The organism is Thioclava sp. NS-SX20 (genome assembly GCF_057380695.1).
The window spans coordinates 225,627-279,887 of record NZ_CM170816.1 but is presented as its reverse complement, the minus strand read 5'-3'; the positions used below and the strand labels follow the sequence as shown (position 1 = coordinate 279,887).

64 protein-coding genes and 1 tRNA gene (2 of these 65 running past the window's edge) are annotated in these 54,261 nt (G+C 59.6%); 32 read left to right on the top strand and 33 right to left on the bottom strand.

Features of this window, described 5'->3' with window-relative positions; all coding sequences use genetic code 11:
* Both AC2ISB_RS01390 and AC2ISB_RS01385 read left to right on the top strand, forming a co-directional pair.
* Positions 1-7: the 3' portion of an OmpA family protein gene (locus AC2ISB_RS01390; protein WP_486575688.1), read on the top strand. 2,276 nt of this gene lie to the left of the window's left edge; the window shows 7 of its 2,283 coding nt (coding positions 2,277-2,283); its start codon lies beyond the left edge, outside the window; it ends in the stop codon at positions 5-7.
* Between the two features lie 116 nt (positions 8-123).
* The gene (locus tag AC2ISB_RS01385; protein ID WP_486575686.1) at positions 124-327 is read left to right on the top strand and encodes a hypothetical protein; all 204 of its coding nucleotides are present in this window, start codon (positions 124-126) and stop codon (positions 325-327) included.
* Between the two features lie 157 nt (positions 328-484).
* On the opposite strand, the gene AC2ISB_RS01380 is transcribed toward AC2ISB_RS01385, so the two are convergent.
* Both AC2ISB_RS01380 and AC2ISB_RS01375 read right to left on the bottom strand, forming a co-directional pair.
* Positions 485-561 (bottom strand) — tRNA-Met (locus tag AC2ISB_RS01380).
* Positions 562-675: 114 nt separating this feature from the next.
* Positions 676-1,263, bottom strand: a complete 588-nt coding sequence (locus tag AC2ISB_RS01375) for a L,D-transpeptidase (RefSeq protein WP_339109061.1) — start codon at positions 1,261-1,263, stop codon at positions 676-678.
* A gap of 286 nt (positions 1,264-1,549) precedes the next feature.
* On the opposite strand from AC2ISB_RS01375, the gene AC2ISB_RS01370 reads away from it, so the two are divergent.
* Entirely contained in the window at positions 1,550-3,997 is a 2,448-nt protein-coding gene (locus AC2ISB_RS01370) for a heavy metal translocating P-type ATPase (RefSeq protein ID WP_486575683.1), read from the top strand.
* Positions 3,998-4,120: 123 nt separating this feature from the next.
* Positions 4,121-4,558: a transglycosylase SLT domain-containing protein gene (locus AC2ISB_RS01365; RefSeq protein ID WP_339109059.1), complete on the top strand. Its 438-nt coding sequence runs from the start codon at positions 4,121-4,123 to the stop codon at positions 4,556-4,558.
* 64 nt (positions 4,559-4,622) lie between these two features.
* Here AC2ISB_RS01365 and AC2ISB_RS01360 read toward each other — a convergent pair whose 3' ends face one another.
* The 3 genes from AC2ISB_RS01360 to AC2ISB_RS01350 form a co-directional block, all read right to left on the bottom strand.
* A complete protein-coding gene (locus tag AC2ISB_RS01360) occupies positions 4,623-5,330 on the bottom strand; it encodes a hypothetical protein (RefSeq protein ID WP_486575681.1) in 708 nt (235 codons plus the stop codon).
* Between the two features lie 127 nt (positions 5,331-5,457).
* Positions 5,458-5,823, bottom strand: a complete 366-nt coding sequence (locus tag AC2ISB_RS01355) for an HIT domain-containing protein (RefSeq protein ID WP_339109057.1) — start codon at positions 5,821-5,823, stop codon at positions 5,458-5,460.
* A 10-nt stretch (positions 5,824-5,833) separates the two neighbouring features.
* Complete coding sequence (locus AC2ISB_RS01350; RefSeq protein ID WP_406721638.1) at positions 5,834-7,408, bottom strand: DUF5928 domain-containing protein; 1,575 nt, start codon at positions 7,406-7,408, stop codon at positions 5,834-5,836.
* Positions 7,409-7,553: 145 nt separating this feature from the next.
* On the opposite strand from AC2ISB_RS01350, the gene AC2ISB_RS01345 reads away from it, so the two are divergent.
* Positions 7,554-8,372 (top strand): sulfotransferase family protein, encoded by an 819-nt coding sequence (locus AC2ISB_RS01345; RefSeq protein ID WP_339109056.1) that lies wholly within the window; start codon positions 7,554-7,556, stop codon positions 8,370-8,372.
* A gap of 50 nt (positions 8,373-8,422) precedes the next feature.
* Positions 8,423-9,193: a phosphatase PAP2 family protein gene (locus AC2ISB_RS01340; RefSeq protein ID WP_339109055.1), complete on the top strand. Its 771-nt coding sequence runs from the start codon at positions 8,423-8,425 to the stop codon at positions 9,191-9,193.
* A 108-nt stretch (positions 9,194-9,301) separates the two neighbouring features.
* Here the strand turns inward: AC2ISB_RS01340 and AC2ISB_RS01335 are convergent, their stop codons facing one another.
* On the bottom strand, positions 9,302-10,288 hold the full coding sequence (locus AC2ISB_RS01335; protein WP_339109054.1) for an adenosine kinase: 987 nt from the start codon (positions 10,286-10,288) through the stop codon (positions 9,302-9,304).
* Positions 10,285-10,941: an endonuclease III gene (gene nth, locus AC2ISB_RS01330; RefSeq protein WP_486575678.1), complete on the bottom strand. Its 657-nt coding sequence runs from the start codon at positions 10,939-10,941 to the stop codon at positions 10,285-10,287. Before nth ends, AC2ISB_RS01335 begins: the two co-directional genes overlap by 4 nt.
* Before the next feature lie 175 nt (positions 10,942-11,116).
* Here nth and AC2ISB_RS01325 point away from each other — a divergent pair, with 175 nt between their 5' ends.
* From AC2ISB_RS01325 to AC2ISB_RS01310, 4 genes are all read left to right on the top strand, one after another.
* Positions 11,117-12,046 carry a Hint domain-containing protein gene (locus tag AC2ISB_RS01325; RefSeq protein WP_486575676.1) on the top strand — a complete coding sequence of 310 codons (930 nt, stop codon included), beginning with the start codon at positions 11,117-11,119 and terminating at the stop codon, positions 12,044-12,046.
* Positions 12,047-12,135: 89 nt separating this feature from the next.
* Positions 12,136-13,014 (top strand): methylated-DNA--[protein]-cysteine S-methyltransferase, encoded by an 879-nt coding sequence (locus tag AC2ISB_RS01320; protein ID WP_486575674.1) that lies wholly within the window; start codon positions 12,136-12,138, stop codon positions 13,012-13,014.
* Positions 13,015-13,134: 120 nt separating this feature from the next.
* Complete coding sequence (locus tag AC2ISB_RS01315) at positions 13,135-13,797, top strand: YiaD family glycine zipper/OmpA-like lipoprotein (protein WP_339109050.1); 663 nt, start codon at positions 13,135-13,137, stop codon at positions 13,795-13,797.
* Positions 13,798-13,912: 115 nt separating this feature from the next.
* Positions 13,913-14,674: a FadR/GntR family transcriptional regulator gene (locus AC2ISB_RS01310; RefSeq protein ID WP_339109049.1), complete on the top strand. Its 762-nt coding sequence runs from the start codon at positions 13,913-13,915 to the stop codon at positions 14,672-14,674.
* A gap of 57 nt (positions 14,675-14,731) precedes the next feature.
* Here the strand turns inward: AC2ISB_RS01310 and AC2ISB_RS01305 are convergent, their stop codons facing one another.
* The 5 genes from AC2ISB_RS01305 to AC2ISB_RS01285 form a co-directional block, all read right to left on the bottom strand.
* On the bottom strand, positions 14,732-15,289 hold the full coding sequence (locus AC2ISB_RS01305) for a F0F1 ATP synthase subunit B (RefSeq protein ID WP_339109048.1): 558 nt from the start codon (positions 15,287-15,289) through the stop codon (positions 14,732-14,734).
* Positions 15,290-15,293: 4 nt separating this feature from the next.
* Entirely contained in the window at positions 15,294-15,863 is a 570-nt protein-coding gene (locus tag AC2ISB_RS01300; protein ID WP_339109047.1) for a F0F1 ATP synthase subunit B', read from the bottom strand.
* A gap of 95 nt (positions 15,864-15,958) precedes the next feature.
* Positions 15,959-16,195 (bottom strand): F0F1 ATP synthase subunit C, encoded by a 237-nt coding sequence (locus AC2ISB_RS01295; protein ID WP_339109046.1) that lies wholly within the window; start codon positions 16,193-16,195, stop codon positions 15,959-15,961.
* Positions 16,196-16,255: 60 nt separating this feature from the next.
* Entirely contained in the window at positions 16,256-17,017 is a 762-nt protein-coding gene (locus tag AC2ISB_RS01290; protein WP_339109471.1) for a F0F1 ATP synthase subunit A, read from the bottom strand.
* A gap of 77 nt (positions 17,018-17,094) precedes the next feature.
* The gene (locus AC2ISB_RS01285; protein WP_339109045.1) at positions 17,095-17,430 is read right to left on the bottom strand and encodes an AtpZ/AtpI family protein; all 336 of its coding nucleotides are present in this window, start codon (positions 17,428-17,430) and stop codon (positions 17,095-17,097) included.
* Between the two features lie 226 nt (positions 17,431-17,656).
* Between AC2ISB_RS01285 and AC2ISB_RS01280 the strand changes: the two genes are divergently transcribed.
* Positions 17,657-18,001, top strand: coding sequence for an ArsR/SmtB family transcription factor (locus AC2ISB_RS01280; RefSeq protein ID WP_339109044.1), 345 nt, complete (start codon positions 17,657-17,659; stop codon positions 17,999-18,001).
* 65 nt (positions 18,002-18,066) lie between these two features.
* On the opposite strand, the gene AC2ISB_RS01275 is transcribed toward AC2ISB_RS01280, so the two are convergent.
* The 13 genes from AC2ISB_RS01275 to AC2ISB_RS01215 all read right to left on the bottom strand — a co-directional run bounded on the left by AC2ISB_RS01275 (position 18,067) and on the right by AC2ISB_RS01215 (position 26,876).
* On the bottom strand, positions 18,067-18,927 hold the full coding sequence (locus tag AC2ISB_RS01275) for an urea carboxylase-associated family protein (protein WP_406720273.1): 861 nt from the start codon (positions 18,925-18,927) through the stop codon (positions 18,067-18,069).
* A 71-nt stretch (positions 18,928-18,998) separates the two neighbouring features.
* Positions 18,999-19,172 carry a hypothetical protein gene (locus AC2ISB_RS01270; protein ID WP_339109042.1) on the bottom strand — a complete coding sequence of 58 codons (174 nt, stop codon included), beginning with the start codon at positions 19,170-19,172 and terminating at the stop codon, positions 18,999-19,001.
* Between the two features lie 181 nt (positions 19,173-19,353).
* A complete protein-coding gene (locus tag AC2ISB_RS01265; protein ID WP_339109041.1) occupies positions 19,354-20,133 on the bottom strand; it encodes a succinate dehydrogenase iron-sulfur subunit in 780 nt (259 codons plus the stop codon).
* Positions 20,134-20,243: 110 nt separating this feature from the next.
* Positions 20,244-20,528, bottom strand: coding sequence for a hypothetical protein (locus AC2ISB_RS01260; RefSeq protein ID WP_339109040.1), 285 nt, complete (start codon positions 20,526-20,528; stop codon positions 20,244-20,246).
* The gene (gene sdhA / locus AC2ISB_RS01255; RefSeq protein WP_486575669.1) at positions 20,528-22,339 is read right to left on the bottom strand and encodes a succinate dehydrogenase flavoprotein subunit; all 1,812 of its coding nucleotides are present in this window, start codon (positions 22,337-22,339) and stop codon (positions 20,528-20,530) included. Before sdhA ends, AC2ISB_RS01260 begins: the two co-directional genes overlap by 1 nt.
* Before the next feature lie 29 nt (positions 22,340-22,368).
* Entirely contained in the window at positions 22,369-22,740 is a 372-nt protein-coding gene (sdhD, locus tag AC2ISB_RS01250) for a succinate dehydrogenase, hydrophobic membrane anchor protein (protein WP_339109038.1), read from the bottom strand.
* 11 nt (positions 22,741-22,751) lie between these two features.
* Complete coding sequence (sdhC, locus tag AC2ISB_RS01245) at positions 22,752-23,141, bottom strand: succinate dehydrogenase, cytochrome b556 subunit (protein WP_339109037.1); 390 nt, start codon at positions 23,139-23,141, stop codon at positions 22,752-22,754.
* A 360-nt stretch (positions 23,142-23,501) separates the two neighbouring features.
* On the bottom strand, positions 23,502-23,750 hold the full coding sequence (locus tag AC2ISB_RS01240) for a TM2 domain-containing protein (RefSeq protein ID WP_406720272.1): 249 nt from the start codon (positions 23,748-23,750) through the stop codon (positions 23,502-23,504).
* Positions 23,751-23,774: 24 nt separating this feature from the next.
* Positions 23,775-24,062: an NINE protein gene (locus tag AC2ISB_RS01235; protein WP_339109035.1), complete on the bottom strand. Its 288-nt coding sequence runs from the start codon at positions 24,060-24,062 to the stop codon at positions 23,775-23,777.
* Positions 24,063-24,178: 116 nt separating this feature from the next.
* Positions 24,179-25,213: a MaoC family dehydratase gene (locus AC2ISB_RS01230; RefSeq protein WP_339109034.1), complete on the bottom strand. Its 1,035-nt coding sequence runs from the start codon at positions 25,211-25,213 to the stop codon at positions 24,179-24,181.
* A gap of 29 nt (positions 25,214-25,242) precedes the next feature.
* Positions 25,243-25,446 (bottom strand): DUF1737 domain-containing protein, encoded by a 204-nt coding sequence (locus tag AC2ISB_RS01225; protein ID WP_339109033.1) that lies wholly within the window; start codon positions 25,444-25,446, stop codon positions 25,243-25,245.
* A gap of 11 nt (positions 25,447-25,457) precedes the next feature.
* Positions 25,458-25,997, bottom strand: coding sequence for an NnrU family protein (locus AC2ISB_RS01220; protein ID WP_486575666.1), 540 nt, complete (start codon positions 25,995-25,997; stop codon positions 25,458-25,460).
* An 18-nt stretch (positions 25,998-26,015) separates the two neighbouring features.
* Positions 26,016-26,876: an HpcH/HpaI aldolase/citrate lyase family protein gene (locus AC2ISB_RS01215; protein WP_339109031.1), complete on the bottom strand. Its 861-nt coding sequence runs from the start codon at positions 26,874-26,876 to the stop codon at positions 26,016-26,018.
* A 191-nt stretch (positions 26,877-27,067) separates the two neighbouring features.
* Between AC2ISB_RS01215 and AC2ISB_RS01210 the strand changes: the two genes are divergently transcribed.
* Together AC2ISB_RS01210 and mdh are read left to right on the top strand one after the other, a co-directional pair.
* Positions 27,068-27,394 (top strand): hypothetical protein, encoded by a 327-nt coding sequence (locus AC2ISB_RS01210; RefSeq protein ID WP_486575664.1) that lies wholly within the window; start codon positions 27,068-27,070, stop codon positions 27,392-27,394.
* Positions 27,395-27,607: 213 nt separating this feature from the next.
* On the top strand, positions 27,608-28,570 hold the full coding sequence (gene mdh, locus AC2ISB_RS01205) for a malate dehydrogenase (RefSeq protein ID WP_339109029.1): 963 nt from the start codon (positions 27,608-27,610) through the stop codon (positions 28,568-28,570).
* Between the two features lie 76 nt (positions 28,571-28,646).
* Here the strand turns inward: mdh and AC2ISB_RS01200 are convergent, their stop codons facing one another.
* Positions 28,647-29,729, bottom strand: coding sequence for a glycosyltransferase family 2 protein (locus AC2ISB_RS01200; RefSeq protein WP_486575663.1), 1,083 nt, complete (start codon positions 29,727-29,729; stop codon positions 28,647-28,649).
* 229 nt (positions 29,730-29,958) lie between these two features.
* Here AC2ISB_RS01200 and sucC point away from each other — a divergent pair, with 229 nt between their 5' ends.
* The 9 genes from sucC to lpdA all read left to right on the top strand — a co-directional run bounded on the left by sucC (position 29,959) and on the right by lpdA (position 40,057).
* On the top strand, positions 29,959-31,152 hold the full coding sequence (gene sucC, locus AC2ISB_RS01195; protein ID WP_339109027.1) for an ADP-forming succinate--CoA ligase subunit beta: 1,194 nt from the start codon (positions 29,959-29,961) through the stop codon (positions 31,150-31,152).
* Between the two features lie 4 nt (positions 31,153-31,156).
* Positions 31,157-32,041, top strand: a complete 885-nt coding sequence (gene sucD / locus AC2ISB_RS01190; protein ID WP_339109026.1) for a succinate--CoA ligase subunit alpha — start codon at positions 31,157-31,159, stop codon at positions 32,039-32,041.
* Between the two features lie 83 nt (positions 32,042-32,124).
* Positions 32,125-32,862 carry a hypothetical protein gene (locus AC2ISB_RS01185; RefSeq protein ID WP_406735638.1) on the top strand — a complete coding sequence of 246 codons (738 nt, stop codon included), beginning with the start codon at positions 32,125-32,127 and terminating at the stop codon, positions 32,860-32,862.
* A gap of 72 nt (positions 32,863-32,934) precedes the next feature.
* Positions 32,935-35,883 (top strand): 2-oxoglutarate dehydrogenase E1 component, encoded by a 2,949-nt coding sequence (locus AC2ISB_RS01180; RefSeq protein ID WP_339109024.1) that lies wholly within the window; start codon positions 32,935-32,937, stop codon positions 35,881-35,883.
* Between the two features lie 3 nt (positions 35,884-35,886).
* Positions 35,887-37,395: a 2-oxoglutarate dehydrogenase complex dihydrolipoyllysine-residue succinyltransferase gene (odhB, locus tag AC2ISB_RS01175; protein ID WP_339109023.1), complete on the top strand. Its 1,509-nt coding sequence runs from the start codon at positions 35,887-35,889 to the stop codon at positions 37,393-37,395.
* Between the two features lie 73 nt (positions 37,396-37,468).
* Complete coding sequence (locus AC2ISB_RS01170; protein WP_486575660.1) at positions 37,469-37,804, top strand: hypothetical protein; 336 nt, start codon at positions 37,469-37,471, stop codon at positions 37,802-37,804.
* On the top strand, positions 37,801-38,193 hold the full coding sequence (locus AC2ISB_RS01165; protein WP_486575658.1) for an MAPEG family protein: 393 nt from the start codon (positions 37,801-37,803) through the stop codon (positions 38,191-38,193). Before AC2ISB_RS01170 ends, AC2ISB_RS01165 begins: the two co-directional genes overlap by 4 nt.
* A gap of 7 nt (positions 38,194-38,200) precedes the next feature.
* Positions 38,201-38,608 (top strand): MAPEG family protein, encoded by a 408-nt coding sequence (locus AC2ISB_RS01160; RefSeq protein ID WP_339109020.1) that lies wholly within the window; start codon positions 38,201-38,203, stop codon positions 38,606-38,608.
* A 63-nt stretch (positions 38,609-38,671) separates the two neighbouring features.
* A complete protein-coding gene (gene lpdA, locus AC2ISB_RS01155) occupies positions 38,672-40,057 on the top strand; it encodes a dihydrolipoyl dehydrogenase (RefSeq protein WP_406720267.1) in 1,386 nt (461 codons plus the stop codon).
* Between the two features lie 154 nt (positions 40,058-40,211).
* Here the strand turns inward: lpdA and AC2ISB_RS01150 are convergent, their stop codons facing one another.
* Positions 40,212-40,538: an FYDLN acid domain-containing protein gene (locus AC2ISB_RS01150; RefSeq protein WP_339109018.1), complete on the bottom strand. Its 327-nt coding sequence runs from the start codon at positions 40,536-40,538 to the stop codon at positions 40,212-40,214.
* Positions 40,539-40,657: 119 nt separating this feature from the next.
* Between AC2ISB_RS01150 and AC2ISB_RS01145 the strand changes: the two genes are divergently transcribed.
* The 3 genes from AC2ISB_RS01145 to AC2ISB_RS01135 all read left to right on the top strand — a co-directional run bounded on the left by AC2ISB_RS01145 (position 40,658) and on the right by AC2ISB_RS01135 (position 42,731).
* Positions 40,658-41,404 carry a M48 family metallopeptidase gene (locus AC2ISB_RS01145; protein WP_486575655.1) on the top strand — a complete coding sequence of 249 codons (747 nt, stop codon included), beginning with the start codon at positions 40,658-40,660 and terminating at the stop codon, positions 41,402-41,404.
* A gap of 31 nt (positions 41,405-41,435) precedes the next feature.
* Positions 41,436-42,083, top strand: coding sequence for a GntR family transcriptional regulator (locus tag AC2ISB_RS01140; RefSeq protein ID WP_339109016.1), 648 nt, complete (start codon positions 41,436-41,438; stop codon positions 42,081-42,083).
* A gap of 147 nt (positions 42,084-42,230) precedes the next feature.
* Positions 42,231-42,731, top strand: a complete 501-nt coding sequence (locus AC2ISB_RS01135) for an acyl-CoA thioesterase (RefSeq protein WP_339109015.1) — start codon at positions 42,231-42,233, stop codon at positions 42,729-42,731.
* Positions 42,732-42,780: 49 nt separating this feature from the next.
* On the opposite strand, the gene fliP is transcribed toward AC2ISB_RS01135, so the two are convergent.
* The 4 genes from fliP to fliF are packed head-to-tail and all read right to left on the bottom strand — an operon-like array spanning position 42,781 to position 46,000.
* Positions 42,781-43,509, bottom strand: a complete 729-nt coding sequence (gene fliP / locus AC2ISB_RS01130) for a flagellar type III secretion system pore protein FliP (RefSeq protein WP_486575653.1) — start codon at positions 43,507-43,509, stop codon at positions 42,781-42,783.
* Between the two features lie 7 nt (positions 43,510-43,516).
* Positions 43,517-43,792: a FliM/FliN family flagellar motor switch protein gene (locus AC2ISB_RS01125; RefSeq protein ID WP_339109013.1), complete on the bottom strand. Its 276-nt coding sequence runs from the start codon at positions 43,790-43,792 to the stop codon at positions 43,517-43,519.
* Entirely contained in the window at positions 43,785-44,378 is a 594-nt protein-coding gene (locus tag AC2ISB_RS01120) for a FliH/SctL family protein (protein ID WP_339109012.1), read from the bottom strand. Before AC2ISB_RS01120 ends, AC2ISB_RS01125 begins: the two co-directional genes overlap by 8 nt.
* Positions 44,378-46,000, bottom strand: a complete 1,623-nt coding sequence (gene fliF / locus AC2ISB_RS01115; protein ID WP_339109011.1) for a flagellar basal-body MS-ring/collar protein FliF — start codon at positions 45,998-46,000, stop codon at positions 44,378-44,380. Before fliF ends, AC2ISB_RS01120 begins: the two co-directional genes overlap by 1 nt.
* Before the next feature lie 122 nt (positions 46,001-46,122).
* Between fliF and AC2ISB_RS01110 the strand changes: the two genes are divergently transcribed.
* From AC2ISB_RS01110 to AC2ISB_RS01090, 5 genes are all read left to right on the top strand, one after another.
* Positions 46,123-46,620, top strand: a complete 498-nt coding sequence (locus tag AC2ISB_RS01110) for a flagellar basal body-associated FliL family protein (RefSeq protein WP_339109470.1) — start codon at positions 46,123-46,125, stop codon at positions 46,618-46,620.
* Between the two features lie 11 nt (positions 46,621-46,631).
* Positions 46,632-47,069, top strand: coding sequence for a hypothetical protein (locus tag AC2ISB_RS01105; protein ID WP_486575650.1), 438 nt, complete (start codon positions 46,632-46,634; stop codon positions 47,067-47,069).
* Positions 47,070-47,230: 161 nt separating this feature from the next.
* On the top strand, positions 47,231-47,695 hold the full coding sequence (locus tag AC2ISB_RS01100) for a MotE family protein (RefSeq protein ID WP_339109009.1): 465 nt from the start codon (positions 47,231-47,233) through the stop codon (positions 47,693-47,695).
* Between the two features lie 63 nt (positions 47,696-47,758).
* On the top strand, positions 47,759-48,628 hold the full coding sequence (gene motA / locus AC2ISB_RS01095) for a flagellar motor stator protein MotA (protein ID WP_339109008.1): 870 nt from the start codon (positions 47,759-47,761) through the stop codon (positions 48,626-48,628).
* Positions 48,625-50,931, top strand: a complete 2,307-nt coding sequence (locus AC2ISB_RS01090) for a hypothetical protein (RefSeq protein ID WP_486575648.1) — start codon at positions 48,625-48,627, stop codon at positions 50,929-50,931. Before motA ends, AC2ISB_RS01090 begins: the two co-directional genes overlap by 4 nt.
* A gap of 34 nt (positions 50,932-50,965) precedes the next feature.
* Here the strand turns inward: AC2ISB_RS01090 and AC2ISB_RS01085 are convergent, their stop codons facing one another.
* The gene (locus AC2ISB_RS01085) at positions 50,966-51,610 is read right to left on the bottom strand and encodes an aminotransferase class IV (protein WP_486575646.1); all 645 of its coding nucleotides are present in this window, start codon (positions 51,608-51,610) and stop codon (positions 50,966-50,968) included.
* Positions 51,571-52,683 carry an aminodeoxychorismate synthase component I gene (locus tag AC2ISB_RS01080; protein WP_486575644.1) on the bottom strand — a complete coding sequence of 371 codons (1,113 nt, stop codon included), beginning with the start codon at positions 52,681-52,683 and terminating at the stop codon, positions 51,571-51,573. Before AC2ISB_RS01080 ends, AC2ISB_RS01085 begins: the two co-directional genes overlap by 40 nt.
* Before the next feature lie 156 nt (positions 52,684-52,839).
* Here AC2ISB_RS01080 and AC2ISB_RS01075 point away from each other — a divergent pair, with 156 nt between their 5' ends.
* A complete protein-coding gene (locus AC2ISB_RS01075) occupies positions 52,840-53,769 on the top strand; it encodes an AEC family transporter (protein WP_486575643.1) in 930 nt (309 codons plus the stop codon).
* A gap of 331 nt (positions 53,770-54,100) precedes the next feature.
* Positions 54,101-54,261: the 5' portion of a Hint domain-containing protein gene (locus tag AC2ISB_RS01070; protein WP_486575641.1), read on the top strand. 865 nt of this gene lie beyond the right edge of the window; only the first 161 of its 1,026 coding nucleotides appear in the window; the start codon lies at positions 54,101-54,103; the stop codon falls past the right edge of the window.

Below are 54,261 nucleotides of genomic sequence, written 5' to 3'. Positions count from 1 at the left end.
GAACTGATCCGGAGCACGCACCGACGATGTCAGGGCGCCCCAAGCGGGCGCCCTTCGACACTTGCGCTTTGTCATCATGCTCGGGCTCGGTTAAAGACGCCCGAGACGCAGATGGAGAATACCATGCCCGCAAAGGCCGAACTGGACGACGGTGGCAAAACATTCACCCTGACCGTAGGGGTCTGGTTCAATACCTACCCTATGGAAGAGCTGGACGACTGGATCGCCTTCTATCACCGCAACCGCGCCGACCATCCAAAATCGCTGCACAGCTATGATGACACGATTGCCGCGCTGGAAGCCCTGAAAGCTGCGCTGAAGACGTAGCAGGCCATAGCCCTGCCCGCCCTCTTGCCCCCTCCGGCCCGACCCTTTTGGCCAGACCTGTCCCATCGGCAGGGCAGCACCATCCTGCCCCAGGCGAAGACCAAACAAAAACAACGCGCCGTAGCGCGTTTGTCTTTGTTTTCCGAAGATTTTGAAGTGGTGGCGAGGGGGGGACTTGAACCCCCGACCCCACGATTATGAGTCGTGTGCTCTAACCAGCTGAGCTACCTAGCCATTGAGCGGCTATCTACGGTCTGGGCCGCAAAGCGTCAACCCCAATTTCGGAAAATCGTCATCTTTTTCGCATTGCCGCTGCGACAGGGAAAACCGCCCCCTTTTGGCGGCAGATCAATAGACCGTCACCGGCGTGCCAATCTTCACCGCATCATAGAGCGCGATCACATGATCATTGACCATGCGCAAACATCCGTTGGAGACCGCGTGACCGATAGAGCTGGGCTGAGTCGTGCCATGAATGCGGATCGCCGTATCATGCCCGTCCTGATACAGATACATCGCCCGCGCGCCCAAAGGGTTGTTCGGACCACCCGGCATACCATCTGCATATTTCGCGTAATGGTCGGGCTCGCGTTTGATCATATCGGGCGTGGGCGTCCAGCTTGGCCATTTGACCTTGCGCGCCACAACCGCTTTGCCGCGGAAGACCAGCTCGTTCTTGCCCACGGCAACGCCATAGCGCATCGCAACCCCGGGGGCGGTGATGTGGTAGAGGAAGAACTTATCCGACAGCACGATGATCGAGCCGACCTCCAGCTCGGGCCTCACGCGCACCTCGCGCGGATAGAACTGCTGGGCAATCGGCCAGGTTTTGGGTGCAGGCGCAGAAGAGGTCTCGATTTCCTGAGCCAATCCGAGGGTCGGGACCGTCAGAGCAGACAGGCCCGCCAGGCCACCAAGCACAGAGCGACGCTTCATATGTTATCTCCCGTAACAGGCAGATGCCGTTCAACCGCGATGAATCGTCACTTCAAAACCAGCGGTCGAAACCCGCATCTTTATCTTAAAACAGCTTATCCCAAGGCATCCGCGAAAGGAGAGCGCTTGCCAAGATCCTAGAACAGAAAATCTTCACATATCGCAAAGATGACACGTCAAACGATCCGCGCCTGCTTTGTGGTGCCGGAAATTGCCTCTTTGGCGGTGGTCAATCCGGTGCGGCCTTCCTATCTGGTGAACAGGTACAGGACTCGGGGGATGGTGTATGACAGAGCTTCATACAAGGTTTATCGTGGATGGCATGCATTGCGGGGCCTGCACAGGGCGGGTCGAACGGGCCCTTCTGGCCGTTCCCGGCGTGCGGCAGGCCAATGCCAATCTGATGGCCCGCAATGTCACGCTGCACTTCGACAGCCCGACGGAAGGCGGTCCGGCAAGCGCGGATCTGGCCCGCTCGCTGGAGGCGGCAGGCTATCCGATTGCCGAGGCCGAGGCCGATCTGGCGTCAGACACGGACATCCCTGCCGAGCTACAGAGCCGCGCCCGCGACACCCTGCTGGCGCATCCGGCCATCCTGTCGGTCGAGACCGCCGCGCGCCAGATCGATGTCCGCTACGCGCAAGGCGCGATTGCCCCAAGCGAGATGGTCCGGCTTCTTGCGCCGCTCGGGCTGGAAGCCAAGCCGCGCAAGGCCGAGACCCCGCCGCCCGATCGCGCCCATAAACAGGCCGATGAAACCCGCAAGCTGCGGCGCGATGTGATCGTGTCTGCGGCGCTGACCCTGCCGGTCTTCATTCTGGCGATGGGCAGCCACCTGATCCCCGGCATGCATCATCTGATCGAGATGACGATCGGTGAGCGGCTGAGCTGGGTGATCCAGCTTGTCCTGACAACGCTGGTGCTTCTGGGACCGGGGCGGATTTTCCTGACCCTCGGCCTGCCCGCCCTGCAACGCGGCGCCCCGGAGATGAACTCGCTCGTGGCGCTCGGGGCGCTGGCGGCATGGGGCTATTCGACCCTTGTGACGCTTGTGCCCTATATGGTGCCCGAAAGCGCGCGCGGCGTCTATTTCGAAGCCGCCGCCACGATTGTCACCCTGATCCTGCTGGGCCGCTGGTTTGAAGCGCGGGCGAAGGGCCGCGCGGGCGAGGCGATCTCGCGATTGGTGGGCTTGCGCCCCGATACCGCCCGCGTCGAGCGTGGCGAGCAAATCATCGACCTGCCCGTGGCCGAGCTGGCGGCGGGCGATCTGGTCCACCTGCCCCCCGGTGCAAGGGTTGCCGCCGATGGCATTGTCACCGAAGGTCAGGGCTGGATCGACGAAGCCATGCTGACGGGTGAAGCCGCGCCGGTCGAGAAATCCGAAGGCAGCAGCATCACCGGCGGCACCGTCAACGGCACCGTGCCGCTTGTCTATCGCGTTACCGCGACCGGCACCGAGACCGTTCTTGCCCGCATCATCGCGATGGTCGAAGAGGCACAGGGCGGCAAGCTTCCGGTGCAGGCACTGGTGGACCGTGTCACGCGGGTTTTCGTGCCGGTGGTGATCGGGCTTTCCCTGCTGACCTTCCTGATCTGGATGATCGCGGGACAGGGCTTCACCCATGCGCTGGTGGCCGGCATTTCGGTGATGATCATCGCCTGCCCCTGCGCGATGGGGCTGGCCACGCCCGTCTCGATTCTGGTGGGCACCGGACGTGCCGCCGAAATGGGGCTTCTGTTCCGGCGCGGTGACGCGCTGCAACGGCTGGCAGAGGTCAAGACCATCGCCTTTGACAAGACCGGCACCCTGACCGAAGGCCGCCCCGTCCTGAGCGACCTGATCGCCGCCCCCGACAGCCCGCCTGCCACCGAGACATTGCGGCTGGCCGCAGGGATCGAGGCGCGTTCCGAACATCCGCTGGCCCATGCGATCTTGCAGGGGGCAGAGACACGCGGCCTTGTCCCTGCCCAGGCCAAGCGGGTGCGCAGCCAGACAGGGCGCGGCCTGACCGGCGAGGCCGACGGGCACAAACTGGTGATCGGCAATGCGGCGGCGCTGAACGAGCATGGCATTGCGACAGACACCCTGAGCGACCAGGCCGATGCGCTGGCGGCCAAAGGGAAAACCCCGATCTGGATCGGCATTGACGGGCAGCTTGCGGCGCTGATGGCAGTCTCCGACCCGATCAAGCCGCAAGCGGTCGAAACGGTGCAGGCGCTCGAGAAGGCGCATGTCGAGACGGCCATGATCTCGGGGGATCTGCGCCGCACGGCACAAAGCGTGGCGCAGGGGCTGGGGATCGGGACGGTTGTGGCCGAGGTTCTGCCCGACGGCAAGGTCGCGGCCATTGAGGACATGAAGCGCAAAGGCACCACCGCATTCGTTGGGGACGGTATCAATGATGCCCCCGCACTGGCCGCAGCCGATATCGGCATCGCCATCGGCACCGGCACCGATGTAGCGATCGAAACCGCCGAGGTGGTGCTGATGCAGGGCGATCCGCGCGGCGTCGGTCAGGCGGTCCATCTGTCGCGTGCGGTAATGCGCAATATCCGCGAGAACCTGTTCTGGGCCTTCGCCTATAATGCCGCGCTGATCCCTGTTGCGATGGGCGTTCTGGTGCCTTTCGGTGGCCCCGGCATGTCGCCGCTTCTGGCAGCGGCGGCTATGGCCTTTTCCTCGACCTTTGTGGTGACGAACGCCCTGCGGCTGCGGCGGTTGAAACTGTAAGCCCGCGCGCATCGGCAGATCCTTGCCGATGCGTCACCCCCACCCTTTCCGTGCGGGAAAGTTTTGGCTAACTGGAGATATCGGTCTTTCCGGGGTTTTCAGATGCATTTGTCACGACGGTCCATGCTCCTTGGCCTTTTCGCGCTGAGCGCCTGTGGGGCAACGCCCAAAGCACCGCAGCAGCAGATGAACCTGCGCCCGAACGAAACCCCGCAACTGCGCAAGATGATCAACCAATATGCCGATCATTACGAGATCCCGCGCACGCTGATGCATCGCGTGATCACCCGCGAAAGCGGCTATCGCCCCGATGCCCGCAATGGCAGCTATTACGGCCTGATGCAGATCTCGCCGCAGACCGCCGGTGCGATGGGTTTTCGCGGCAAGCCTAGCGGGCTTCTCGACCCCGAAACGAACCTGAAATATGCCGGTAAATACCTTCGCGGTGCATGGATGTGTGCCGATGGCTCCAGCGACAAGGCCGTTTACTGGTATTCGCGCGGCTATTATTACGAAGCCAAGCGCCGTGGCATCCTGACCGAGACGGGCCTGCGCGGCTGACGGCACCGCCCCCCTTCGCAGCCCCTCCTTGGGCGCCATCTTCTCGCCGGAATGCCTACCGCATTCAGGGCAGGAACTGTCCGCCCCGACGCAGCGACGCCTCCATTGCGATCACGCCTTCGGGCCCGCCATGTCGGGCCAGCCAGTCCATCACCTTACAGGCGGAGGCCGTGTAAAGGGCATGGCTCTCGGTTGCAGCCCTCCTGCGGAAATCACCGGCATCCGCTGGTGGAGAGATCCTGCCCGCGTCATCACACCCCAGAATCCGCCCCTCCCGTAGCGAGAGATACCGTGTATCGCGCGAGATATAGACAGCCAGCCCCTCATCGAACCATGCAGGCACGGCACCGGTGAGAAAGTGGAACGCCCCCACACGGTGATGCAGCTCGGCATGCGCCAGTTCATGCGCAAGGATTGTCACCGGCGTCCCTCGCGCGGTCACAAAGACAAACCTGTCCAGATAGGCCATCGCGCGCGGCCCCGTCCGGACGGAACGGTTACACGCCTCGGACAGGCAGAGCAGCCATTCGGGATCGGAGGCGAGATCGGGATAGACGCCCCGCACACGTGCCGAGGCCCCTTCAAGATTGTCCAGCGCCGAACGGATTTGCGCGTCACTGGCCTGCCCGTCGGCATAGACATGCGGCGCGACAGGCCGGTAGCCGTAACAACGGGGGCAAAGATAGAGACCGATCTCAGGGGCGGCATATGCCACGCCCCCACCAAGCACCAGACCTGCAAGACAAAGACAGAGTACCGCTACGCGACGCATCCGGTGGCTCTCCCGCAAGGTTGAAACGGATATCAGCTGTTGTGAAAAATGTCGGACCCGTCCCATCGCGCGTGAACGCGGCGGGGCGGGCCTTGGGCGGGTCTGGCGTGGCACGCCGTTGCCGGCCTCAATCGGCCAGCAACGGCCCCATCACCTTGCCCGCAAGGATATGCATATGGAAATGCGGCACTTCCTGACAGCCATGCTCGCCCGCATTGGTGATCGCACGGAAGCCCTTTTCCTCGACCCCCAGATCCTTGCAGATCTGGCCACAGGCGCGCATGAAATCGAGGATCTCAGGATCTGACGCATTCTGGCAGAAATCATCGTAATTCACATAGGCCCCTTTGGGGATCACCAGAACATGGTCCGGCGCCTTGGGGGTGATATCCTTGAATGCCAAGGTGAATTCGGTTTCGAGCACGGTGGCATTGGGAATATCGCCGCGCAGGATTTTGGCGAAGATATTCTCGCTATCATAGCTATAGGGCAAAGAAGCCTCCTTAGTCGGAAAACAGGTAGTCGGTGGCCGCAATCTCGGCAGCCGTATCGGTATCAAGCTTTAGAAACTGTGCAAGCGGTCCGGCATTGGCCTGCACCTGCGCTGTCTCACGAATACGCCAGAAATGTTCGAACTCCGCATCGCGGATTTTCTCGCTTTCATACCGCAGATCATAGCGGATGGTCGGCAGAACCCTCTCGTAGATCTGCGACGGGCTGTCATGGGCGGCCAGTCCGATCCGTTGCGCATGGCCAACCAGATACTCATCCGAGAATTCCGTCTCGATTTCCAGAATACGTGTCTCGACCTTATCCGAGGTCAGATCGCGCAGAAGATCGAAATCCGAGGGATCGACACAGATCAGCAGCCGGTCGCTGCGATGGTATTCCAGCAGCATCCGCAGCAGGGCCCGACGGTGCCGGTTGCGCTTCTCCAGCGTCTTCTCGATCCCGCCAAGCGGGGGCAGCTCTTCCTGTTCGTTGAAAAGATAGTTGACCGCCGGAAGATCGGTGCGCGCGCGGATCTGTTCAACCAGACGTTTCGCGACATGCCATTTCTTGCACAGCACCACATACAGCACACGGTCGCGGCCCAGCGTCGATTCTGTCTCCCAGAAGCGGGGCGCGAAACGGTGCCCCTCCCGCCCCTTCTGCGTCAGGAAGCCGAACAGCGCGCGCCCCTCGTTCGAGATCGGGAAGGCCATATCCTGCTCGCCCCACAGCTTGCCAAGCCGTGCTTTCATCTCTTTGGCCTCGGGGCTGATCTTGCGGGCAAACAGATAGTCCTGCGCCAGCAGCATATCGTAATGGTCGTTATAGAAGGTCACCGGCATGCCGTAATCGGTGAACATCAGAAAGGTCAGCGTGCGCGAACGGATCTCGCGCTCGGGGACAACATGGCGCGCGATGGTCTGGAAGAAGGTCTCGTCGGGGATCCATGTCGTTGCAAAGAAGCGCAGCACCTCGGGCCGGTCCTTGCAGAACTGCAGGATTTTCTCGACGCTGTCGCGCCGCAGGCACCACCATTGCGACCCGATCATCATCTCGATATCGGCAGGCACCTTGCGGGTGATCCCGAGGCGCTTCTGCCATTCGTAGCTTTGGTAGAACCACCATTTCTGGGTGCGCTCGTTGAACCAGTGGCGGTAGATCAGGCGCTCTTCCTTGAACCCCGTCTTGATCCAGTCGGAATTGAAGAAATCGAAGCTTTCGATATAGTCGCAATTCTCGCTTTCGAGAAAGCGATGGGCATATTCCGCCGATTTGATCTGCATGCAATCGCCCGACAGCATGTAGAAATGCGTGGCATCGGGGAAGGCCTCCACCGCCGCTTTCACCGCCTCAAGGGTGGCGGCGACAAGGCTCCATTCGCCCCAGCCGCATTTCAGCCGCTTTCTGGCAAAAGTGACCTGCTGGTTATCGGCCAGCCCGTCGCGAATCTGCTGGAAATCGGCAGGGTTCGCCCGCGCGTCGAAATGGATGGACACACAATCCCCGGCCGCCGTCAGGCGGGCCGCTTGACGGATCACCGTTTCAGGGTCTTTGTGTGTCAGAAGAATGAAGGCAATCTGGACCATATTTATCGGCATATTCTATGTCAGTTACGCCACTATCGCCCCTCTTTGCGGCGAGGGACATTGAAAATATAAAGTTTGTTTGCTTTTTCAGTCTAATTATTGCGTAAAGGTGACGACAAGCGCACCGGGTTCAAGGAGCAGGCAAATGGGTTTTCCCGGAACGTGGATGACAGAAAGTGAAAGCGTGGTCTATCGCGTGGTGCCCAAATGCGCCTGCTCGTCCATCGGCCAGATCATGTTTTATTCCGACCACGGCCGCTTCTTCGATGGCGACATCCATGATTCCAAAGAGGGCCTGCACAAGTGGTCGCAGGACTATAGCCAAGGCCCGATCGAGCGCGTGGTCAAAGGTGGCAAGGCCTATTCCTTCACCTGCGTGCGCAACCCCTATGGGCGCATCCTGTCCTCTTTCTTCGACAAGATCGCCGGCATCCAGCGGAATGGCCGCCGCTATCGGGGTAATCTGGTGCCGCAGCTGATCCAGAAATACGGTATCGAGGTCGGCTCTCCGGAAGACAATTTCGACTTCGATCAGGTCAAAAGCTTCCGCCGCTTCCTGCTGTTCGCGCGCGACACCATCCGCTGGCGCCGCCCGATGGAACCCGACATCCACTGGTCCGCCATGTCCGGCCATATCTCGACCTTCATCGTGAATGGCGGGCGCTACAATAACATCTTCTTCACGGAAAAGTTCAATGAAGGCATGCAAAGCGTGCTCGACGACATTGAAACACCGGTCAAGGTCGACCTTGCCGCCGTGCCGAAATTCAATGAATCCGAGGGGCATGGCCCGAAACGCGCCCATCCGATCAGCGATTATTTCGATGATCTCTCGCGCCATCTGGTCTGGGAAATCTACAAGAAGGATTTCCAGCTTTTCAAATATGACTTTGACAATCCCGACAATAAAATGCCTTTGGGGGAAGTCGATCTGGACGAGGTTCACGCAAAACTCGGCCAATAAGGCGGTCGTGTTTTTCAAGACCGCATCCATTTCTATAAATGGCGCCTGATATGCCGCATCCCCATACACCCTCCCTTCCCGCCCGCCTTGTCGCCCATCTGCCCGGCCCGCTGGGCCCCTGGCTCAGCCGACATGTCGACCGACTTGAAATCGGCCTGCTGATCAGCCTGTGCCTGATCGGCGGCGGGGTCTGGGCCTTTGCCCAGATCGCCTCGGAAATGACCGCAGGCGACACCACCGCCTTTGACCGTGCCGTTCTGCTCTGGTTCCGTGACAGCAATGATCTGGCCGTGCTCAAAGGCCCGCACTGGATGGAAACCGTAGTGCGCGATGTAACTGCCCTTGGCGGCGTCACCGTTCTGGGCAGCCTGATCGTCTTCACGACAGGCTATCTGCTGATGGAGGGCTACCGCCGTCAGGTCTGGGTCCTGCTGGCCGCCGTTCTGGGCGGTCAGGTCGTCTCGAATGTCTCGAAACTGCTTTTCGACCGTGCCCGTCCGGATGTCGTGCCACACGGGACCGATGTCACCTCGGCTTCTTTTCCCTCCGGCCATTCAATGATGGCCACGATCACGTGGCTGACGCTGGCCGTGATGCTGGCACGCCTGCAAAGCCGTCGCCGGACCCGCGCCTATCTGATTTCCGTGGCGGTGCTGATCTCGATCAGCGTCGGCATCAGCCGTCTGGCGCTCGGGGTGCATTGGCCGACCGATGTGCTGGCGGGCTGGTCGATTGGCGCGGCATGGGCGCTGACCTGTATGCTGGTGGCAGACTGGTTCTTCCCGACCCGTCCCGCACCGGACCTGCCGCCACAGGACTAATCCCGCCAGATCAACGCGCGCGGCAGCGGAGCGGCCCGAGCGATGCCCCGATCAGGGGCGTTCGAGGGGCGCTCCACACGCCCCTCCCCTCGCCAGAGGCGATTGCCGTCACACAAGACCCTGCGCGGCAAAAAGCGCCTTCACATCCACCTCGGGCCGCGCCCCGTAATGCGAAATCACCTCGGCAGCCGCCACGCAGCCCATACGGCCCGCCACATCCAGCGGAACCCCCGTGGCGATTCCATAAAGGAAGCCCGCAGCAAACTGATCGCCCGCCCCCGTCGCATCCACGGGCGTCACGCGCGTGACAGGCACCTCGACCCGCTCGGCCCCGCGACGAATGATCACATCCGCTCCGGAGCGCGTGCAAACCACCAACCCGCATTCCGAGGCCGCCTGATCGAGCGCCGCCGGCAGATCGGTCTCGTAAAGCGCCGCCCACTCATGCTCGTTGCCAATCACATAATCCATCTCGTCGCGGACCAGGCGACGGAAATCGGCACGGTGGCGATTGACGCAGAAGGGGTCCGACAATGCGATACCGGCCTGCCCCCCCGTGCGCCGCGTTGCCTGCGCCGCCTTCAGGAAGGCCGCTTTTCCCTTATCCTTGTCGAACAGATAGCCTTCAAGGAACAGATATTCGGTATCTTCCACCACCGAAAGAGGCACATCTTCGGTCGATAGCTCTGCCGAAATCCCCAGATAGGTATTCATCGACCGCTCACCATCGGGGGTGACGAAGATCATCGACCGCGAGGTCGGCAATTCGCCATCCTTGATCGGCGCATTGGGGAACCCCGTTCCCTCGGCCTCCAGCGCCGCCTCGTAGAAACGCCCCAAGGCATCGTCGCGCACACGCCCCACAAAAGAGGTACGCAGCCCCAGATTCCCGAGCCCCGCAATCGTATTGGCAACAGAGCCGCCCGGCGCCTGGGTGCGCTCTTTCATCGAGGCATACAGCGTCTCGGCGCGGTCTTTCTCGATCAGCTGCATGATGCCCTTCTCGATCCCCATATGGTCGAGAAAGCTGTCATCACATTGCGCAATCACATCCACAATCGAATTGGCGATACCAACGAACTGATACTTTTTCATAAGGTTTTCTCCTCAAACTGGCACAGATCCCGGATCAGACAGGCACCACATTTCGGTTTGCGCGCGACACAGATATAGCGACCGTGCAGGATCAGCCAGTGATGCGCATGTTGCTGGAATTCCACAGGAACATTATCCTCGATGGCGCGCTCCACAGCCTCGACATCCTTGCCGGGGCAAATGCCCGACCGGTTGCCGATCCGGAAAATATGCGTATCCACAGCCTGCGAGGGATAGTGGAACCACATATTCAGCACGACATTCGCCGTCTTGCGCCCCACCCCGGGCAGCGATTGCAACGCCGCACGCGACGAGGGCACCACCCCGCCATACTCATCGACCAGAATACGCGCCGTCTTGATGACATTCTTGGCCTTCTGCCTGAACAGCCCGATGGTTTTGATATGCTCGATCAGGCGTGCCTCGCCCAGCTCCAGCATTTTCTGCGGCGTATCGGCGATGGGAAACAGATCTCTGGTGGCCTTGTTCACCCCCGCATCGGTCGCCTGCGCCGAAAGCGCCACGGCCACCAGAAGCGTGTAGGCATTCACATGGTCCAGCTCGCCCTTGGGCTCGGCCTCAGATGTGCGAAACCGTGCGAAGATCTCGCACATATCGTTATATCCAAGCTGTTTTGCGCTTTTCTGGGTCATGGCCAAGCTATGCCCAGATGCAGGCTGTATCGCAAGTTTATTTGCATCCGGCCCTTACGACAAAATCTTCGGAAAATCTTTGCATAAATAGAGTTAAGACCGTTTTCGTTAAACTCGCGTTATCCATCCCTCGGGCAATCTGGACAGCGTGGGATATCCGCGCAGGGAGACGCAAATGGACATGGGCTACCCGATTTCGGCAATCATCCGGAATCGCGACGAACATAGCTGGATGCTTCGGTCCGAGTTTCAGGCCGAAGAGATGCTCGAAATTCTGTTCGAGGGAGACGTGGCCGTTTTGCGTGACCCCGATGGCAACGCAGTGGCGCGCGGTCTGCTGACCGCCGATATCCCTGTCTTGCTGGAATCCCCCGAAGGCACCTTGCGCCTTGACCGGATCGAGATTGACGGCCAGCTCTGTCTTTATATCCCCTCTCTCGCGATGGTCCCCGGCCAGTCCTATACCGAGGCCTCGCAGCTTTCGACGGGCGGACGGGCCGCCACGCCGGAAGAAATCTCGAACCTGCCCTGTCTGGCTGGCGGCACCCTGATCGCGACGGACGAGGGGCCGCAACCGATTGACTGGCTGCGTCCCGGGGACCGTGTCCTGACACGCGATAACGGCTATCAGCCGCTTTTGTGGCTGGGCCATCACACCATGCCGCGCCGTGCGCCGATTGCCACGCGGCTGATGTCGGTCTCGGCGGATCTTCTGGGGCCAAACCTGCCCGAACGCGAACTGATCATGACCCCGCGCACGGGCGTTTTGCTGGCCGGTCCCGAGCTGGAATTATGGTTCGCCGAAACCGAGATGCTGGCACAGGCCGACCATCTGGCCAAACAAACTCCCCGCCTTGAAGGGCGCCGTATGGTATATTCCCTGCTGTTCACCGCGCCAGAGCTTGTTCTGGCCGAAGGTCTGTGGGTTGCAACCGTGCAGGCGGACTCTTCCTATATGTCGCTGATGCCGCCGCGCGTGCGCACCAGTCTGGCACCACAAATCGGCGAGTATCACGATCTCTCCGCCCGTGTCTGGCTGGCCGATTGGGAAGCGGATATGTTCTGCAAGGACCGTCGCCGCCGACAGGACCGCATCGCCGCCTGAGGCCGGAACTCTTTGCACAGGATTCGGGTCGTGCCGGGCGGCAGGCCGCATTAGGCTGGCAGACACCCGCTCTTTCAAAGGCCCGCCCCATGCAAGACAGCTATCATTACCAGCTTATCGCCCGCGCCATCGCCCAGATCGATGCCGCCCATGCGGCAGGGACGTCACTGACGTTAAGCGCATTGGCCCGGAAGCTCCATATGAGCGAAGCCCATTTCCAGAAATGCTTCACCGCTTGGGCGGGCGTTTCCCCACTGCGCTACATGCAATATCTCAAACTGGATCTTGCCAAGGATCTTCTGCGCCAGCGTCACCCGCTGACAGCAGTGGCGCAGGAGACGGGGCTTTCGGGCAGTGCCCGCCTGCATGATCTGGTTCTACGCTGGGAAGCGATGACGCCAGGAGAGTTTGCGCGCAAGGGAGCGGGGCTTCTGATCAACTGGGGCAGGTTCGACACCCCCTATGGTCCGGCACTGGTGATGGGCACGTCGCGCGGCATTTGCGGGCTGGCTTTCAGCGCCGAAATGGGCGAGACGACCGCATATCAGGATCTGGCCACGCGCTGGCCCGCCGCCACGTTCGTGGAAAATCCCGAAGCGCTGGAACAGTGGGTGACAGCCGCCTTTGCGCAACGGGGGGACGTGGCGCTGCATCTGTCCGGCAGAGCGTTCCAGATCAAGGTCTGGGAGGCTCTCTTGCAGATTCCCGAAGGCGCCGTTGCAACCTATCAGGACATTGCCATCGCCATAGGGGCCCCAAAAGGCGCCCGCGCGGCTGGCACCGCTATCGGGCGCAATCCGGTTGCCGCGCTGATTCCCTGCCACCGCGCCTTGCGCAAATCAGGCGGATTGGGCGGCTACCACTGGGGCCTGACCACCAAACGTGTGCTTTTGGCGCGCGAGGTCGCCCGTGCCGAGGCAAATGGTTCACGAATGCCCCACGCCGCCCTCGCAACCGATAACGATTAGCGGAAACGATAGGCAAAATGCCGCGCAGCGCATCAACGCCAATGGAACTTTCCCGCAACTCCGACGTAATATCAGCCGGACGTCCGAGAATACGGATGCAAGGACAAAGGCGAGAACGAGATGAACAAGAAGATTTCCCTGACTGTGGCAAGCGTAGCCTTGCTTGCGATGGCAGGCTGTGTGACCACCCCCGCCGACCCTAACGACCCCTATCAGAACACCCGTGGCGGTGCGATTGCCGGTGCCCTTCTGGGCGGCGCGGCCGGTGCCATGTCGGGCGGCGACGAGCGTCTGACCAAAGCCGCCGCCGGTGCGGCAGTGGGCGGCCTGATCGGCGGCGCGATCGGCAACCAGATGGACAAACAGGCGCAGGAGCTGCGCCGTGATCTTGACGCGCAAGGCACTTCGGTGGTGCGCGACGGCAACAACCTCGTGGTGACGATGCCGCAGGACATCCTGTTTGCCACCGACAGTTCGGCAGTGCGCCCCGATCTGCAAAACGATCTCTATACGCTCGCGGGCAGCATGAACCGCTACCCGAACACCACGCTGCAGGTTGTCGGCAATACCGACAATACCGGCGAAGCGGCCTATAACCAACGCCTCTCCGAGGCGCGCGCCAATGCCGTGACAGCGGTTCTGGTGCAGGCGGGCGTGCCGTCCTCGCGTATCCAGTCTTATGGCCGTGGCGAAGAAAACCCGATTGCCTCGAACCTCACCGCCGAGGGCCGCGCGAAAAACCGTCGGGTCGAATTCATCATCACCCCGACCAACGCGAACTGAAAGACGCACCACACCTATGTCGAAAGGGCCAGACATGTTCTGGCCCTTTCTTTTTACCAATTTGCTTGGCATTAAGATAATTGGCTAGAAAATCTAACCAAGGGGGGTGCCAGCAATGCCGTTTCGAAAGATTGAATCCGAAAAGCTTGCAACAGCCATTGTCCGACAGATCGAAGAACTGATCTTGCAAGGCATCCTGCGGCCCGGCGAGCGGCTTCCGTCAGAACGCGAATTATCCGAACGGCTGGGCGTCTCCCGCCCCTCTCTGCGCGAAGCGATATCGGAGCTACAGGATCAGGGGCTGCTTTGCACCCGTGCCGGTGCGGGGGTCTTTGTGGCCGATGTTCTGGGCTCGGCCTTTTCGCCTGCACTGATCCGGCTGTTTTCCTCCTCCGATCAGGCGGTCTATGATTATCTGGCCTTCCGCCGTGATGTGGAAGGGCTGGCAGCCGAGCGCGCTGCCCGTTTTGCCTCCGACACCGACCTGCAGGTGATCGACAGTCTTTTCAAACGGATGGAAGCCGCCCATTCCAAACGGAGCTACACCGAAGAGGCGGCGCTGGATGCGCAATTCCACCTTGCCATCGTCGAGGCCAGCCACAATGTCATCATGCTCCATATGATGCGCGCCATGTTCGAATTGCTCAGCGAAGGCGTGTTCTATAACCGCTCCATGCTGTTCAAAAACCGCGTGACCCGTGCCGAATTGCTCAACCAGCACCGCGCGATGAACGAGGCCATCCAGAAACGTGACGGTATCGCCGCGCGCGAGGCCGTGGCCGCGCATATGAATTTCGTGGAAGTCGAGATGACGCATAACCGCAAGGCGCTCAAGAATGAGGAAACCGCAAGGCTGCGCCTGCAACAAAGGAGTTGATCCAATAAAAAACCCGGCCATTTGGCCGGGTTTTGTCTTTATGCTGACCCCGAAAGCTCAGTGCAGGCGCTGTGCAACCTCGGTGATCGACGCATCGATACGGGCGGCTTTGTCCTGAGCAGACATCTGCTCGGCCATCACCTTACCAGCCGCAGCGATTGCGACCGAAACCGCTTGATCGCGCACAACCTTGATCGCGCCGGCTTCCGCCGAAGCAATCTGCTCTTCGGCAGATTTCAGACGACGTTCGATCGACTCCGCCAGATCTTTCTTGGCCTGAGCAGCTGCCAATTCCGCGTCGCGCTTGGCATTGGCGACGATCTCGTCGGCCTGAACCTGCACTTCGCGCGATTTGCGCTCGTAGGTGGCAAGAATGGACTGGGCTTCCTCGCGGAGGCTGCGCGCCTCTTCGAGGTCGGATTTGATCCCTGCGGCGCGCTTATCCAGCAGACCACCCAGCATCGTCGGGACTTTCACATAGAAAAGCACACCGATGAAGGTCAGGAAGGCCAGCAGCACAACGAAATTGGTGTTATGCAGGCTGAAGAACGGGCCGGAGGCTGCAAAGGCAGGCTGAGCAGCAACAAGGGCAGCAAGAACAGCAAGTTTCTTCATGACCTTATCCTTTCAACCGTTCGTCGACAGCCGCAGCAACGCTGGCCTGATCGGCCTTGCCACCCAGAGCCGCAACGATTTCCAGCGCGGTTTCCTTGGCGACGGCTTCCACCGCCGCGCGGGACCCTGCTTCGATCTCTGCGATCTTGGCTTGGCTTTCCGCCGTTTTGGCCGCGATCTCGGCATCCGCTTTCACGATTGCCGCATCCACGTCTTTCTGGATGTCCGCACGGGCCTCGGCGACAATCGCCTGCGCTTTGGTGCGAGCATCTGCGAGGGCCTTTTCATAGGCGGCCTCGGCTTCTTTGGCCTTGAGCTTGAATTCCTCGGCGGAGGCTAGATCCCCCGAGATGGTGCCCTGACGGTCGGCCAGCACGGATGCGATCCGCGGCAGAGCGACTTTTGCCAGAACCCAGTAGATCACGACCAACGAGACCAGAAGCCAGAAGATCTGGTTGGGATAGGTCGAGAAGTCGAGCTGCGGCATGCCTACAGCTTCGGCGCCGTGCGACCCGCCATGAGCAGCTTCGGCTGCGCCATGCGCCATTTCGGCGGCTTCGTGTTCTGTTGCCATGTCGTTGTCCCTCTCGGGTCGCAGGCACGCGACCCTGTCTCAAACTCGGAAGGGCCCGTCGGGGCCCCTCCGTCCGCAAGATTGCGAAAAAGGGATCAGACGGCGAACATCAGCAGCAGAGCGACGAGGAACGAGAAGATCCCCAGTGCTTCTGCGAATGCGATGCCGATGAACAGCGTTGCGGTTTGACCAGCGGCTGCCGACGGATTGCGCAGGGCACCCGACAGGAAGTTGCCTGCAACGGTGCCCACACCGATTGCCGAACCACCCATACCGATACAAGCCAGACCTGCACCGATGTAAGCACCCATTTGAACGATATCGCCTTCCATAGTCGTCACTCCTAAAGTTGGAATTGGCTTGAGTAGATTAACGCGATCCTTGGATCGACCTTAGTGTGCGGGATGCAGCGCGTCTTTCAGATAGACGCAGGTCAGGATCGTGAAAACATAGGCCTGGATGAAGGCAACAAGCACTTCGAGGCCGTAGATTGCAGTGATGGCCAGCACGGACACGGGAGAGATCAGCGCGATGGCGGCAAAGCCTGCGAAAACCTTCATCACTGCGTGACCGGCCATGATGTTGCCCGCAAGCCGGATCGAATGCGAAACGGGGCGGACGAAGTAAGAGATCACCTCGATCAGGGCAAGGATCGGACGCAGCGGCAGCGGTGCCGCAGTCACCCAGAACAGGCCAAGGAAGCCCATGCCGTTCTTGATGAAACCGATCACGGTCACGGCGACGAACACGAAAAGTGCCAGCAGAGCGGTGACAGCGATATGCGAGGTGGTGGCAAAGCTCATCGGCAGCAGGCCGAGGAAGTTTGCGAAAGTGATAAAGGAGAAGATCACCATGATATAGGGGAAGAATTTCAGCCCCTCTTTACCACAGATGTCTTCGACCATCTTATGGCCCATGCCGTAAAACAGCTCGGCAATGGACTGCGCACGGCTCGGTACGATGCCGCGGCCACGGGTGCCGACAACCAGCACCAGAACGATTGCGATGATGGCAATCGCCATCCACAGGGTTGCATTGGTAAGCGTATACCAGTGCACCGGACCCTCACCCACCAGAGGGGAGACCACGAACTGGTCCATCGGGTGGAAAGCCATCTCGCCCGACCCTTCGGTCACAATCGCAATGAGGAGCATCAGGATCACAACGGCGAACAAGATGTAGCTGATCATCTTGGACGAACCATTGGCGTTCGAAGTGCTTTCCGCCACGTCTATTTTCCCTCTTCATCAGCCGCAGAACCGGCCTCAGGTTTCGCATTTATCTCTGCAGCGGTACGCATCATCACGCGCACCCCCGCAATCAGCCCCAGCAGAACGAAGATGATCATGAAGATCGGCAGCGTTCCCAACAGGACATCAAGCCCGTAGCCGATCCCGAAACCGATCCCCAGCCCCGACACCAGCTCTATGACCATGCGCCAGGCAAGCTCGGATTGCGCGACACCGCCGCGCGGTGCGTCCTCGGCCTGCCCAGACGCCTGCTTGGAGACTTTCGCAAGCCGGTCTTCGAGCGCTTTCAAACGTTCGGGATCAGGCTCGTTGCTCATCTCTCAGGCCCTTGGTCGTGTTAAGGCTGTGATAGACGTCACGGCGCAGTGAGTCAACGCTGTTGGCGCCATCAAGAAACTTTCTCAACCCATTGCTTTCTTTGTTTTTTCATCCTTTCGGCAAAGCGGAATGGCTGCGACAATATGACCGCATCGGTGAATTGGCTCAAAATGCAAATTCAACCCATCGGTTGACCATTGTTGAAAAAGCTCAATAAGGTAGCGCATGACCGCGCCCGCACCGACCCATCTCGACACGATCTTTGCCGCCCTCGCTGACCCGACACGGCGCGAGATCCTGCGCATGCTTCTGGAAGACGATATGGCGGTGACCGATGTCGCCAGCCCGTTCGACATCTCGCTGGCCGCGATCTCGAAACATCTCGCGATCCTCAGTCAGGCAGGGCTTATCAGTCAGGAGAAGCGCGGTCGGGTGAAATGGTGCAAGCTCGAACCCACCTCCATGAGCGAGGCGATCATCTGGATCCAGAGTTTCGGCCAGTTTCAGGCGATAGATCTTGATGCGTTCGAGCGGTTTGTGGAAAGCGAACTCCGGCTTCCCGAAGAGTAAGAGAAAAGACGACGGGGCCGGAATCTTCGTTCCAGCCCCCCCCTGCCCTGTCTTGCCTGACGGCATTACAGCCCGTGCGTGCCACAATACCGGTTGCGGGCCGGTGACACCCATCCCGAGGGCGGCGCTTCGGGGGTGAAGATTTCGACCTTGAGCGGATAGCAGGCGGCAGTGTCCGAGCTATGCTCGGCAGAGCAATCTCCACCGGGACAGGCCGACAGCGCGCCGACAAGGTCGATCTCGGCGAAGATATCCATGTAATCGCCCGGCCGGACAGGGCTCGCTTTCATGAAATACTGCCCCGTGTCGCGGGTAAAACCGGTGCACATGAAGATATTGAACACATCATGCACATGCCGCTCGGCCTCCGTCAGCGCCATGCCTGTCTCTTGCACCAATGCGCGTGTCAGGTTGGAATGGCAGCAATGATGATACTGCGCCCCGTCACTGAGCAAAGCATGGGTATAGGGGTCGCAACGGGTGCCGATCACATCATGGACCGAACCGCCATCGGCATCGATCCCGTACCAGTCAAGGCTGTCATCCACGATCGTGGCCATCGGGCGCAGCGTCGGAAAGGATGACCAGAACCGGTCGCCGGTCGAAAGATGGGTGCCATGCAGCGCGCGGGTCTTTCCCGAGTAGAAGCGTTCGGAGAAATCTGCCGACCACAGGTTGAGATCCCCGACCTGCGGCCCCTCCACCGAAGAAATCCGGAAGAACTGCCCCGCCTTTACATGGAAGCAGCGCCCGTCACGCGGGGGCACAATCACTTCGTCACTCTTCGTGGCCCCTGCCCGTGCCGCGCGATAGGCGGCAAGATCCGGTTTGGGCAGGGTCTCCACCGGATAGCAGATCACCGGCGCGATGGATTTGCGAGCCGCCGCATCTTGGGGCGCGGCATGCTCGGGGGTAGCTAACTTCATGAAGACCTCTCCTAAAACGACAAAACCCCGGCCAATCCAACCGGGGTTTTCATCTGCCCTAAGACCGGAGGTCAGGCGGTATAGTAGCCATACATCTCATCAAGAACAGCGATGTTTGCCGGCTTCTCCTCAATATCCTTCCGGGCCGATGCCTCCACCCGCGAACTGGGCACATAATAGGCAAGAGCGTCTTCATGCTTCAGAGCGGACTCGGCCGTTTCGGGGAATTTGACGATTTGATTCATGGAACTCTCCAGTGTTTCCGAGTTCCTCCCTGCACGCCTACATAAAGCTTTTATGACGTCTGGCTATGGGCACAACCGCAAGGCTTACATGCATTCGCTGCAATGCAATATGCAAAACGTGCCTTTAAAATGCCAACGCCCCCGACAAAGCGGGGGCGGGACAACAGCATGGAGATACGGATCAGACCGCGCGTTCGACCATCATCTGCTTGATCGCGGCAATGGATTTCGCCGGATTGAGACCTTTCGGGCAGGTCTTGGTGCAGTTCATGATGGTGTGGCAGCGATAGAGCTTGAAGGGGTCTTCCAGCGCATCCAGACGCTCGCCGGTGGCCTCATCGCGCGAGTCGATGATCCAGCGGTAGGCGTGCAGCAGGGCTGCCGGACCCAAGTAGCGGTCCGAGTTCCACCAGTAGCTGGGGCAGGAGGTCGAGCAGGACGCGCACATAACGCATTCATACAGACCATCCAGCTTCTTGCGGTCTTCGATGGACTGCTTCCACTCTTTTTCCGGACGGTTGGTCTTGGTTTCCAGCCACGGCATGATCGACGCGTGCTGCGCATAGAAATGCGTCAGATCGGGGATCAGGTCTTTCACCACCGGCATGTGCGGCAGCGGGTAGATCTTGACCACATCGGTCTTGATCTCGTCGAGACCGAAGATGCAGGCCAGCGTGTTATGGCCGTCGATATTCATCGCGCAGGACCCGCAGATCCCTTCGCGGCACGAGCGGCGGAAGGTCAGCGTGGGGTCGATCTCGTTCTTGATCTTGATCAGCGCGTCCAGAACCATCGGGCCGCATTTCGCCAGATCGACGAAATAGGTGTCGACCCGCGGGTTCTCACCATCTTCCGGCTCCCAGCGATAGATCTGGAATTTGCGGACGTTTTTGCCTTCCGGCTTCGGCCAGGTCTTGCCGACCCGGATCTTCGAATTCTTGGGTAGGGAAAACTGAACCATGTTTCTACCTCCGATCATGTGTGGACGAGGGGCGCCGCTGCGTATCTGGCTTCGTCGCGAAGCCCCTCGGATAAATCTCGCAACCGTGCCCGGACCTCCCGGGCAGCGGATCACCTGTCATAAAGCGGTGTTTGTGGCAGTTGGCCGGAATACTGATACACGCAATTCTTATAAACCTCGCTCGGGTCGCGGAACGTGTCCGTAGAAATCCCGAGTTTGACATCATAAGCCGTTGCCGGTTTTCCGTCCCGCACGCCCAATCCCACAGAACCGGAGATCGGACGCGCCTCTTGCACACGCGTAAGGCAGATTTTCTCTGCCTGAGCGACCGGAACCTTCGCGCATCCCAGCAGCGCAAGTGCGCTACCAAGAGCCAGCCCCAGCCGCCCCCGCATCAGTAGACCCGCTTCTTCGGCTTGATCTTGGCCAGATCGATGCCGCCATCCTCGAATTTGGTCAGCGGGTCGATATGGACAGGGCGATAGGTCAGGTCGACATTCGCCCCTTCCACACGCATGATCGAGTGCTTGCGCCAGTTGACGTCGTCGCGATCCGGATAATCCTCATGGGCATGGGCACCGCGCGATTCCTTGCGGGCCTCTGCACCAACGATGGTCGCCATCGCGTTCGGCATCAGGTTGGTCAGCTCGAGGCTTTCCATCAGATCCGAGTTCCACACCAGCGAACGGTCGGTCACGGACAGATCGTCGATCTTGGAGGCCACGGCCTTCATCTTCTCGACGCCCTCTGCCAGCGTCTTGTCGGTACGGAACACGGCCGCATCGGCTTGCATCGTGCGCTGCATTTCCAGACGCAGTTCTGCCGTCGGCGTACCGCCTTTGGCATAGCGGATCGCGTCGAACCGCGCGAAGGCCGCATCGACCGCCTTGTAGTTCATCGCGGGGTTGGGCGCGTTCGGGTCGAGGATCTCGCCCGCTTTCAGCGCCGCCGCACGACCGAACACCACGAGGTCGATCAGCGAGTTCGAGCCAAGACGGTTGGCACCATGCACCGAGGCACAGCCCGCCTCGCCCACAGCCATCAGGCCGGGAACGATGGCATCGGGGTTGTCTGCGGTCGGGTTGATGACCTCGCCCCAATAGTTGGTCGGGATACCGCCCATATTGTAGTGCACCGTCGGCAGAACCGGAATCGGCTCTTTGGTCACATCGACGCCCGCAAAGATCTTCGCGGATTCCGAGATGCCCGGCAGACGCTCGTGCAGTGCTTCCGGCGGAAGGTGCGAGAGGTTCAGGAAGATGTGGTCTTTATGCTCGCCCACACCGCGACCTTCGCGGATTTCCATCGTCATGCAGCGCGAGACCACGTCACGGGACGCAAGGTCCTTATAGGTCGGTGCATAACGCTCCATGAAGCGCTCGCCTTCGGAGTTGGTCAGGTAACCACCCTCGCCGCGCGCGCCTTCGGTGATCAGGCAGCCCGAGCCATAGATGCCGGTCGGGTGGAACTGAACGAATTCCATATCCTGCAGCGCCAGACCCGCACGGGCCACCATGCCGCCACCGTCGCCGGTGCAGGTATGGGCCGAAGTGGCCGAGAAATAGGCGCGGCCATAGCCACCGGTCGCCAGAACGACGGTTTTCGCCGAGAACAGGTGGAAGGTGCCGTCATCCAGTTTCCAGCACAGCACGCCCACACAGGACTTGCCGTCTTCCGACATGATCAGGTCGATGGCGAAATATTCGATGTAGAACTCGGCGTTGTTCTTCAGCGACTGGCCATAGAGCGTGTGCAGGATCGCGTGACCGGTGCGGTCAGCGGCGGCACAGGTCCGTTGCACGGGCGGGCCTTCACCGAATTCGGTGGTGTGGCCGCCGAAGGGACGCTGGTAGATCTTGCCCTCTTCGGTGCGCGAGAACGGCACGCCGTAATGTTCAAGCTCGTAGACGGCCTTGGGGGCCTCACGCGCGAGATATTCCATCGCGTCGGTATCACCCAGCCAGTCGGACCCCTTCACGGTGTCGTAAAGGTGCCACTGCCAGTTATCGGGGCCCATATTGGCCAGCGAGGCGGCGATACCGCCCTGTGCTGCCACCGTATGCGAACGGGTCGGGAAAACCTTGGTGACACAAGCGGTGCGCAGACCCTGTTCCGCCATGCCCAGCGTCGCGCGCAGACCGGCGCCACCGGCACCGACCACCACGACGTCATATTTATGCGTCTCGTATTCGTAAGCTGAAGCCATATCAGATCTTCCTAATCGGAGTCTTGCGCTTAGAGCGCAATTTTGACGAGAGAGAACAGACCGGCCACGATCAGGATATTCGCCAGAGCCGAGGTCGCTACAATCGCCATTTTTTCGCAAGTGCCGTGCATGTAGTCCTCGATTGCCTCATGGACCTCATGTTTGACGTGGTTGATGATCACGGTCATCGTCAGACCGACGACGATCGCTGCAACCGGATTTTTGAAGAAGGCAATGACTTCTTCGTAGCTGCCGCCATAGACGGCGCCAAAGGTAAAGATGAACACCGGAACCGCGATGACCATCAGGATCGAGCTGACGATCATCTTCCAGTGATGCTGCGTGCCGCCGCCCGAAGCCCCGAGACCTACGGCGCGCTTACGATCGGTAAGATATCTCATAGCCACCCTCCTCAGAGCACGATGATAGTGAAGAGCATCAGGACAGTGGCCCCGATGAACATGCCGCGGCCCATGGTCTCGGAGCTTTTGATGTCGAGCGCATAGCCGAAATCCCAGATCACGTGACGCAGGCGGCCAAGCATATGGTACCAAAGCGCCCAGACGGCGCAGATCATCAGCAGGTCACCGATAAAGCTGCGCAGCAGGCCGTCCATAACGGCGAAGGCACCCGCCGAGGTGGCAGCCGTCAACAGCCAGAGCACGATCAGCACCGCAAAGCCGAAGGTGGCGATGCCGGTGATGCGGACGGTGATGGATGAGATCGAGGTCATCTGCGGGCGGTAATACTGCCCGATCATGAAGGGGGAAAGGGGTCTCTCAACCCGTTTCGTTTCTGCCATAGTGGGTCCCTCTGTCGCTTGGCCCCGAAATTCGCGCGGCAAAAGACGATCGGCTATTGCTACGGGCGCCGCGGGGCTGGCCGGAATAATGTCTGGCACATGCATAGGACGATCTGTCGCAGGTGTCACGCGCCACGACTAGAAAATTTGTGCTGTTTCACTCAAAAGAGATACGAAAATTTCATTTGTGATCACATGAATTCGCAGCGTGATCACATTTTCAGCGCTAACAATTCATGAGTGTTTTTGTCAGTTTATAAAAACACATTCAGAGAGTCGCGGCTGTATTCGGGGCGATTATTCCACGGAAAATGCCCGCGAAGAGGCATCGCGGGCATCGAAATACGGACGAGGCGGCGCTTAGCGGCGCAGCGGCAGGCCGTTCTTGTCTTTCATCGAACCGACCACAAGGCGGACGAAATCGATCAGCGACCAGATGCCCAGACCACCAAGGGTCAGCAGCATCAGAATGCCGGTGCCGATCTTGCCAAGATAGAAACGGTGCACGCCCAGCGAACCAAGGAAGAAGCACAGAAGCACGGCAGGCACAAAGCCCTTGGTCGATTCCGCCATAGCGGTGGTTTGCGGCTCGATCGGGGTCGCGGTCATGGAAATCTCCAATATGAGGGAAGGTCAAACAGGTGTTGATGCAAGGCAGACCAGCCGCCCCTGTCCATCCCGCTCCTGTTCCGTGATCAGCTTGTAGAACACGATGATCGTGTGCAGCACATCCGCCAGCAAAAACAGAAGGGCCAACGGATTGTCATGCAGGAACAATGCGATGGTGACGACAAACAGGGCGAAGTCGACCAACCCGTGCAAGATATTTCCCAAATAGAAGTGATGGACACCCATCACACCGAAGATGCCGCATAGGCAAACCGCAGTTCCGTAGGATTTAGGAGATCGCGTGGCACTCATTACAGGTCTCAAAACGGGTCGCAACAATGTGAGCCGTTTGCGTTACCTTGGCCGCGCGATCAACCCCTAAAAACACTTTCCTATTTCCGAATGCATTGAAATTCAATGCATTACGATCACATCGGGCACAACGCCCAGTAGTCCAGATCCAACAGGACATCGGGCAGATATTTGCCATCCTCGCCGCGCAGGGCAAAGGGGGAGGCTGTCGCCTTCACTGCCACCAGACGCAACCGCAACGCCCCCACTCCGGGTGCGGAAGTTTCAGCCTTATCAATCACTTCCGACCATGCTTTGACAGTATCCCCCGAGAAGCACGGATTGGCATGCGCGCCGCCATTGAGCGCCACGATCATCTGCGCATTGGCCAGACCGTTGAACGACAAGGCCCGCGCCATAGAGATGATATGGCCGCCATAGATCAACCTCTGGCCGTCAGGGCGGAAGGTCGCATCGAAATGCACTTTGGCGGTATTTTGCCAAAGGCGGGTCGCCAGCATATGTTCGGCCTCCTCAATCGTGACGCCATCCACATGGTCGATCTTCTCGCCGATCTCGTAATCGCCCCAGCGATGCGGCTCGCCCGCAAGGTCGAAATCATAGCCCGTGAAGTCCAGCCCCTCGGGCAGCACCAGATCTGCCGGATCCACCACCGTCTTCAGATCGGGCAGCACGGTCTCGGGCGCGGGCGCATCGGGATTGCCTTTGCGCACCATCACCCAGCGCACATAGTCCATAACCGTCTCGTCACGCTGGTTCAGACCGCGGGTGCGGACATAGACCACACCGGATTTGCCGTTGGAATTCTGCTTGAGCCCGATCACCTCGGATTCAGCGCGCAGCGTATCACCCGGATAGACCGGAAGATGCCAGCGCCCCTCGGCATAGCCCAGATTGGCCACGGCATTCAGCGACACATCCGGCACCGTCTTGCCAAAGACCACATGGAACGTCGCCAGATCATCGATGGGCGAGGCAGGCAGGCCACAGGACCGCGCGAACGCATCGGAGGAATACAGCGCCCCACGCGCCGGATAAAGCGCATGATACAGCGCCCTCTCCCCTCCCGATACGGTGCGGGGCACGGCATGTTTCAGCACCTGCCCCACTGTGTAATCCTCGAAGAACCGGCCCGAATTCGTCTTGGCCATGCCCGCACTCCTCCCGTTTCAGGGGCGCGTTACAGCTGCCCCAGTTTCAGATCGGGCGAATAGTCGCCCTCGACAATTTTCGTCACCGCCTGCCCGCAGCGCATCACGCCCTTGGCCGCATCAAACGCATATTGCGGATCGCCCTGCAGCACCCATCCCTTGGACAGCGCCTCGGTGACCTTGTGGCAGAATTCGCTCGTGTCATCTGCCGTGAGAAAACGATAAGCTTTCATGTCCCGCTCCTTTAGCCGAAAACCGGATAGCCAAAGGCATAGTGCACAAGCGCGATTGCGCCATATACAATAACAGTGCCAAGGATCGCGAAGATCTCCATCTTGGCACCTTTGCCTTTGGGCCGGACCCACGCCGTGCGGCTGATCAGCACCATCTCGACAAGCGCCCAGATGCCGATGCCGCCAAAGAGCACGAAGCTGGGCGTGTCGCCATTGACCAGCAGGTGGGCCACAGCCCACAGGACCACGCCCAGCAGCATCGGATGGCGGTAGACCTGCGCGATCTTGGTCTTCATCCCCGCCGCCGCAAAGAGATAGACGGCAACCAGCATCAACAGGTTGTTGATCCCCGTCACGGCAGGACTGCGCCCCCAGAAAAACGCCCCGTCGGCGTTGCGATAGCCGATGACCATCAGCACAAGCGACAGGACCAGTAGCCCCGAAACCATCGCCCGCCCCTGCGGACCCATCTTCGCGCGCGCTTCGGGCGCCAGCCGTTTGAACAAATGCGCCAGTGCCCAGATAACGACACCGAGGATAAGAAGGATCATTGGCTTACTCCGCTTGGCTTAAATCCGTGCGGAGATCGCCTCTGCTTTTGCAAGGATCTGCCGCGCTGTCACGATATGCAGATTTTCAACGATCTTACCATCGACAACCGCAACGCCCTGCCCGTTGGCCTGCGCCTCGTCAAAGGCCGCAATCTGGCGTCGGGCGAGATCGATCTCGGCCTCGGAGGGCGCGAAGGCGGCATTGGCAACCGCAAGCTGCGCGGGGTGGATCAGGGTCTTGCCGTCAAAGCCCATATCACGGCCCTGATCACATTCAGCCCGCAGCCCCTCTTCGTCCTTGAAGGCATTATACACCCCGTCGACGATAATCTTGCCATAGGCCTTGGCGGCCAGCAGGCACAGGCCAAGCCCCGGCAGCATCGGCAGACGGTCGGCACGGAAACGCGAACCAAGCTCTTTGGCCAGATCATTGGTACCCATGACCATGCCCTGCAAGCGCGGATGGGCGGCAATGGCCTGCGCGTTCAGCATCCCAAGCGAGGTTTCCATCATCGCCCAAAGCGGCACTTCCGCCACCAGATCGGCAACTGCGTCCAGATCGGCAGGTGTATTCACTTTGGGGATCAGGATCGCATCGATCTTCGCGCCCTCGCGCAGGGCCCGCGCCATGCTCAGCACGTCTTCACGGCCCCAATCAGTGTCCAGCCCGTTCACCCGGACGATCCGCGCACGATTGCCATAATCGGCTGTTTTCAAAGCCGAAACCAGAATATCCCGCGCATTGACCTTTTCATCAATCGCCACGGCATCCTCGAGATCGAAGATGATCGCGTCACATTCAAGACCCGTCGCTTTTTCAAGCGCCCGCTCTTTCGACCCCGGAATATAAAGCACCGAGCGATAAGGCTGTGCCGACATGATTCTCCTCCCATCCTTCGATGTGGAATAAAAGATCACAAAAAGAAAACAAATTGCAACATAATTTCTGCCGCGACGCAGAATATTCCTTTTATGCGCGGCAGCCCGGTTTCTTTCTGCGCCGTTAACCTTCTTTTCGCGAGTTGGGCGCAGTTTAGTGCGCAGGACATATCACAACCAATGGGCGATTCATGCAAAAGAAGCTTTTTGCCCTCTCTCTGGGCTTCCTCGCGCTTATCCTTGCCGCACAAAACCTGCGGGCCGAGACAAATGCCTGTGGCAAACGGGCCGATATCGTTGTCGAACTTGCCAACCGCTATCAGGAAACACGCCGCAGTACCGGCATTGCCGCCAATAATACATTGATGGAACTCTTCGCGGCAGAGAGCGGATCATGGACGCTGCTTGCGACCACCCCCAATGGAACAAGTTGCCTGATCGCTTCGGGGCTGAACTATAAGTCCGCGTCCCAAAAGGTTGAAACCTCCGACACATACAGACCCAAAAAAGAGATCTAGTGGCCCAGAAAAACGGGTTTTTTGCGCCAAGGGCTACGGCGGCTGTCACGGATAAGTGATTGTAGTCACTCAGGTTCCCTGCTGGCGAGGCCGTACACCACGGCATACATAACACGCTTAAGCTGCAGGAAACCGTGCGCTGCTCTTGCCTAAAGCTTAAAAACCCCCTACCCATCACCCGTCACTTATATCCATCCCACGACGGAGGAATTCATGGCCCGACCCAAGATTGCGCTTATCGGCGCAGGTCAGATCGGTGGTACTCTCGCCCATCTTGCAGCCCTCAAAGAACTTGGCGACGTCGTCCTGTTCGACATTTCCGAAGGCACCCCGCAGGGGAAAGCCTTGGACATCGCCGAATCCGGCCCGTCCGAAGGCTTTGACGCCACGCTGAAAGGCACCACGGACTATGCCGATATCGCAGGTGCAGATGTCTGCATCGTGACGGCCGGCGTGCCGCGCAAACCCGGCATGAGCCGCGATGACCTTCTGGGCATCAACCTCAAAGTCATGAAATCGGTCGGCGAAGGCATCAAGCAATATGCCCCGAACGCATTCGTGATCTGCATCACCAACCCGCTCGACGCGATGGTCTGGGCGCTTCAGAAATTCTCCGGCCTGCCCGCCGAGAAAGTCTGCGGCATGGCAGGCGTGCTGGATTCGGCCCGCTTCCGCCACTTCCTCGCGACCGAGTTCAACGTCTCCATGAAAGACGTCACCGCTTTCGTTCTGGGCGGCCACGGCGACACCATGGTGCCGCTGGCACGTTACTCGACCGTTGCCGGCATCCCGCTGCCCGACCTCGTCGAGATGGGCTGGACCACGCAAGAGAAGCTTGACGCGATCATCCAGCGCACCCGTGACGGTGGCGCCGAGATCGTTGGCCTGCTGAAAACCGGCTCGGCCTTCTATGCTCCGGCGACTTCGGCGATCGAGATGGCGGAAGCCTATCTCAAGGACCAGAAGCGCGTTCTGCCCTGTGCGGCCTATGTCAAAGGCGCGCTTGGCCTTGACGGCATGTATGTCGGCGTGCCGACCGTGATCGGTGCTGGCGGCATCGAGCGTGTTGTCGACATCAAGATGAACAAAGACGAGCAAGCCATGTTCGACAAATCGGTCGACGCGGTGAACGGTCTGGTCGAGGCCTGCAAAGGTATCGACAGCTCGCTGGCCTGAGCCATAGCGATGTTTCACGTGAAAGGCGCGGCTTCGGCTGCGCCTTTTGCATTCTGCCTTCGCCCCGACCTTTGCGCTAACCGGTAAAGGCTTCGGCCAGAAAAGCCTGCGCATCAAAGCCCAGCCTCTCTTTTGCCTTGGCCACCAATGCCTCTTCATGCTCCAGCAGCAAACGGTCAAAGCCCGCAGGCGAGAAATCAAGCTCGGGAAACAGGGCCTGCGCATGCGACAGGACAGGGCAGGCAACGCGCTCGGCCAGATCGCGCTGCACCAGAGCTACCTCTTCCGCCTCGGTCATCCCTTGCACCGCAAACCAGTGATCCCACAATGCCTGCGGATCCCGCGCCAGACGCGCCGCCTCCTCGAATTGCGCCACCCTCGGCGCCGCATAGGGCACCGGCGCGCCAGAAACCTGCGTCAGCGCGCGGCGCATCATTTTAAGGATATAATGCAAAGGGGTAAGCCCGTCGAAATGCATCAGGCGCGCGTTATAGGAGGGCCGGTAAGGCAGGGTGACCGTCCCGCCCGGTGCGTCCCAATGCTCGGTCGGATGGTGCACCCCCAGCACATAGCCCTGCCCCGCGCGCATACAGGCCTTACCCGCGATATGCCCCGAGACGCCACGGTTGAGAAACCGCGCGCGCGGACCGTAGAACGCCGCCCCCTCTTCGGCAAACGCATCCCAGCGCTTGCGGAAGACCCCCTGAAAGATATCGCCCCCTGTGACGCCCGGAACAAAGGTCCGCTCCAACACTTCCAGCCGTAGCCACGCCTTCTCGCGGGTCTTTTCCAGTTCCCATGACAAGGGGCGTTCAAGATGGACGAATTCATCGGCATCACAATGGATTATCCAGTCCATCGCAGTTTCATTCGCGATCCGTGTCGCATGATATTTCTGCCGTGCCTGATGGCGGTTCGGGCGCCGCGCCTTCCAGTGCAGCGCCCAGCCGTCCTCGCCTGAACGATGGACGAAACACCCCGAGACGCCGCGCAAAAGCGCCTCGGTCGGCGGGTCGGGACGATCGAAGACCACATGCACCTCCCCTGCCCCGATGGCCACGTGATGGGCGACCCAAGCCGCCATCAGGGGGGCGGGCTCGTCCATCAAGCCGACCACAGCCCATTGCGGATGATCCGGCGCGCGGTTCGACATTGTCATTGGCACATCACTTTCCCCTGTCACGATCAGGCTTCGAAGATTCGACCCATTTTGCCCAAGCGAAAGTTGAATCGCTAACAGAATCTTGCTTGTGATCACACCCGATAAGGCTGTGATCACAAAAGACGGATTTCCGCTCACATCTGAGCGCGCAGGGCAATTTGAGCTTGTCAGCCTGCGACAATCTGTACCAGTCTGCCGCAAATCGCACCAGCATGGGACGGAGATCATGAACATTCATGAATATCAGGCGAAGCAGCTCCTCAAGAGCTACGGCTGCCCGGTTTCGGAGGGTCGCGCGGTTCTGAAGGCAGAGGAGGCCAAGACCGCAGCAAGCGAACTCGACGGACCGCTTTGGGTTGTGAAGGCACAAATCCACGCCGGTGGCCGTGGTAAAGGCCATTTCAAAGAGCCGGAAGCCGGCGAAAAGGGCGGCGTGCGCCTGGCCAAATCGGTGGAAGAAGCCGAAGCGATGGCCAAGCAGATGCTGGGCAAGACGCTGGTGACGCACCAGACCGGCCCCGCAGGCAAGCAGGTCAACCGCATTTATATCGAAGACGGTTCGGACATTGACCGCGAACTGTATCTGGCGCTTCTGGTAGACCGCCAGTCGAGCCGCGTGTCGATCGTATGCTCGACCGAAGGCGGTATGGATATCGAGGAAGTCGCCGCAGCGACCCCCGAAAAAATCCTGTCGTTCTCGATCGATCCGGCGGCGGGCTACCAAGCCTATCACGGGCGCCGTGTGGCCTTCGCGCTGGGTCTCGAAGGGGGTCAGGTCAAACAGATGGTCGGCCTTCTGGCCAAGCTCTACCAAGCCTTCATCGAGAAGGACATGGAGCAGCTCGAGATCAACCCGCTGATCGTCATGCCCGATGGCAACCTCAAGGTGCTGGACGCCAAAGTCGGCTTTGACGGCAACGCGCTTTACCGTCACCACGACATCCAGGCCCTGCGCGACGAGACCGAGGAAGATTCCAAGGAACTCGAAGCGTCGAAATACGACCTGAACTACATCGCGCTCGACGGCGAAATCGGCTGCATGGTGAACGGCGCGGGTCTGGCGATGGCCACTATGGACATCATCAAGCTCTATGGCGCAGAGCCTGCGAACTTCCTTGATGTGGGCGGCGGCGCGACCAAGGAAAAGGTCACCGAGGCCTTCAAGATCATCACCTCCGACAAGAACGTCAAAGGCATTCTGGTCAACATCTTCGGCGGCATCATGCGCTGCGACATCATCGCGGAAGGCGTTCTGGCCGCCGTGAAAGAAGTCGGCCTGCAGGTTCCGCTGGTTGTCCGCCTTGAAGGCACCAATGTCGAAAAAGGCAAGGAAATCATTGCGACTTCCGGCCTGAACGTGATTGCCGCAGACAACCTGTCGGACGGCGCAGAGAAAATCGTGAAAGCGGTGAAAGGCTAAGATCATGGCAGTTCTCGTCAACGAAAACACCAAAGTCATCTGTCAGGGCTTCACCGGCTCGCAGGGGACCTTCCACTCGGAACAGGCCATCGCTTACGGCACCAAGATGGTTGGCGGCGTGACCCCCGGCAAAGGCGGCCAGAAGCATCTGGACCTGCCGGTGTTCAACTCGGTCCATGAAGCCAAGCATGTCACCGAAGCGAATGCGACCGTGATCTATGTTCCCCCGCCCTTCGCGGCCGACTCGATCCTTGAAGCGATCGACGCGGAAATGGAACTGATCGTCTGCATCACCGAGGGCATTCCGGTGCTCGACATGATGAAGGTCAAGCGCGCGCTGATCGACAGCAAATCGCGCCTGATCGGGCCGAACTGCCCGGGCGTCATCACCCCCGACGCCTGCAAAATCGGCATCATGCCCGGCCATATCCACAAGCGTGGCTCGGTCGGCGTTGTGTCGCGTTCGGGCACCCTGACCTATGAGGCCGTCAAACAGACGACCGATATGGGTCTGGGCCAGTCCTCGGCTGTGGGCATCGGCGGCGACCCGATCAAAGGCACCGAGCATATCGATGTGCTCGACATGTTCCTTGACGATCCGGAAACCCAGTCGATCATCATGATCGGTGAGATCGGTGGTTCGGCGGAAGAAGAAGCCGCAGAATTCCTCGCCGAGCAGAAGAAAAAAGGCCGTTGGAAACCGGTTGCGGGCTTCATCGCAGGCCGCACGGCCCCTCCGGGCCGCCGCATGGGCCACGCAGGCGCAATCGTCGCTGGCGGCAAAGGCGATGCGGAATCGAAGATCGAAGCCATGAAATCGGCAGGGATCGTCGTGGCAGACAGCCCCGCAACGCTGGGCGAAGCCGTGATGAAAGCCATCAAGGGCTAAGGACTTGACTACCGGTGCCCGCGCAGGTGATTTGCGCGGGCCCTCGGCGCCGATTGGGTGCCGCTCGGCAGAGCTGAGCAGAGATGGCTTCTCTGTTTTGCCCTTCCGAGGTCGCTTTCGAAAACGTCAGCCCGATAAAAGGTCGGGTAGAGGACGGAATGATGAAAAGACGGATTGCAGACTTGCTTAAAAACACCCGGACCGCGCCTGGTCAGGGTGGCCTTTCTGCTTTGGGCCACGCGATCATTCCGCATGCTTCGGTATCAGGGAGTTTTTCTCTTAACTCTATGCAGTTTTCCGCGCGCGGAGCGACAGCTCTTGATAATGCGGAAACTTTCTCTCCGACTTACTCTGCAAATGGCGTCCGCATGGCACGCGCAAACATGCCGCGAAGAAGGGCTTTCAACATGAACACCACGAAGACAACCAGTTTCTTCCGTCTGGGCAAAGCCGCTTTGCTGGGGGCTTGCGCGGTCGGGCTGACGGCCTGTGGTCCGGGTAACTATTGGGGGAGCGGAAAAATTCACGAGCAGGCCGACACCGCCGGTTCGGAAATTCAAGATCAGATGGTGAAAGCCGCCCCCGGCCCAATCACCACAGGGCCTATTGTCGGTCGCAGCAAGGTTCCGGCGGGCACCACCCCGACCGGTGACACAGGCTATGCGGTGGCCAACAGCGCCCGCACCAACGGGACAATCGTCAACGGACAGGCAGCTCGGTGCACGAGCGCCAATGACTGGTCCAAATACTCTGACGGCTGTGCACATGCCGCGGGCTTGTCTGCGGCGAGCCAGCCCTACATCTCGCCTTACAGCAAGTAAGGCCCAACTTCGTATCACGGTCCGCGACACGCGCGGGCCGCTCCAAACCCATCCACCTGAACAGGTGACCATATGAACGACGAATCTCCAAACAGCCAATTCCAGGCATCCAGCTTCCTTCAGGGGGGCAATGCCGAATATGTCGAGCAGCTCTATGCCCGTTTTGCCAATGATCCGACCTCGGTCGACGCGGCATGGGCAGAGTTCTTCCGCACCCTGCATGACGATGAAACCAGCGTCAAAAAATCGGCCTCCGGTCCCAGCTGGGAACGCCGTGACTGGCCGGCTTCGGCGCCGAGCGAGATCATGGGGGCCCTGACCGGCGAATGGCCCGTGGCCGAAGCCAAGGATGCAGGCAAGAAAATCGGCAAGAAAGCCGAAGAAAAAGGTGTCAAGCTGGACGAGGGCGCGATCCAGCGCGCCGTTCTGGATTCCGTGCGCGCGCTGATGCTGATCCGCGCCTACCGGATCCGTGGCCACCTTGCCGCAGATCTCGACCCGCTGAAAATGCATGACGATGTTCCGCATCCGGAACTCGACCCCAAATCCTACGGCTTCACCGATGCCGATATGGACCGCCCGATCTTCCTTGATAAGGTGCTGGGGCTGGAAATCGCCTCGATGCGCCAGATCATGGAGATCGTGAAGCGCACCTATTGCGGCACCTTCGCGCTGCAATACATGCATATCTCGGACCCCGAGCAATCGGCATGGCTGAAAGAGCGTATCGAAGGCTATGACAAAGAGATCACCTTCACCCGTGAAGGCCGCCGCGCGATCCTGAACAAGCTGGTCGAGGCCGAGGGCTTCGAGAAGTTCCTGCATGTGAAATACATGGGCACCAAGCGCTTCGGTCTGGACGGTGGCGAGGCTCTGATCCCCGCGATGGAGCAGATCATCAAGCGCGGTGGTAACCTCGGTCTGAAAGAGATCGTCATCGGCATGCCGCACCGCGGCCGCCTGTCGGTGCTGTCGAACGTGATGATGAAGCCCTATCGCGCCATCTTCAACGAATTCCAGGGCGGCTCGTTCAAGCCGGAAGACGTCGATGGCTCGGGCGATGTGAAATATCACCTTGGCGCATCTTCGGACCGCGAGTTCGATGGCAATAAGGTCCACCTTTCGCTGACCGCGAACCCCTCGCACCTTGAAGCCGTGAACCCCGTTGTTCTGGGCAAGGTCCGTGCGAAGCAGGACCAGCTCAACGATAGCGAGCGCCGCGAGGTTCTGTCGATCCTGCTGCACGGCGATGCGGCCTTTGCGGGCCAGGGCGTTGTGGCGGAATGTCTGCAGCTGTCAGGCATCCGTGGTCACCGCACCGGCGGCACGATCCATATCGTGGTGAACAACCAGATCGGCTTCACCACCGCGCCGCATTTCTCGCGGACCTCGCCCTACCCGACCGATATCGCCCTGATGGTGGAAGCGCCGATCTTCCACGTCAACGGCGATGATCCGGAAGCCGTTGTGCATGCCGCGAAAGTGGCGACCGAGTTCCGCCAGAAGTTCCTCAAGGACGTCGTTCTGGACATCTTCTGCTACCGCCGCTTCGGTCACAACGAAGGCGACGAGCCGATGTTCACCAACCCCGCGATGTATACCAACATCAAGGGTCACAAGACGACGCTGCAGCTTTACACCGAGCGTCTGGTGAAAGACGGCCTGATCCCCGAGGGCGAGATCGAGGATATGAAAGCCGCCTTCCAGGCGCATCTGAACGAAGAGTTCGAATCGGGCAAGACCTTCAAGCCGAACAAGGCTGACTGGCTTGATGGCCGCTGGAAGAACATGGAGCGCGAGGGTCAGGTCTATGACGCGGGTTCCACCGCGATCTCGGAAGAGACCTATAACGAAGTCGGCAAGGCGCTGGTAAGCGCGCCCGACGATTTCAACATGCACAAGACCGTGGCGCGTCTGCTGGACAACAAGACCCAGATGTTCGAGACCGGCAAGGGCTTTGACTGGGCAACCGGCGAGGCACTGGCGTTCGGCTCGCTGCTGTCGGAAGGCTATCCGGTGCGTCTGGCCGGTCAGGATTCGACCCGCGGCACCTTCAGCCAACGTCACTCGGCCTTCATCGACCAGAAAACCGAAGAGCGTTATTACCCGCTCAATCACATCAAAGCAGGCCAGTCCCGCTACGAGGTGATCGACTCGGCGCTGTCCGAATATGCGGTTCTGGGCTTTGAATATGGCTACTCGCTGGCAGAGCCGAATGCGCTAACCCTGTGGGAAGCCCAGTTCGGTGACTTCGCCAACGGCGCGCAGATCATGTTCGACCAGTTCATCTCCTCGGGCGAACGCAAATGGCTGCGGATGTCCGGTCTGGTGATGCTCTTGCCGCATGGCTTCGAAGGCCAGGGCCCCGAGCACTCCTCGGCGCGTCTGGAACGCTTCTTGCAGATGTGCGCGGAAGACAACTGGATCGTCGCGAACTGCTCCACGCCCGCAAACTACTTCCACATCCTGCGCCGCCAGATCCACCGGAATTTCCGTAAACCGCTGGTTCTGATGACGCCGAAATCGCTGCTTCGCCATCCGAAAGCGATCTCGACCAAGGAAGATTTCATCACCGGTTCCTTCTTCCACCGCGTCCTGTGGGACGATGCGGAAAAAGGCAATTCCGATATGAAGCTCAAACCCGATGCCGATATCAAACGCGTCGTGATGTGTTCGGGCAAGGTCTATTACGACCTGCTGGCCGAACGCGATGCGCGCGGTCTTGATGATGTCTATCTGCTGCGTGTCGAGCAGTTCTACCCGTTCCCCGCGAATTCGCTGACGAACGAGCTGAGCCGCTTCAAAGGCGCAGAGATGGTCTGGTGTCAGGAAGAACCGAAGAACCAGGGCGCCTGGTCCTTCATCGAACCGAACCTGGAATGGGTCCTGTCGAAACTCGACGCCAAACATTCCCGCGCCCGCTATGCAGGCCGTGCCGCTTCCGCTTCGCCCGCAACGGGTCTGGCGAAATCGCACAAGGCCGAGCAGGACGCGCTCGTCAATGATGCACTGGAGGGATAATCCATGAGTACCGAAGTTCGCGTCCCCACGCTGGGCGAATCTGTGACCGAGGCCACTGTCGCCACTTGGTTCAAGAAGCCGGGTGACGCGGTTGCCCAAGACGAAATGCTGTGCGAGCTGGAAACCGACAAAGTGACCGTCGAAGTTCCGGCCCCCGCGGCAGGCACGCTGGGCGAGATCGTGGCCGCAGAAGGCACCACCGTGGGTGTGGATGCGCTTCTGGCCATGATCACCGAGGGCGGCGCAGCCGCAGCCACCGCTCCCAAAGCCGAGGCCCCTGCGGCAGCGGCTCCGGCAGCGGGTGGCTCCGAAGGCAAAGCCGTGGATGTGATGGTTCCGTCGCTGGGCGAGTCGGTATCCGAAGCCACTGTTTCGACCTGGTTCAAGAAACCCGGCGATGTGGTCGCACAGGACGAAATGCTGTGCGAGCTGGAAACCGATAAGGTTTCGGTCGAGGTTCCGGCCCCCGCTGCGGGTGTTCTGTCGGAAATCGTGGCCGCAGAAGGCACCACGGTGGACGCATCGGCCAAGCTGGCCGTGATCATGGCAGGCGCATCGGCAGGCTCCGTTGCAGCGGCTCCGGCCCCCGCAGCCGCACCGGCAGAAGCGGCCTCGGGCGCAGGCGTGAAAAACGCGCCTTCGGCGGAAAAAGCGATGGCGGAAAAGGGCATCAACCCCGCTTCGGTCACCGGCACCGGCCGCGATGGTCGCATCATGAAAGAAGATGTGGCCAAAGCGGGTTCGGCCCCTGCTCCGGCAGTGGCGGCAGCCCCCGTGCAGATGCCGCGCGGCACCGCAAATGCCGATGACGCAGCCCGCGAAGAGCGCGTGAAGATGACCCGTCTGCGGGCCACCATCGCCAAGCGCCTGAAAGACAGCCAGAACACCGCCGCCATGCTGACCACCTATAACGAGGTGGACATGACGGAAGTGATGGCGCTGCGTAACCAGTACAAAGACATGTTCGAGAAGAAACATGGCGTACGTCTGGGCTTCATGTCCTTCTTTACCAAAGCGTGCTGCCACGCTCTGAAAGAAGTGCCGGAAGTGAACGCAGAGATCGACGGCAACGAGATCGTCTACAAGAACTACGTCCATATGGGCGTGGCCGCTGGCACCCCGCAGGGTCTGGTCGTTCCGGTGATCCGCGACGCCGACAGCATGTCCTTTGCCGATATCGAGAAAGCGATCTCGGAAAAAGGCAAGCGCGCGCGTGACGGCAAGCTGTCGATGGCAGAGATGCAGGGCGGTACCTTCACCATCTCGAACGGTGGTGTCTATGGCTCGCTGATGTCCTCGCCGATCCTGAACCCGCCGCAATCGGGTATCCTCGGGATGCACAAGATCCAGGACCGTCCGATGGTCATCAATGGCAAGATCGAGATCCGTCCGATGATGTATCTCGCGCTGTCCTATGACCACCGTATCGTTGACGGCAAAGGGGCTGTGACCTTCCTCGTGCGCGTGAAAGAAGCGCTGGAAGATCCGCGCCGCCTGCTGATGGATCTGTAATCCGATATGTGGCGCCCTGTCACGGGGCGCCACACCCCTGCACCCCCTACAGGTGCGTTTCGAGGCAAGACTGATGCAACTGGCACGATGGATGATCTGGGCGGAGATTGCGCTTCGGGCGTTCTATTTCCCGGCTCTCACCGCGTTCCTTGCGATGGGGCGGGCCGAGGCAACCGATATGATCATTCTGGTTGTCGACCTTGCTCTGCTGCTCTGTCTCCAGTTTTCTCTGCGCGCGCCGCAACGTCCGGTCTGGCTGTTTGCCCTTGCCCTCTGCGCGCTGCATTACCTGCATGCCATTTCAGGCGGGCTGAGCCTTGGAAATTTCTGGCCGCTGCTGGACGGCATTCTGGCCGCAATCGCAGGATTTTCGCTTGCGCTGCGTAAACCGGAAGGGGTTCTGGCATGACCCCCGAACTCTACGCCCTTGCCGCAACCGTGCTGATACATCTGGCGGCCGTGCTGTGGTCACAAAGATCCCTCGAGGCCGATATCGGCAAAGAGGGGAATCTGGGCACCCGTGAAAATCTCGAGGCGCGGCTGTCGGAAAAAACCCTGCGCCTGCGCCGTGCATTGTCGAACCATACCGAGAATATCGGGCCGTTTGTCATTGCGGTGGTCATGGTGCAGTTCACCTGCACGAATGGCTGGCTGAGCGCGCTTTGCGCCTGGGTCTATGTGGCTGCGCGGGCGCTCTATCTTCCGGCCTATGCTTTCGGCTGGGTGCCGTGGCGCTCTGTGATTTTCTTGGCGGGTCTTGCGGCCACGCTTGTTATGATCCTGTCGGCAATCCTCTGAGGCTCCCATGATCGAATTCACCACCCCCGAACTTAGCGCGCTCGGTCTGGCCGTGCTGCTGCATATCGCCCTGATGGTGCTGTTTGCGGTGCGCGCCAATCTGGAACTGCCGCGCGGCTATGCGCTCAGCCCGCGTGACACCCCTCCGGCCAAGCCGCTTTCGGTGGTGACCGCCCGCCTCCAGCGCGCGATGAACAACTCCTTTGAAAGCCTCATCCTGTTCACGCCTGCGGTGCTTCTGGTGGTACTGACACGGCAGACGGGCCCCCTGACAACCACGCTTTGCGGCATCTTTCTTGTCGCAAGGTTCGCCTTTATCCCCGCCTATGCACTGGGCTGGACGCCGTGGCGTTCGCTGTTCTGGGGGATCGGGCTTCTTGCAACTCTGGCCGTGCTTTTGATCGGCCTGATCTGAAACGAGGGCGGGGCTATCCCTGCCCGACTGATATAATCCGCACCTGACAGATAGGAGCAAAAAATGGCTGAATTTGATGTGATCGTGATTGGCGGCGGCCCGGGTGGCTATGTCTGCGCTATCCGCTGTGCCCAACTGGGGCTGAAAACCGCCTGTGTCGAAGGCCGCGAGACGCTGGGCGGCACCTGCCTCAATGTGGGCTGCATCCCCTCCAAGGCGCTCTTGCATGCGACCCACGAGCTGCATGAAGCCGAACATAACTTCGCCAAGATGGGCCTGAAGGGCAAAACGCCTTCGGTCGATTGGGACCAGATGAAGGCCTATAAGCAAGAGGTCGTCGACGGCAATACCAAGGGTATCGAGTTCCTGTTCAAGAAGAACAAGGTCACTTGGCTCAAAGGCTGGGGCTCGATCCCTGCCGCCGGTCAGGTCAAGGTCGGTGATGAGGTTCACACCGCCAAAAACATCGTGATCGCTTCGGGGTCGGTGCCGTCCTCGCTGCCGGGGATCGAGATCGACGAAGAGACCGTTGTGTCCTCCACCGGCGCGCTGTCGCTGAAAAAAATCCCGAAATCGCTCGTTGTGATCGGTGCAGGCGTTATCGGTCTGGAAATGGGCTCGGTCTATGCGCGTCTGGGCGCCAAGGTGACCGTGGTCGAATTCCTCGACGTGATCACCCCCACGATGGATGGCGAGGTGTCCAAGCAGTTCCAGAAGATCCTTGCCAAGCAGGGCATGGAGTTCGTCCTCGGCGCGGCTGTGCAATCGGTCGAGACCAAGGGCGGCAAGGCCAAGGTCACCTACAAGCTGCGCAAGGATGACAGCGAGGTCACCATCGACGCGGATACCGTTCTCGTGGCCACCGGCCGCAAGCCCTATACCGATGGTCTGGGTCTGGCGGAAATCGGCGTCGAGATGGAACAGCGCGGCCAGATCAAGACCGATGCCCATTGGCAGACCACTGTCAAAGGCGTCTATGCGATCGGCGATGCGATCATCGGCCCGATGCTGGCCCACAAGGCCGAAGACGAGGGCATGGCCGTTGCCGAGGTCATCGCGGGCAAGCATGGCCATGTCAATTATGGCGTCATCCCCGGTGTGATCTACACCACCCCCGAGGTGGCATCGGTCGGCAAAACCGAGGAAGAGCTGAAGAAAGACGGCGTGAAATACAAGGTTGGCAAATTCCCCTTCATGGGCAATGCGCGCGCCAAGGCCGTCTTCCAGGCGGATGGTTTCGCCAAGCTGATCGTGGATGAGAACGACCGCATTCTCGGGGCGCATATCATCGGCCCGGGCGCAGGCGACCTGATCCACGAAGTCTGTGTGGCGATGGAATTCGGCGCCTCTGCCGAAGATCTGGCCCTGACCTGCCACGCGCACCCGACCTTCTCGGAAGCGGTCCGTGAGGCGGCTCTGGCCTGTGGTGACGGCGCAATCCACGCCTGATCGGGCTTCGAGCGCAACAGGAAGGGCAGCTTTCGGGCTGCCCTTTTTCATGCCGGACGGCCATGTGAACCGCGCCGGAACACAGGCCGCAGACACAATAAAAAGGGCGCAGCCAATAGCCGCGCCCTTTTATCAGAACAGTCTGGTTACAGACTTAGTTGTCGTCGTCATCCGAGCTGACATCCGCAATATCGTCGAGCGAGACATTATCGTCATCATCCTCGTCGAGCAGATCATCATCCAGATCGACATCACCTGCATCATCATCCAGATCATCATCGCCGAGATCATCGACATCCAGATCGGCTTGTTTGTTACCGGTTTTGTCCGCCACCAGAACGTGACCTCGCCCGCTCGAAACGCTTTCCAGCGTGAAACTGTTCGAGCAGACCGGGCAGATCATCGGGTCGCGGTTCAGATCGTAAAACCGGCTCTGACAATGCGGACAGAGGCGCTTGACGCCCCATTCCTCTTTGGGCATGGAATTCTCCTGGCTACGCTCTGAGAGAAAGAGTCGACGCCAACTGCCACAATGACCGGGGCGTGTCAAAGCTTTTTCGAGTTTTTCGCCGAATGAGATGAAGAGGTTGCATCACAATCATGGCCTTATCGTCGAAAATGCGCTTTGCAGGGACAGCACCTGCCAAGGCCGAACAGCGCTTCGTCACGCTGCGCGACCTGCCTGATGTGCAGATCAAGCTTCACAACAATGCCCGCGCACGGCGTTACGGGCTGCGCGTGTCGCGCAGCGGTGGTGCCGTGACCCTGACCATTCCCGCGCGTGGCACCGAGAAAGACGCGCTGGAATTCGCGCTCGCCCATCAGGACTGGCTGCGCGAAGCCGTGGCCCGTCTGCCGCCCGTGACGCGCATCCGCTACGGTGCCTCGATCCTTTATGAAGGCACAGAGGTGCAGCTTGTCCCCGGTCAGGGCCGCCTGCCCGTCCAAGAGGGCCAGATGCTGTTTGTTCCCGGCCCCGAAGATCGCATGGCCCGCAAGCTTGAGAGCTTCCTCAAGCACCATGCGCGGCGCAGGCTACAGGTGGCCACCGAGCAATATGCCGCACAGATCGGGCAGAGCTTCAGCGCCATCACCCTGCGCGATACCCGCTCGCGCTGGGGGTCGTGCAGTTCCAAAGGCGCACTCAGCTATAGCTGGCGCTTGATCATGGCGCCTCCCGAGGTGCTGGACTATGTCGCCGCGCATGAAGTGGCCCATCTGGTCGAAATGAACCATTCGCCAGCATTCTGGGCCATCGTCGAAAAGCTGCGCCCTGACTGGCGGGCGGAACGGCGCTGGCTCCGCGATGAGGGTGGGCGCCTGCATGCGACCCATTTCCGCGATTGACCTTGCCCGCATTCGTGATCACATAGAGACCATGACAACCATCTCCACACGCCAGATCGACACCGCCGTCCACGATAAACTGTATCGTCGGTTGCGGATGCAGATCATGCATGGGGAAATCCCCCCCGGAACACCGCTGACATTGCGTGGTCTGGCCAAGGAGAACGGTGTGTCGATGACCCCCGTGCGCGAGGCCCTGCGGCGGCTGGTGGCCGAGGGCGCGCTGTTCCTTTCGGCGTCGGGGCGCGTGATTACCCCCTTGCTGTCGAATGACCGGATCGAGGAGCTGGCCGCCTTGCGCGCGCTGATCGAGCCTGAGCTGGCCTCGCGCGCCCTGCCCCGTGCGCATATGGCGCTGATCGACCGGCTGACGACGATCAATCACGCCAATGCGGAAGCTGTCGTGAAAATGGATGCGATCGGCTATATCCGGACCAATCTGGAATTCCACCGTACCCTGTATCTGCGCGCACAGGCGCCGGCCATTCTGGCGGTGATCGAAACGGTCTGGCTACAGCTCGGGCCGACCATGCGGGCGGTGTATAACCAGATGCAGCGCAACGAACCTCCGCGCCATCACCGGCTTATTCTGGCCGCGCTACGGGCGGGCGACGAACCCGGTCTCCGGCTGGCAGTGCGCACCGATGTCACCCAAGGGCTGCGGCATCTGGCGCAATAGCCGCGCAGGCGCGCGCCGGAAATGCCGCCCAAGCCACAGATCGCTGCGACCTATCCCGCTGATGCAAAGCGCATTTGCATTCCTGAGGGGTTCCCATTTCTATCGCAACATGTCTTAAGGCCCGCAACAAAACGGGACATGACGAGTATGAACAGTAGATTGACCGAAGACGAGCGCAAAACGCTCGAGATGAACGTCTTGATGACGCCGGATATGGCCAATTTCTCGGGCAAGGTGCATGGGGGCGCATTGCTGGCAGAGCTGGACCGTGTCGCGTTTACTCTGGCCTCCCGCTATTCGGGGTCCTATGCGGTGACGCTGTCGGTGGATCAGGTGACCTTCAAACAACCCATCCTCGTCGGCGAGCTGGTGCGTTTTCAGGCGGCCGTAAACCATACGGGCCGCTCCTCGATGGAAATCGGGATCCGCGTCGAGGCTGAGAACATCACCGCAGGCCGCCGCCGTCACACCAATAGCTGCTATTTCACGATGGTCGCCGTGGACGAAATCGGCAAGCCCGTCGAGGTGCCGAAACTGACCCCGCAGACGGAGGAAGAGCAGCATCGCTGGGATGCCGCAGAACTGCGCCGCGATCTGCGCAAAGAACATGCCGTGCGCATGGAAGAAGCATCCGCCAAGGTTAAATAACCCCTTGGTGTCATAGTCGAAAAAGGCGCCCTTTCAGGCGCCTTTTCTGTTAGAAATAGCTGCGGACCAACGCATCCGAGATCAGCACCCATCCATTGGCCACCACAAAGAAGGCCAGCTTGAAGGGTAAGGATACGACCGCAGGCGGGACCATCATCATCCCCATCGACATCAGCACCGCCGATACCACAAGGTCGATCACCAGAAACGGGATATACACCAGAAACCCGATCTGGAAAGCGCGCGCGATCTCCGACAGCATGAAGGAGGGCACCAGCGTCGACAGCGGGACATCCGGCGACAGAACCAGTGTGGCCTCCGGCGAACGCAGCTGGGCCAGCGACGCGAAGGTTTCAGGATTGGTTCGCCCTGCCATAAAGACGCGGAACGGCGCGATGGCTTTTTCCAATGCGGGCATCATATCCAGCTCGCCATTCATCAGCGGCGAAATCCCGTTGGTATAGGACTCCATAAATGTCGGTTCCATGATGAACCACGTCAAAAACAGGGCCAGCGAAATGATCAGCATGTTCGGCGGTGCCTGCTGTAGACCAATGGCCTGACGCAGGATGGAAAGCACCGTCACGATAAAGGGAAAGCAGGTCACCATGATCATGATGCCCGGAGCCAGACTGAGCAGGGTAACGGCTGAAATCAGCAGGACCGAGCTTCCGGTCAGGCTATTCTCGCCACCGAAATCAAGCGTGACTTCCTGCGCCATCGTCGGCAGCGCAGAAAGCATTAACGTTAATGCCCCGTAGAGGGCGAGCCGTGACATCTGCATGTCACAGCCCGTTTTGCAGATCGATCACTTCCGTCAAGCGGACCCCGAGCTGGCCGGCATGCTCCCCCTGCATCTCGGTGAGTTCCCCGCGCGCAATCAGCTTATCTCCCACATACAACTCCACAGGATCATCCACGCGGCTATCCAGCGGCATAACGGAATCGCGCTTCATCCGCAGCAGGTCACGCACCATCGGGCGGGCCTTCCCGACCGAAATCGTGATTTCAATCGGAACTTGGGTAAACGGGTTCGAGGAATGGGTTGCTGCCTCAGTCATTCTTTTGCTCCTTCTGGACCGCGCCAAAATAGCTGGCGATCGCATCTCCGATCAGTGCGATGACACCGTCGAGATCGATATGCGTTTCTTTGCCACCGAAGCGCAGATACACCTGCCCCTCGCCTAGCGTTTCTTCTGCAACAAATGTCAGGGGTAGGCTTTTCTCTTGCGAGAGAAGCTCTTGCACCTGTTCGATGCTGTTTGGATTAACCACGACCGTCAAAGGCGTATCTGCCAGCCCGTCGGCCAAAGGCATGACCTGTTCTGCAATGGTCTGCGCCAGCGTCTGACGCGCGACAACCGGAAGCACCTTTGCCGTCATATCGACAAGCAGCGGCCTCATCGCGTCCAGAACATGCTGCCGCGCCTCGTGGAAGGTGAAAGACAGTGCCTGAAGGTTTTGCCCCAGATCGGCCCGCAAACGCGCCTGTTCGGCATTCTGCGCGGCCACCGCATCTTCCCAACCGGCGGAATAGCCTTTCTCGAAGGCCGCGAGCTTGATTTCCTCCAGCTCGCCATGATCGATCGTGACAGATTGCGGTACACGGGATGTGGTCTCAAACGATTCCAGTTCGAAGCGTTGCATCACGCGCGTTCCTCCTTCTCATCCATCCAGCTGCGCAGGATCTCTACAGTCTCGTCGCGGCGTTCCTCGATCAGGCGCTTCAGGCGATCCACTGGATCCGCATTATTTTCGGCATCATCGAAAGCATTCCCCATCGCGAAGGGCAGATCGAAGCCAAGGTCGTCTCCGCCGCCCAAGCCGGACACCAGCGGCATATCATCGGGAACATCATCCCCATCCGCGATCTCGCCAGTCAGGGCATTCGGATCCCCGACGGAAGACGGCAACTGTTCGACCTGACGGCGCTGGGTCAGGATCGGCTTCATCACGAAGAGACCAAGGATCAATGCGACAACCGCAAGAACGCCCAGCTGGATCAGTTGCATTACATCCAGATTCTGCCCGCCCATAAAGCCGACAGATGTCGCCTCGGTGCCCTGAACCGTCAGCGGCTCGAACTGCATGCTTTGCAGCGTGATCACATCGCCGCGGCTTTCATCGAACCCGACAGCAGAGGCCACCAGCGCCTGCAATTGATCAAGTTCTGCCTGCGGTCGCGGCGTCCAGGTGACCGTGCCATCCGCACCCGTGGTCGGCAGACCATTCACCAGCACCGCGACGGTCAGGCGTGTCACCGTCCCGGGTTTGCGCAAGACTTCACGGCGGGTTTCAGACACATCGAAATTCGTCCGCTCTCGGGTTTGCGAGCTGTTACTCTGCGACTGACCGCCTGCATTGGCATTTCCGGTCGGGAGGTTCGAGGCCACAGTGACATTGGCAGGATCAGTCGACTGCGAGCTATCGCTTTGTTCCTGCGTATCGGTCGAAATGGCGATGCGGCTTGCAGGATCAATCGTGCGCTCGGTAATCGATTCGCTTTCGAGGGCGGTGCGCAGAGACACCTCGACCACGGCATTGCCCTGACCGACACGGGCCTCCAGCAGACGCTCGACATTTTTCTTCAGTTCCGCCGCGCGATCTTCCGTATTCTGGCTGAGATTCTCGTCATCCCCCGTCGAGATCAGGCCCCCGTTGGCATCGATAACAGACACATCTTCCGGCTTCATCCCGGTCACGGCAGAGGCCACCAGATATTTCAGAGCCCGCGCCTGCTGCTGGCTGATCGAGCCGGAAGTCGCCGTAATAAACACGGAAGCGGTAGGTTCGATACTGCGGCGGAAGGCATTGTCGGTGCCATGCGCAATATGCACACGCGCCGAGCGGATGCCGGGATTTGCAACGATCGTCCGCGCCAGCTCACCCTCTTTGGCGCGCCAATAGGCCGCATCGAACATCTGCGACGTCGTCCCGAAACCCGACATCGAATCAAGCAGCTCGTAGCCCGCGCCCCCCATTGCCGGAAGCCCTTCGGCAGCAAGGGTCATCCGCAGCTCATCGCGTCGTGTCGCGTCGACATAGATCGAATCGCCCCGAATTTCGTAGGCAACGCCGCGCTGCTCCAAAGCCGTCACGACTTCTCCCGAACTTTTTCCTTCCAGCCCTGCGTAAAGCAGCGAATAGGATGGCTTCGACGCCATACCAGAAAGAAGCAAGATCGCAGCAAAAACGATTCCGGTTGCTGCGAGCACGATGAAACGCCGCCGCGTATCCATTCCCTGCCAAACGGCCGTTACCTGTTCCAAGACGCACCTCCATGAGCGGACCTTCTGTCCAGTCGTCGCCTCATGTTTCACCGATCGCCCTTAACAATCGGTTAGTGGGTCTGGGTTTATTACGGTTTCAACGAAGTAATCGGAATGATCCCATGGCAGATGCAACAGCAGATCAGGTAGAAGGCTCAGAAGAGCCGAAGAAAAAGTCGAAACTTCCGCTTATTATCGGCCTTGTGCTGATGCTCCTTTTTGGTGGCGGCAGTTTCTTCGCAGTCTATTCAGGCATGATTCTTGGCGCACCCGAAGCCGAAGACGCCCATGCCGATGAACCCCCTCCACCGGCAGAGCTGCCGGATATTTCCTTTATCAAGCTTGATCCTATGGTCATCTCGCTTAGCGGTTCGAGTTCCCGCCACCTGCGCTTCAGTGCAGAGCTGGAAGTCCCGACGGCCTATCAGGCCGATGTCGAAAAGCTGCGTCCGCGGGTGATGGATGTTCTGAACGGGTATTTGCGCGCGGTCGAGCTGAGCCAGCTTGAAGACCGCACAGCCCTTATCAAGCTGCGCGCCCAGATGCTGCGCCGCATCCAGATCGTCACCGGCGAAGGCCGCGTCAACGATCTGCTCATCATAGAATTCGTGCTGAACTGAGGATTGTGATTATGGAACTTATCTCGAATATTTTGCTCATCGCCGGCGCGTTGGGGGCTGCGGTCTACTGTATCGTCCTGTCGCGCCGTCTCAAGAAATTCAATCAGCTTGAAAGTGGTATGGGCGGCGCGATTGCCGTGCTGTCCGCTCAGGTCGATGAAATGACCAAGGCACTGGAAAAAGCCCAGACCACGGCAAATACCTCCACAGAACAATTGCGCAACCTGACAAAGCGCGCGGAGATCGGGGCCGAAAAGCTTGAGATCATGCTGGCTTCGCTACACGACCTTCCCGCGCCGCCCCAAGCTGCGCCCCGCCCTGCGGCCAGCACCCCGCCCCTTGAGGTCGAGGAAGAGATCCCCACAGCAGCAGATGAAGCCGAATCGCCCAAACGTGCGCGGGTCGTGCGCCGCCGCCAACGCGAAAGCAATATTGAGGCCGCCGAATGAGCAAGACAGATCCGAAAGCGGCTCCTTCCGCCAAACCCGCCCCCCCGAAAGCCGCCAAAGGCCGGAAGGTCCAACGTAAACCCGCACATACCCTTCTGATTATCGCAACGCTCCTGGCAGGATCTGCGGCGGTCCGTATCGCTGCCGGGGCAGATACGGCTTTGGCAAAGGCCGCCGACCTTACCAACACGGTCGCGGCCCAGAACTGCACAACCGAAGAAGGCGTGATGGCACTTCTATCGGAGGTCAATGCCCGCTCGGGCAAGCTGGATGAACGCGAAGCATTGCTTGCAGACCGCGCCACTGCGATCAGCGTCGCGGAAGACAGGCTCAAGCAACGCATTCAAGAAATGAAAACCGCCGAAGAAGAGCTGGCCAAGACAGTCCAGATTGCAGATCGCGGTGCAGAAGACGATGTAACGCGCCTTGTGACTTTGTATGAAAACATGAAGCCAAAACAAGCGGTTCCACTTTTCGAGACAATGGCCCCCGAATTTGCTGCAGGATTTTTGGGGCGCATGCAGCCTGCCGCCGCCGCCTCTATCATGGCGGGGCTTTCCCCCGACACAGCCTATACGATCAGCGTTCTTATGGCTGGCCGGAACGCCAACGCGCCAAAAAGGTAAAGCGCGTCAGTAGTTTTTTAAACGTCCTTTGCGATGCTCACATCGTAACAATGGAGACGGACGATGATTGGCATAGTTGGAATCGTGATCATCTTCGCTATGGTATTTGGCGGCTATGTCGCTGCCGGTGGCAAGATGGGCATCATCTTGAAATCGTTGCCATTTGAGATGATCATGATCGGTGGAGCCGCGGTCGGGGCCTTCGTTCTGTCAAACGATATGGCCTCAATCAAACATGCGCTCAAGGACATCGGGAAAGTCTTCAAAGGCCCGAAATGGAAGCCGGATGACTATCGGGATCTCCTGTGTCTGCTGTTTGAGCTAATCCGGCTACAGCGGCAAAATCCTGTGGCCATTGAAGAGCATATCGAAGATCCGGAAAACTCCTCGATCTTCGGTAAATATCCGAAGATCCTTCATGATCATGAAGCAGTCGAAATGATTTGCGACACATTGCGCTCGGCCTCGATGAACTATGATGACCCCCATCAGGTGGAAGAGGTTCTCGAAAAACAGCTTGAGGCGAATTACCATCATGCCATGCATTCAAGCCACGCCATCCAGAACGTTGCGGACGCGATGCCGGCACTTGGGATCGTGGCAGCCGTGCTCGGTGTGATCAAGACCATGGGGTCCATCGACCAACCGCCAGAAGTTCTGGGTAAAATGATTGGCGGCGCGCTTGTCGGGACGTTTCTCGGTGTGTTTCTGGCCTATGGCTTCATTGGCCCCTTTGCCTCGCGCATCAAAGCGGTGGTGGATGAAGACTCGCATTTCTATAAATTGATCCGTGAAGTGCTTGTGGCAAACCTGCACAACCACGCAACGAATATCTGTATCGAAGTTGGCCGCCAGAATACGCCCCACCATATCCGCCCGAGCTTTTCTGCTCTGGAAGAGGCGCTTAAATCCGTAAAATCGGAGGCAGCATGAGGCATCTGTTTCTCGGCACACTGCTGACAACCATTGCGTCTGTTGCCGCAGCGCAGACCGTCACTGTACAATCGGGAGAACATCCCGATTTTACGCGGTTGGTCTTCCTGTTTCGCGGAAAAGTTGACTGGTCACTGGAACAAAATGAAAACGGCTACGCGTTTTCGGTCAACAAACCAGATGTAAAATACGATCTTTCCAAGGTTTTCTATTTTATTCCCCGCACGCGGATCAGTGAGTTGTATCCTGTCAATGGATCGTCTGCGCTGGATATTGCGACACCGGAAGGGATCGCGCTTACCGCCTTTGAGCTGGCCTCTGGGGCCGTGGTCGTTGATGCGCGTCTGGCCCCGCAGGAAGCCCCCGCCCGACCGCAGTCCCCCGCTGCGCCACAAATCGAAATCACCACCCCGATCCAAAACCCAAGCATTCCCGCGACACGAATCGCCCTGCCTGATCCCGATATCTACTGGCGTTTGTCCGAAACTCCGGCGGCACAAACACCGGGAACACCGGCACCCGTGAACGTCCGGCCCAGCGTCGAGCCCGCCCCCGCCCGCACGAAACAGGTTCCGCCGGTGCAGGGCGCTTTGGCGCTTGATCAGTTGATGGAAGAAAAAGACAAGCGCGTCTCTGAAGCAGAAACGCAGCTGTTGCATCAATTAAGCCGCGCAGCCTCGCAAGGGCTGATCGAGCTCGAATTGCCGACGATCCCCGACCCGGAACCCACCCCCGCCGCAGTCACCCCGCCCCCGCCGGAACCGACCCGCAAAACCGAGCATATCGCGATCCACTCGGAAACAGTGGTTGATCGGGATGCGGGCTCGTTACAGATGCAGTTCGGCGACATGCTGAATGACAGCCGCTGCGCACCGAATGCCGATTTTGCATTGCGCGAATGGTCCGAAGAAGGGGATCCTTTCGCCCTTATTTCCAGCCTTCGGCGTTCGCTGATCGGAGAGTTCGACAAGCCGAACGAACAAGGGGCATTGCGTTTGGCACAGACCTACCTGGCCTTTGGTTTCGGTGCCGAAGCGCAATCAATTCTGCAAAACTTCCCGATAGATCCGGAAGCGCAGGATGCTGTGAAGCTGATGGCGAATGTCATAGATGGCGAGCCGGTCTCTTCGGCCAACCCCTTGTTGGCGATGAGCGCGTGTGACGGTGCCGTTGCCTTCTGGGCAATGATGGGACAGGAGAAAAGCGACCCTCTCAGCGTCAATCTCAAGGCAGTCCAGCGGACATATTCGGATCTTCCGATCTCGCTGCGTCGCACTTTGGGCGTTCCTCTGGTCAACAAGCTGACAGCGCTGGGATATCCGGAAGAGGCTGAAACTGTTCGGTTTTCTCTGGAACGCGGCGAAAATGAGAAAAGCCTGCAAGCCGTTATGCTCGACGCGACAATCGACCACGGACATGCGGATGCGGCGGCAATCGAACAGAGCCTGAAACCGGTTGTCGAACGCGATAACGAAGATGCGGTCGTCGCGACACTCATGATCGCCGAAACCGCGTTCCGCGATCATCATCCGATGGATGAACTGGTTCTGGAAAATGCGGCCGCACTGGCAATCGAATTGCAGCCCTCACCCGACGCCGCCAAGCTGCTGCGCGCCGAGGCCTTGGGGCGCGCCAGCCGCTCGGACTGGAACGGCGCCATGACCACTTTGGCGAACTGGCCGAAAACACTGGATGCGCCTCTGCATGACGCGAGCCGCAAAATGATCCTACAACGCGCGATCCGCGATCTCGCGGATCAGGATCTTCTGGTCTTCTATTTCCAGCATAAGGACGTCATCGCCCAAGCAGGGCTGGACACGGCAGATTACCAGCTTATTGCCAAGCGCCTGATTGATCTGGGGCTGCCAAGCAATGTGCAGAGCCTGCTGCAATCGGATCAGCCTCTCTCTCCTGCATCGCGCCTTCTGATGGCGAAGGCAGCACTGCTGGAGCATGACGGCCCGGCGGCAATGACCTATGTCAGCGGGCTGGAAAGTGACGAGGCACAGGCGATCCGCGTGCAGGCGCAAAACTACTTTGCCGGCGGAGATGCCCTGAACCAAGGCGGCGCCGCCCCGCAGCTTTCGGATGAAAGTCCGGATAGCGCCTTGCGTCGTCGGGACTGGGCCGCGCTGGCGCAATCCGGATCGGCCTCGGAAAAAGCCTTTGTTCAGGCCTTTGATCTGGCCAATCCCTCGCCCGAGGCCCCCGCTGATGGAGAACTATCCAATGCGCAGCGCCTTCTTAACCAGAGTGCGGAAGAACGAGACGCGCTCAGCCAGCTTCTTGAGAGCCTGAACTGACCACAATAGGTGCCTGTCTCAAACAGATAGGCGCCTATGCCCTTTCCACTGCAACAAGCTGCGCGGGGATCAAGCCGCGCAGCGCATTGCCAATCCAGAAGCCATCACGCAGGTCGCTCGGGGCAAGATCATCCTCATAAGCGTGGCCCGCTTCCAAAAGACTTTGCCGTAGAACCCCCGGCAGAAGTCCCGCCGCGCAAGGTGGCGTCCGCAGTTTTTGCAGCTCGCCAACAAATATATTGGTGATCGTGCCCTCGCAAAGCCGCCCCTGCTCATTCAGGAAAATCCACTCGTCGATCCCCTGCGGCAAGTTGGCGCGGAACGTGTCATAGAGCCCCCGCTGGGTTGTCTTGACAGATAGCCAAGGATCATCCGAACGCAGCATCTGCGGGGCAATCGCGACGTTCCAGACCGTCTTCGTAGCAGGCAAATCCGCAAAGCCCAATGTCGGCCTGCCGGCCAGATCCACGGTCAGCCGCCCCCTCAATACCCCCTCTTTCGGCAATGCGGCCAAGGCCGCCTGCACAGCCTTGGCATCAAAGGGTATCTCGAGTTTCAGGCAGGTTCGCTGCAATCTGGCCAGATGGAGCGGCCAGAAGGCGATATGCCCCGCATCCACACGGAAGGTTTCGATAACGTTCAGATCGGGCGGACAGGTCCGGCATAGCGACTTTTCCATAGCGCTTCCTCATATTCGGCCTCGGCGCGGCTGTCATAGACGATCCCGCCCCCGACATTTAGCGTGACCTCTTCCGCTTCGCAGCGCAATGTGCGGATCGCCACATTGAAGCGCATCCCCCCATCCGGTGCCATCCAGCCGATAGCCCCGCAATAGGCCCCGCGCGCCCAGGGTTCGAGATCGCGGATAATTTGCATGGCACGGATTTTCGGCGCGCCCGTGATGGAGCCACAGGGAAAGAGCGCCTTGATAATCTCTGCCGCGCCACTCTCGGGCCATAACCGCGCCTCGACCGTTGAAACCATCTGATGGACAGTGGGATAGGTTTCTATCCTGAACAGCTCGGGCACCTTGACGCTGCCCAGCCGCGACACACGCGACAGGTCATTGCGCAGCAGATCAACGATCATCAGATTCTCGGCGCGATCCTTCTCGGAGGAGTACAAGTCCTCGATCTGCGCCTGATCGGAGAGCGGATCGGCCTCTCGCGGACGGGTTCCTTTCATCGGGCGCGTCCGGATCTTTCCCTCCGGCTCGATCTCGAAAAACAGTTCCGGCGAGCGGGATACATATTGCACATCGCCCAAATCCAGAAAGGCCCCATGCGGCATGGGGGCGTGCTGCGACATACGGGCGTAAAGCGCCTCGGCCTGCCCCGAAAGACGGCCCCGAATGGGAAAGGTCAGATTGACCTGATAGCAATCTCCCGCGCGGATATGTTCGGCCAAACGGTCGAATGCCCGTGCGTGATCGGCCGCCGACCAGAGCGGCACCAGATCGTGCACATGCGCCTCGCCGGTCTGCGGCGCGGCAACCCGCGGCGCGGGATAGGCCGCCATCGCAATCAGCGGATCACGCCGTTCCTGGGGCAGAAGCGCGGCGAGTTTCTCGGAGAAGCAATAGCCCAACTCGTAGGAAAACAGCCCCGCCAGCCAGAACCCTTCAGCCCGCAACCGCTCGATCCGCGCCAGAACTGCGGGAACCTCTTCGGGACTGTCGGCCCGTAAAATCTCGGCTGGCGCGTCAAAACACGTCTCTTTCCCCAGCGGGCCGCACTCAAATAAAACCTTCATCAGACATCCCTGCCGCGCATTCCCTGCCTAATTCGCAGCTAGGGAAAACCGGTCAAGACCGAAACCGACATTTTAGCGCCAAAAGAGGGATTTCATTCACGTTGCACCCCGTTTCTTGCATGCTATCAAGGCAAGGCGAGAGAAACGGTGCCCCCGATGTCCGACATTATTCGCCTGATCTTACCGATTTACATCCTGATTGTGGTGGGCTTCGTCCTGATCCGCATCCGCTATATCGCGGCGACAGATCTGCGCGGCGCAGGGCGGCTGGTGATCCGGTTTTTCCTGCCGCTTGTGGTTTTTGCAGCCGTTGCGGCCGGAGATCATGACACGGCGCTGCATCCGGCTATTTTCATTTCCTACACGATCGGGTCACTGCTAAGCTACGGGCTGGGCTATGGCACAGCCTTGCTTGCAGGCAAGCCCCACGGCGTGCGCGCCTTCGAGGCAATGGGGTGTTCGTGCTCGAATTCGGCCTTTTTCGGCCTGCCGATCTCGACCTTCGTTTTCGGCCAGCAGATCGCTTTCGACATTTTCGCGATGGCACTTCTGATCGAAAACCTCATTATCACGCCATTGGCGGTCAGCGTGATCGAGGTGGAAAGCGGCCTGACATGGGCCAAGCTGCGGCGCCTGTTTGCCGGAATCCTGACCAACCCGCTGTTGATCGGTGCCCTGTCGGGACTGGTCTGGAAAGCGACGGGGCTCGGGCTGCCCACGGTGCTTCTGGAGGCGATCCGGCTGATGACCCCCGTGGCCGCGCCGATTGCCTTGCTGGCAGTTGGCGGCGCGGTGGCAGAGCTATCGCTCAAGACGTTCCGTTGGGGCGTGATCCGGATCACCCTTTGCAAACTGCTGGGCCATCCGCTGCTGGTCGGCGCAACCAGCCTGCTGTTTTTAGGCACCCATAGCGATCTGGGCACATTGCAAGCCGCAGCCATCGTCAATGCCGCCCTGCCCATGATGTCGGTCTATATGCTTTTCGGTATCCGCTTCCACCGCGAGGATGTTGCGGCCACGGCGCTGATTACCGCAACCGCGCTGTCCTTCTTCACGCTTTCGGCGCTCCTTTACCTGCTGCGCTAGCCCATAGCCCAGCCATGCTGCAAAAAACGGCATCCGCCCCCAATTCATCCGACCCTCTTTATCGGAATGAGCAGGTTTACCGATACATCATCAGGTCAGCGCATAAAATGACGCCATTTCGCGAAGCGTGGGTTGTCAAACGTTTCAATTCATAGATTTTTTGATAAGGTAGGATTTCAACAAAAGACTCACCTTCCGCCACCGCCCTTATGGTCAACCTTGCGGCTTTTGTCGCTCGGCGGCAGTTTCCGTATCGCTTTTGTCCCGTTTTTCTACCTCATTGCCCGATAGCCAGTGCCCTGTTGATCAGACACGTCTTCGGAGTTTCCCTATGACATTGCACCGGCAAGATTTCGGACTGGTCCAATCCTATACGGGCGGTTTGCTTGCCCCCGAGGCCGCCCCAAGAGCACGCAGTTTCCGGACCGAAAGCACAGGCGGCCTCCCGTTCGGGATGGGGGCCATCGGCACGGATCAAGACGATCATGCCCA

Coding starts and splice junctions, on each gene's coding strand:
- AC2ISB_RS01385 (WP_486575686.1), top strand. CDS start 124: ATGCCCGCAAAGGCCGAACTGGACGACGGTGGCAAAACATTCACCCTG.
- AC2ISB_RS01375 (WP_339109061.1), bottom strand. CDS start 1,263: ATGAAGCGTCGCTCTGTGCTTGGTGGCCTGGCGGGCCTGTCTGCTCTG.
- AC2ISB_RS01370 (WP_486575683.1), top strand. CDS start 1,550: ATGACAGAGCTTCATACAAGGTTTATCGTGGATGGCATGCATTGCGGG.
- AC2ISB_RS01365 (WP_339109059.1), top strand. CDS start 4,121: ATGCTCCTTGGCCTTTTCGCGCTGAGCGCCTGTGGGGCAACGCCCAAA.
- AC2ISB_RS01360 (WP_486575681.1), bottom strand. CDS start 5,330: ATGCGTCGCGTAGCGGTACTCTGTCTTTGTCTTGCAGGTCTGGTGCTT.
- AC2ISB_RS01350 (WP_406721638.1), bottom strand. CDS start 7,408: ATGGTCCAGATTGCCTTCATTCTTCTGACACACAAAGACCCTGAAACG.
- AC2ISB_RS01345 (WP_339109056.1), top strand. CDS start 7,554: ATGGGTTTTCCCGGAACGTGGATGACAGAAAGTGAAAGCGTGGTCTAT.
- AC2ISB_RS01340 (WP_339109055.1), top strand. CDS start 8,423: ATGCCGCATCCCCATACACCCTCCCTTCCCGCCCGCCTTGTCGCCCAT.
- AC2ISB_RS01335 (WP_339109054.1), bottom strand. CDS start 10,288: ATGAAAAAGTATCAGTTCGTTGGTATCGCCAATTCGATTGTGGATGTG.
- nth (WP_486575678.1), bottom strand. CDS start 10,941: ATGACCCAGAAAAGCGCAAAACAGCTTGGATATAACGATATGTGCGAG.
- AC2ISB_RS01325 (WP_486575676.1), top strand. CDS start 11,117: ATGGACATGGGCTACCCGATTTCGGCAATCATCCGGAATCGCGACGAA.
- AC2ISB_RS01320 (WP_486575674.1), top strand. CDS start 12,136: ATGCAAGACAGCTATCATTACCAGCTTATCGCCCGCGCCATCGCCCAG.
- AC2ISB_RS01315 (WP_339109050.1), top strand. CDS start 13,135: ATGAACAAGAAGATTTCCCTGACTGTGGCAAGCGTAGCCTTGCTTGCG.
- AC2ISB_RS01310 (WP_339109049.1), top strand. CDS start 13,913: ATGCCGTTTCGAAAGATTGAATCCGAAAAGCTTGCAACAGCCATTGTC.
- AC2ISB_RS01305 (WP_339109048.1), bottom strand. CDS start 15,289: ATGAAGAAACTTGCTGTTCTTGCTGCCCTTGTTGCTGCTCAGCCTGCC.
- AC2ISB_RS01300 (WP_339109047.1), bottom strand. CDS start 15,863: ATGGCAACAGAACACGAAGCCGCCGAAATGGCGCATGGCGCAGCCGAA.
- AC2ISB_RS01295 (WP_339109046.1), bottom strand. CDS start 16,195: ATGGAAGGCGATATCGTTCAAATGGGTGCTTACATCGGTGCAGGTCTG.
- AC2ISB_RS01290 (WP_339109471.1), bottom strand. CDS start 17,017: ATGCTCCTCATTGCGATTGTGACCGAAGGGTCGGGCGAGATGGCTTTC.
- AC2ISB_RS01285 (WP_339109045.1), bottom strand. CDS start 17,430: ATGAGCAACGAGCCTGATCCCGAACGTTTGAAAGCGCTCGAAGACCGG.
- AC2ISB_RS01280 (WP_339109044.1), top strand. CDS start 17,657: ATGACCGCGCCCGCACCGACCCATCTCGACACGATCTTTGCCGCCCTC.
- AC2ISB_RS01275 (WP_406720273.1), bottom strand. CDS start 18,927: ATGAAGTTAGCTACCCCCGAGCATGCCGCGCCCCAAGATGCGGCGGCT.
- AC2ISB_RS01270 (WP_339109042.1), bottom strand. CDS start 19,172: ATGAATCAAATCGTCAAATTCCCCGAAACGGCCGAGTCCGCTCTGAAG.
- AC2ISB_RS01265 (WP_339109041.1), bottom strand. CDS start 20,133: ATGGTTCAGTTTTCCCTACCCAAGAATTCGAAGATCCGGGTCGGCAAG.
- AC2ISB_RS01260 (WP_339109040.1), bottom strand. CDS start 20,528: ATGCGGGGGCGGCTGGGGCTGGCTCTTGGTAGCGCACTTGCGCTGCTG.
- sdhA (WP_486575669.1), bottom strand. CDS start 22,339: ATGGCTTCAGCTTACGAATACGAGACGCATAAATATGACGTCGTGGTG.
- sdhD (WP_339109038.1), bottom strand. CDS start 22,740: ATGAGATATCTTACCGATCGTAAGCGCGCCGTAGGTCTCGGGGCTTCG.
- sdhC (WP_339109037.1), bottom strand. CDS start 23,141: ATGGCAGAAACGAAACGGGTTGAGAGACCCCTTTCCCCCTTCATGATC.
- AC2ISB_RS01240 (WP_406720272.1), bottom strand. CDS start 23,750: ATGACCGCGACCCCGATCGAGCCGCAAACCACCGCTATGGCGGAATCG.
- AC2ISB_RS01235 (WP_339109035.1), bottom strand. CDS start 24,062: ATGAGTGCCACGCGATCTCCTAAATCCTACGGAACTGCGGTTTGCCTA.
- AC2ISB_RS01230 (WP_339109034.1), bottom strand. CDS start 25,213: ATGGCCAAGACGAATTCGGGCCGGTTCTTCGAGGATTACACAGTGGGG.
- AC2ISB_RS01225 (WP_339109033.1), bottom strand. CDS start 25,446: ATGAAAGCTTATCGTTTTCTCACGGCAGATGACACGAGCGAATTCTGC.
- AC2ISB_RS01220 (WP_486575666.1), bottom strand. CDS start 25,997: ATGATCCTTCTTATCCTCGGTGTCGTTATCTGGGCACTGGCGCATTTG.
- AC2ISB_RS01215 (WP_339109031.1), bottom strand. CDS start 26,876: ATGTCGGCACAGCCTTATCGCTCGGTGCTTTATATTCCGGGGTCGAAA.
- AC2ISB_RS01210 (WP_486575664.1), top strand. CDS start 27,068: ATGCAAAAGAAGCTTTTTGCCCTCTCTCTGGGCTTCCTCGCGCTTATC.
- mdh (WP_339109029.1), top strand. CDS start 27,608: ATGGCCCGACCCAAGATTGCGCTTATCGGCGCAGGTCAGATCGGTGGT.
- AC2ISB_RS01200 (WP_486575663.1), bottom strand. CDS start 29,729: ATGACAATGTCGAACCGCGCGCCGGATCATCCGCAATGGGCTGTGGTC.
- sucC (WP_339109027.1), top strand. CDS start 29,959: ATGAACATTCATGAATATCAGGCGAAGCAGCTCCTCAAGAGCTACGGC.
- sucD (WP_339109026.1), top strand. CDS start 31,157: ATGGCAGTTCTCGTCAACGAAAACACCAAAGTCATCTGTCAGGGCTTC.
- AC2ISB_RS01185 (WP_406735638.1), top strand. CDS start 32,125: ATGGCTTCTCTGTTTTGCCCTTCCGAGGTCGCTTTCGAAAACGTCAGC.
- AC2ISB_RS01180 (WP_339109024.1), top strand. CDS start 32,935: ATGAACGACGAATCTCCAAACAGCCAATTCCAGGCATCCAGCTTCCTT.
- odhB (WP_339109023.1), top strand. CDS start 35,887: ATGAGTACCGAAGTTCGCGTCCCCACGCTGGGCGAATCTGTGACCGAG.
- AC2ISB_RS01170 (WP_486575660.1), top strand. CDS start 37,469: ATGCAACTGGCACGATGGATGATCTGGGCGGAGATTGCGCTTCGGGCG.
- AC2ISB_RS01165 (WP_486575658.1), top strand. CDS start 37,801: ATGACCCCCGAACTCTACGCCCTTGCCGCAACCGTGCTGATACATCTG.
- AC2ISB_RS01160 (WP_339109020.1), top strand. CDS start 38,201: ATGATCGAATTCACCACCCCCGAACTTAGCGCGCTCGGTCTGGCCGTG.
- lpdA (WP_406720267.1), top strand. CDS start 38,672: ATGGCTGAATTTGATGTGATCGTGATTGGCGGCGGCCCGGGTGGCTAT.
- AC2ISB_RS01150 (WP_339109018.1), bottom strand. CDS start 40,538: ATGCCCAAAGAGGAATGGGGCGTCAAGCGCCTCTGTCCGCATTGTCAG.
- AC2ISB_RS01145 (WP_486575655.1), top strand. CDS start 40,658: ATGGCCTTATCGTCGAAAATGCGCTTTGCAGGGACAGCACCTGCCAAG.
- AC2ISB_RS01140 (WP_339109016.1), top strand. CDS start 41,436: ATGACAACCATCTCCACACGCCAGATCGACACCGCCGTCCACGATAAA.
- AC2ISB_RS01135 (WP_339109015.1), top strand. CDS start 42,231: ATGAACAGTAGATTGACCGAAGACGAGCGCAAAACGCTCGAGATGAAC.
- fliP (WP_486575653.1), bottom strand. CDS start 43,509: ATGTCACGGCTCGCCCTCTACGGGGCATTAACGTTAATGCTTTCTGCG.
- AC2ISB_RS01125 (WP_339109013.1), bottom strand. CDS start 43,792: ATGACTGAGGCAGCAACCCATTCCTCGAACCCGTTTACCCAAGTTCCG.
- AC2ISB_RS01120 (WP_339109012.1), bottom strand. CDS start 44,378: ATGCAACGCTTCGAACTGGAATCGTTTGAGACCACATCCCGTGTACCG.
- AC2ISB_RS01110 (WP_339109470.1), top strand. CDS start 46,123: ATGGCAGATGCAACAGCAGATCAGGTAGAAGGCTCAGAAGAGCCGAAG.
- AC2ISB_RS01105 (WP_486575650.1), top strand. CDS start 46,632: ATGGAACTTATCTCGAATATTTTGCTCATCGCCGGCGCGTTGGGGGCT.
- motA (WP_339109008.1), top strand. CDS start 47,759: ATGATTGGCATAGTTGGAATCGTGATCATCTTCGCTATGGTATTTGGC.
- AC2ISB_RS01090 (WP_486575648.1), top strand. CDS start 48,625: ATGAGGCATCTGTTTCTCGGCACACTGCTGACAACCATTGCGTCTGTT.
- AC2ISB_RS01085 (WP_486575646.1), bottom strand. CDS start 51,610: ATGGAAAAGTCGCTATGCCGGACCTGTCCGCCCGATCTGAACGTTATC.
- AC2ISB_RS01080 (WP_486575644.1), bottom strand. CDS start 52,683: ATGAAGGTTTTATTTGAGTGCGGCCCGCTGGGGAAAGAGACGTGTTTT.
- AC2ISB_RS01075 (WP_486575643.1), top strand. CDS start 52,840: ATGTCCGACATTATTCGCCTGATCTTACCGATTTACATCCTGATTGTG.